Below are 56618 nucleotides of genomic sequence, written 5' to 3'. Positions count from 1 at the left end.
GGGGCGATCATGCCCGCGCGGGCGCCGGCCTCGATCGACATGTTGCAGATGGTCATCCGGGCCTCCATCGACAGCTTCTCGATGGCGGAGCCGCGGTACTCCAGGACATAGCCCTGGCCGCCGCCGGTGCCGATCTTGGCGATGATCGCCAGGATCAGGTCCTTGGCGGTCACGCCCTCGGGCAGTTCGCCGTTGACCGTGATGGCCATGGTCTTGGGGCGGACCAGGGGCAGCGTCTGGGTGGCCAGCACATGCTCGACCTGGGAGGTGCCGATGCCGAACGCCAGGCCGCCGAAGGCGCCGTGCGTGGAGGTGTGGGAGTCACCGCAGACGACGGTCATGCCGGGCTGGGTCAGACCCAGCTGCGGGCCGACGACATGCACGACGCCCTGTTCGACGTCGCCCAGCGGGTGCAGGCGCACCCCGAACTCGGCGGCGTTCTTGCGCAGCGTCTCCAGCTGGATCCGGGAGACCGGGTCGGCGATGGGCTTGTCGATGTCGAGGGTCGGGGTGTTGTGGTCCTCGGTGGCGATGGTCAGGTCGAGCCGGCGCACCTGGCGACCGCTCTTGCGGAGGCCGTCGAAGGCCTGCGGGCTGGTCACCTCGTGCAGCAGGTGCAGATCGATGAAGAGGAGGTCGGGCTCGCCCTCGGCGCGCCGGACGACGTGGTCGTCCCAGACCTTCTCCGCGAGTGTCCTACCCATCGCTTTCCCTCCGGCCGGCATACGGTCCGCCGGCCCAACTAGAGATCTTGAGAAGACGGCTGCTCGCGCCCCTGTTCCCGGGCGTCCGCCGCCGGGCCCGTTGGTCTGCGGGCCGCTGTGCCTTCGTGACATCCAGAGTGGCGTGTTCCACGGAAAATTGAACTTGCGTTTCACAGAGTGAGACGCGAGTATCGTTTCATGGACAACAGTAGCGGCGTCGGCGTCCTGGACAAGGCAGCCCTTGTCCTGAGCGCCCTGGAGTCCGGTCCGGCCACCCTCGCGGGTCTGGTGGCGGCGACCGGGTTGGCACGACCCACGGCCCATCGGCTGGCCGTGGCGCTGGAACACCACCGCATGGTGGCGCGCGACATGCAGGGCCGTTTCATTCTCGGCCCTCGCATGGCAGAACTGGCCGCGGCCGCGGGTGAGGACCGTCTCCTCGCCACCGCGGGCCCGGTGCTCACGCACCTCCGTGACGTCACGGGCGAGAGCGCGCAGCTCTACCGCCGCCAGGGCGACATGCGCATCTGCGTCGCCGCGGCGGAGCGCCTGTCCGGACTCCGGGACACGGTCCCGGTCGGCTCGACGCTCACGATGAAGGCGGGTTCCTCCGCCCAGATCCTCATGGCCTGGGAGGAGCCGGAGCGCCTGCACCGGGGCCTGCAGGGCGCCCGCTTCACGGCGACGGCCCTGTCGGGCGTACGGCGCCGGGGCTGGGCCCAGTCGATCGGCGAGCGCGAGCCGGGCGTCGCGTCCGTCTCCGCGCCCGTGCGCGGCCCCTCCAACCGTGTGGTGGCCGCCGTCTCGGTCTCCGGCCCCATCGAGCGCCTGACGCGCCACCCGGGCCGGATGCACGCCCAGGCGGTCATCGACGCCGCCGCGCGCCTCTCCGAGGCCCTGCGCCGCACGGGCTGACCTTCGGGCACGAGATCGGGGAGGACCTGCCTCAACGCCGCGGCAGGCCCTCCCCGTCCCCCGATCCCCCCGTCACCCGGCCTCTTCGGCCACCTTCGCCGTCGACCGGTGCGCGAACCGGTCCTTCGCGTAGCGGCCCCGCTTCTCCAGGGGCACCTGGCCGTGCGCGGCAGCGAGCCCGAAGGCCGGCATGTCGAAGTAGATCGACTCGTACGAGCCCTCCGGCACGATGTACGCCTCGTGCCACAGCCCCACGTGCTGCCGGACCTTCCCCGCCTTCTCCTTGCGGTTGAGAGTCGCCCACGCCCCGCGATGGAGCGCGTCCGAGGCGTGCGCGTAGGCGTACAGCTTCTCCTTGGACTCCCAGTACTGGACGACGTAGTACGTCCGCGGCGAGGCCGTCAGCAGGACATGGCCGAGCAGCCCCCGCTCGGGTGCCTTCCCCAGCTCACGCAGCATCCGCGGCATGGCCAGCGCCACCGGCAGCCAGTGATGCACCGCCCAGAAGCGGTTGATCCGCATGCCGATCAGCAGGACGACCACATCGCCCTCGGCGTTCGCGGTGGTGCGACCCGGTGTCGGCCTGGCGAACATGACGAGCCCCCGTCTGCCCTGTCGGATAGCGGCACTATCCTTCTGAGTGGTGCTTGGATAGTGGCACTCCCCAAGGAAGGGCGCAAGAGATGCGGCTGGCTGAACTGAGCGAGCGCAGCGGGGTGTCCACCGCGACGATCAAGTACTACCTGCGCGAAGGGCTGTTGGCGCCCGGCCGCCAGATCAACACGACCACGGCCGAGTACGACGAGGAGCATCTGCGCCGGCTGCGGCTGATCCGCGCGATGATCCAGGTCGGCCGGGTGCCGGTGGCCACGGTCAGGGAGGTACTGGAGCACGTCGACGACGACTCCCTGCCCCGCGCGATGCGCCTGGGCGCTGCCATCTGGGCCATGCCGCAGGTGCCCGAGCCGGAGGTGGACGACGAGTTCGTCCAGGGCGCGCGGGCCGCGATGGAGGGGCTGCTCGACACCCTGGGCTGGTCCAACGCCCGGGCCCTGACTGGCCTCTCCCCCGCCTTCCGCTCCCTCGTGGTGACGGCGGCCGCGCTGCGTCGCCTCGGCTACGACTGGGGTCCCGAACAGCTCCTGCCCTACGGCCGGTTGATGCAACAGGTGGCCGTGCTCGACCTGGATTTCATGGAGACGCACGAGTCGGAGGCCGAGAAGGCCGAGATCGCGGTCCTGGGTGCGGTCCTCGTCGAACCGATGCTGCGGGCGCTGCACCGGCTGGCGCAGGAGGAGGAGTCGACGCGGAGGTATGGCTACGAGTAGAACGCGAAAGGCCCTCCACCGAAGTGGAGGGCCTTTACTGTGCGTACCCCCGACCGGATTCGAACCGGCGCTACCGCCTTGAGAGGGCGGCGTGCTAGGCCGCTACACAACGGGGGCGTGGATCCTGCGTTTTCGCAGGTCCGAGCTGGCCTACCTGGACTCGAACCAAGAATGACGGTACCAGAAACCGTAGTGTTGCCAATTACACCATAGGCCAATATGGTTTAGACCATTTCGTACCCCCGACCGGATTCGAACCGGCGCTACCGCCTTGAGAGGGCGGCGTGCTAGGCCGCTACACAACGGGGGCCCTAGCGATCATCGCGATGGAGATCACCGTACCCCCGACCGGATTCGAACCGGCGCTACTGCCTTGAGAGGGCAGCGTGCTAGGCCGCTACACAACGGGGGCTTTGCAGATAAGCTCTGCGAGCTGGCCTACCTGGACTCGAACCAAGACTAACTGAACCAGAATCAGTCGTGCTGCCAATTACACCATAGGCCACTGGAACGCAAGCCCCGAGGGGATCTTGTTCTAGCTTGCGCCTCTGGTTCCCGGCCTTTCGGCCCGCTCTCCGGCGGCGCAGGAAGAACATTACCCGAAGGTGGACGGGGCTCCAAAACGGGTATCCGAGCCGAGCAGCGCGGGGAGTTCGGCGAGGGTGGCGATCCGGTGCGGACCTGCGGGTGCGTCGGCGCCGGTGGAAACGGTGCCGCGGTCGATCCACACCGACAGCAGAGCGGCGTCGGCGGCGCCCCGCCCGTCGATCTCCGGATGGTCCCCGACGTAGGCCACCTCGTGCGGGGGCAGGGCGAGAGCCTCGCAGGCAGCGAGGAAGGCCTCGGCCTCCGGCTTGGAGACGCCCGGCTCGGCGGCGCACAGGATGGCCTCGAAGCGGTCGTGCACGCCGAGGGCGCGGAGCTTGCGGTCCTGGAGGGTGAGGCTGGAGTTGGACAGCACGGCGTGCCGGTGGCCGGCGGCGAGGCGTCCAGGCCCCGGCAGCACGTCCGAGAAGAGGGCCGGGCAGCGGCACGGTGCGGCTGGCACACTGAGGCCGTGAGCGAGTACCGCGTCCAGTTCACCGTCGAGGCCCGTACGACGTATGACGCCCTGCCCGAGGAACGCCGAGCGGAGTTGGACAGGGCCGTGCGCGTACTGGCGCGTGACCCGTTCCGGAAGACTTCGACTGCACAGCTCGGCCCCGACGAGCATCTACGCAAGGCCTACGTTGCCCCCGGCGTGATGCTGGAGTACATGGTGGCCGGCACGATCATGGTCATCGTCGTACTGGAAATCTTCGACGAGAGCGCCTACTTGATCGACGAAGCCGACGCCCAGTAACCCATACCCCGAGGGGCGGCATCCGGAACTGCGGATGCCGCCCCTCGCATGTGCGTCGTGTCACACGGCGAGCCGCGCCAGCGCCGCGTCGATCCGCGTCAGCGTCTTCTCCTTGCCCAGGATCTCCAGGGACTCGAAGAGCGGCAGTCCGACCGTGCGGCCGGTGACGGCGACCCGGACCGGGGCCTGGGCCTTGCCGAGCTTGAGGCCGTGGGCCTCGCCGGCGGTCAGGACGGCCTCCTTCAGGGAATCCGGGGAGGTCCAGTCCGCCGACTCCAGCTTCTCGCGGGCCGTGCGCAGGAGGGCGTCGGAGCCCTCCTTCATCGCCTTGGTCCAGCTCTGCTCGTCGAACACCGGCTCCGGCAGGAACAGGAAGTCGACGTTGTCCGTGATCTCCGACAGAACCTTCAGGCGGGTCTGCGCGTGCGGGGCTACGGCCTGCCACTTGGCCTCGTCGAAGTCCTCCGGGGCCCAGGGGGCGAACGGGGCCTTCAGCCACGGGACGCAGCGCTCGGTGAAGTCCTTCACATCGAGCATGCGGATGTGGTCGCCGTTGATCGACTCGCACTTCTTCAGGTCGAAGCGGGCCGGGTTGGGGTTCACGTCCGCGATCTCGAAGGCCGCGACCATCTCGTCCATCGTGAAGATGTCCTGGTCCGCGCTGAGCGACCAGCCGAGCAGGGAGAGGTAGTTGAGCAGTCCCTCGGGGAGGAAGCCGCGCTCGCGGTAGAGGTTCAGCGACGACTGCGGGTCGCGCTTGGAGAGCTTCTTGTTGCCCTCGCCCATCACATACGGCAGGTGGCCGAAGGAGGGGATCTGCTTGGCGATGCCCAGCTCCATCAGCGCCTTGTACAGGGCGATCTGACGGGGCGTCGAGGAGAGCAGGTCCTCGCCGCGGAGGACGTGGGTGATCTCCATCAGGGCGTCGTCGACCGGGTTCACCAGGGTGTACAGCGGGGCGCCGTTGGCGCGGACGATGCCGTAGTCCGGGACGTTCTCCGGGGTGAAGGTCAGCTCGCCGCGGACCAGGTCGGTGAAGGTGATCGTCTCGTCCGGCATCCGGAAGCGGACGATCGGCTCGCGGGCCTGGGCCTGGTACTCGGCGACCTGCTGGGCGCTCAGCTCACGGCAGTGGCCGTCGTAGCCGGAGGGCTTGCCGGCCGCGCGGGCGGCGTCGCGACGGCTGTCCAGCTCCTCCTGGGAGCAGTAGCAGTGGTAGGCGTACCCGCCGTCCAGGAGCTTCTGCGCGACCTCCTTGTAGAGGTCCATGCGCTGCGACTGGCGGTACGGCGCGTGCGGGCCGCCGACTTCGGGGCCCTCGTCCCAGTCGAAGCCCAGCCAGCGCATCGAGTCCAGCAGCTGGTTGTACGACTCCTCCGAGTCGCGGGCCGCGTCGGTGTCCTCGATGCGGAAGACCAGAGTGCCGCCGTGGTGCTTGGCGAACGCCCAGTTGAACAGGGCGGTGCGGACCAGGCCCACATGGGGGTTGCCGGTCGGTGACGGGCAGAAACGGACACGGACTGCTGGGGCGGATGCGCTAGCCACGCTTGACAACCTTGTTGGTGAGAGTGCCGATGCCTTCGATGCTGACGGAGACCTCGTCGCCGACAGCCAGGGGGCCGACCCCCGCGGGGGTGCCCGTGAGGATCACGTCGCCGGGGAGCAGCGTCATGGCCTCGGTGATGTTGACGATCAGATCCTCGATGGGGTGGATCATCTCGCTGGTGCGGCCGAGCTGCCGCTGCTGTCCGTTGACCGTGAGCTGGACGGTCAGGTCGGAGGGGTCCAGGTCCGTCTCCACCCAGGGGCCCAGCGGGCAGGAGGTGTCGAAGCCCTTGGCCCGGGCCCACTGCTTCTCGCGCTTCTGGACGTCCCGGGCGGTGATGTCGTTGGCGCAGGTGTAGCCGAGGATCACGTCCTTGACGCGCTCGCGCGGGACCTCGCGGCACATGCGGCCGATGACCACGGCGAGCTCGGCCTCGTGGTGCAGGTCCTGGGAGAAGGGCGGGTACTGGATCTCGTCGCCGGGGCCGATCACCGAGGTGGAGGGCTTGAAGAAGGCGAACGGGGCGTCGGGCACGTCGTTGCCCAGTTCGCGGGCGTGCGCGGCGTAGTTGCGGCCGTAGGCCACGACCTTGTTGGGGAGCACCGGGGGCAGCAGCCGGACCTTGCTCAGTGGCACCTTGGTGCCGGAGCGCTCGAATTCCGCGAACGGGATGCCCTTGATGATGTCGAGGACGAGTTCCTCAGGCTTGTCGCCCTCGACCACGCCGAAGGCGACGTTCCCGTCGATGGAGAATCTGGCGATGCGCACGGGATGCTTGGCCCCTTGACTTAAGCGGCTGGAGTCTGACGCTCCAGGCTAACGCGGCCAGGGGCTCGCACCTCGCGGTATTACTCCGCGGCGGTGGCGGCGACCGGCATCTCGTCCAGGATCGTGCGGCGGGGGTTGGCCGTCTGGACCGGGAGGTCGACGGGGTGCTCCGGCTGCTCCGGGGTCTGCAGGTCGTCGGCGCCTTCCAGGTGGGCCAGCGTCGTGCGCCGCGGGTTGGCTATGGTGCGGAACATCGTGGTCGTCTTCACGGTTGTACGTAACCCTGTCGTGTGCGGTGGGCAGAGAGTTGGCAGATTGCGCCCTCTTGTAAAGCGCCAGGCTAAACATGCGATTCCCCGGGGAAGACGTGAAGACCGCATGATCTGCATGTGAGTTTGCTCACGACTTCGTTCTCAAACCGGTCAAATCAGACCCACAACCCACCGCAACGAAACGGACATTGGCCTACTGAAGCCACCATTCCGCTCCTGATCATGGCGACTAGGACACCCCCGACCCCTTGACGACTCGCTCTTGTAAGTCCGTTTTGGGGCGGATCACTTTCTACGCCTGGTGACTCGGCACTCACAAGGTGTCACCTAGGTCACGGCTCGGCCCACGGCCCTTGTTGGAGATCCTGCACTGTGCTGGAATTCCACGGACCGCCGCAGGATCGAGCCGGCGCGCAGGGGCGCAACGCAGCGCCGAGCGGCGGCGGAGGGGGGAGCCAGCGCCGGTCACTCACGACCATCAGGGGACGTAATTCAGGACGTCCCCTACGACGCCGACACCGTCCTTCCGTTCGCGCGGAGGGGCGCCTGGTCCAGAGGTTGCGACGCTAGTGCAGGGACGTTTCAAGAGGGATGGCAGTGCTTCGGCGGAGCCGGAGCTGCACGGCGGGACTGGCCCCAATGCCGGCAGTCCCTCGCCCCAGCACGCCCAGAACCCGGGCCCGTCCGGTGACGGCGCGGGTCGCCCCGGCGCGCCCGGCGGACCGGCTTCGTCGGGCCCCGCGGGCGCCACGACCCCGCCGGTCAAGCCGCCGAAGGGTCCCACCAACCCCGGCCCGCGAATAGCCCTGCGCAACTGGCGCATCTCCACGCGTCTGGTGTCGCTGCTCGCTCTCCCGGTCGTCGCGGCCACCTCGCTGGGCGCCCTGCGTATCAGCGACTCCATGGACGACATGCAGCAGCTCGACAACATGAAGCTGCTCACGGACATGACCAAGCAGGCCACCGAGCTGGCCGCCGCGCTCCAGGAGGAGCGCGACCAGTCCGCCGGTCCGCTGGCGCACGGTGAGAAGGCCACCGGCTACACGGTCAAGGGCTACACCGACAAGACCGACCGGCTGCGCCAGAACTTCATCGACTCCGCCGAGGAGGTCGACACCTCCGACGGCAACCTCCAGGGCGTCCACGACACCCTCGTCGGTGTCGTCCGGAACCTGCGCACCCTGAGCAGCATCCGCCGGGACGCGTACCAGGCGGACGACAACTCCACGCAGACGGTCGAGGCCTACCACCGGCTGATCGAGAACCTGCTGGGCCTCTCCCAGGACATGGCCGAGGCGACCAGCAACCCGGACATGATCCAGCGCACCCGCGCGCTCGCGGCCTTCTCCTCCGCCAAGGAGTACGCCTCGATCCAGCGCGCGGTGCTCGCCGCGGCCCTGCCGGAGAACACCAAGTCCGCCGGCAACCTCTCGGACAACGACCGGCTCTACGCCCAGTCGGCGCTGGCCAGCCAGACCTCCGAACTCGCCAGCTTCAAGGCCATCTACGGCGGTGAGGACGCCGCCGAGCTCCTCAAGCCGGTCGAAGAGGGCAACTCCACGATCCAGGCCACCGACACCTACGGCGACCGCGCCATCACCAGTGGTCTGGCCACGGTGGACCGGCGCTCGTACAAGGACTGGGTGGACGACAGCTCGATCAGGATCGAGCAGATGGGCAACATCGAGCGCACTCTGCTGGAGCAGATGGAGCAGAAGGCCCGCGAGCTGCGCAACGACTCGGAGCGCGACGCGATCATCTCCGGTGCGCTGATCCTGCTGGTGCTCGGTGTCTCGCTGGTCGGCGCCTTCGTGGTGGCCCGCTCCATGATCCGCTCGCTGCGCCGCCTGGAGGAGACGGCCACGCGGGTCGCCTCCGACCGTCTGCCCGAGCTGGTCAAGCAGCTCTCCGAGTCGGACCCGCAGGACGTCGACACCTCCGTGGAGTCGGTCGGTGTGCACTCCCGGGACGAGATCGGCAAGGTGGCCGCGGCCTTCGACGACGTGCACCGCGAGGCCGTCCGCCTCGCCGCCGAGCAGGCCCTGCTGCGGGGCAACGTCAACGCGATGTTCACCAACCTCTCGCGCCGCTCCCAGGGTCTTATCCAGCGTCAGCTCTCGCTCATCTCCGAACTGGAGTCCCGCGAGGCCGACCCGGACCAGCTGTCCTCGCTGTTCAAGCTCGACCACCTCGCGACCCGCATGCGCCGTAACGGTGAGAACCTCCTCGTTCTCGCCGGTGAAGAGCCCGGCCGCCGCTGGACCCGACCGGTCCCGCTGGTCGACGTGCTCCGCGCCGCCGCCTCCGAGGTGGAGCAGTACGAGCGCATCGAGCTGGCCTCCGTGCCGACCACCGAAGTGGCCGGCCGTGTGGTCAACGACCTCGTGCACCTGCTCGCCGAGCTGCTGGAGAACGCGACCTCGTTCTCCTCCCCGCAGACCAAGGTGAAGGTCACCGGTCACGCGCTGCCCGACGGCCGTGTGCTGATCGAGATCCACGACACCGGTATCGGCCTCTCCCCCGAGGACCTCGCGGCGATCAACGAGCGGCTCGCCTCGCCGCCCACCGTGGACGTCTCCGTCTCCCGCCGCATGGGCCTGTTCGTGGTCGGTCGGCTGTCGCAGCGGCACGGCATCCGCATCCAGCTGCGCCCGTCCGACTCCGGCGGTACGACCGCGCTGGTCATGCTCCCCGTCGATGTCGCCCAGGGCGGCAAGAAGCCCGCTCCGGGCAAGCCCGGCCAGGGCGGCCCCTCGTCCGGCGGTCCCGCCGCCGCGCAGGCCGCCGCCGGTGCGGCCGCCGCCCGTCGCTCGGCCGGTCAGGGCGGTGCCCTCGGCGCCGGTGCGCCCGGCGCGGGTGCCCTGGGTGCCGGTGCGCCCTCGGGTGGCCGGCTCGGTGCCGGTCAGGGACCGCGGGCCGCGCTGCCCGGCGCGGGCGGCCGTCCCGGTGCCCCGCGTGCACCGCAGGGCCAGGGCGGACCCCAGGCTCCGCCGTCCCCGGCCGGCTTCGGCCAGGCGCCGGGCGCCCCGCAGGGCCTGCAGGCCGCGGGCACCGGTGCGCAGCAGGCTCAGGACTCCTTCGGTGGCGGCCGTCCCGCCTCCGCCTCCCCGCAGCAGGCCCCGAACACGGGCGCCGAGAAGAGCGGTGGCGGCCGTCGTGGCCGTCGGCCGCAACTGCCCGGCGGCCGTGGTGGCCCGCGCGCCGAACTGCCGGGCGCCAGTGCCTCGCAGCCGCGCACCCCGAGCTGGAGCGACGAGAACGCCCAGCCGTCGGTGCCGCGCGCCTCGCTGGACACCCCGCGCGGGCATGACGAGCAGGACCCGGCACAGACCTCCCGGATGCCCCGGATCGACGACCGGCAGGGCCCGGGCGCGACCACCGAGATGCCGGCGGTCCCGCGCGGCGACGGCCGCCAGGCCCCGGCAGGACCTGCCGATTTCGGCTCCTACGACTTCCCGCAGAACACGGGCCAGTACCCGCGCCCGACCGTTCCGCAGGGCCAGAACACCGGCGAGTTCGTCCGCCCGGACGTCTACGGCTCGTCCGGCGGACAGCCCACGGGCCAGTACCCGGCCCCGCAGGGCTACGACAACGGCTCGACCGGACAGCACCCGATGCCCGGTCGGCAGAACCCGTCCGGCACGGGCCAGTTCGAGCGGCCCCAGCAGGGCGGCCCGGCCGACTTCGGCGCCCCGCGCCAGCCGGCCCCGCAGCGTCCGCAGCAGCGGCCGAACCGTCCCGAGCCCGAGGCGCTGCCGCCGGCAGCGGGTCCGGGTGACGGGCGTACGCCGCTGTACGACACGCTGGAGACCAACTGGTTCCACGGCCAGCAGGGACAGCAGGGCCAGGGCCAGCAGCCCAACGGCACCGCTGCCACGCCGGCTCAGGCACCACAGGCTCCGGCACCCCAGCGATCCGCCAACACCGGTTCCTGGCGCAGCTCGCCGAACGACGATCTCGTACGGCAGGCAGAGCGCGTCCGGCAGCCGGCCGCGGGCGGCGTCACCACCTCCGGCCTTCCGCGCCGGGTGCCCAGGGCGAACCTCGTCCCGGGCACGGCTCAGCAGCAACAGCACCAAACCGGTCCGCAGGTCTCGCGTGCGCCTGATGACGTGCGCGGGCGGCTGACCAATCTCCGTCGGGGCATCGCGCAGGGTCGACAGGCCGGTACCGGCCAGACCGGCAGCTTCCCGAGCCCCACTCACCAGCAGGAGCGTTAGTTGAGCCCGATGAGCCAGGCGGCACAGAACCTCAACTGGTTGATCACCAACTTCGTGGACAACACCCCTGGGGTGTCCCACACCGTCGTCGTGTCCGCCGACGGCCTCCTCCTGGCGATGTCGGAGGGATTCCCGCGTGACCGTGCCGACCAGCTCGCGGCCGTAGCGTCCGGACTCACCTCGCTGACGGCCGGCGCCTCCCGGATCTTCGAGGGCGGCACCGTGGCACAGACGGTTGTGGAGATGGAGAGAGGATTCCTCTTTCTGATGTCCGTCTCCGACGGCTCGTCGCTCGCCGTACTCGCGCACCCCGAGTGCGACATCGGCCTCGTCGGCTACGAGATGGCGCTACTGGTCGACCGCGCGGGTGCGGTGCTCACGCCCGACCTGCGTGCCGAGCTGCAAGGCAGTCTGCTCCACTGACCGACCTCGGATCCACCCGTCTCACCAAATCACCGTCAGGCCGCCACAGTCCCCCCACCGGCCCCGTCAGACGGCACGACTGACCAACTTGCTGTCCCGCCCGGAGGATTCATGACCCCGCCCAACGCCTCTCATGATCCGTACGCGGAGCCGTACGAGGATGAGGGCGACCAGCCGCTGGTACGTCCGTACGCGATGACCGGCGGCCGGACCCGGCCGCGCTACCAGCTGGCCATCGAGGCCCTGATCAGCACCACGGCCGACCCGGCAGCGCTCATGGGGCTGCTCCCGGAGCACCAGCGCATCTGCCATCTGTGCCGTGAGGTCAAGTCGGTCGCCGAGGTCTCGGCGCTGCTGGCGATGCCTCTCGGTGTGGCCCGGATCCTCGTCGCGGACCTCGCGGAGGCCGGGCTGGTCGCCATTCACCAGCCGGGTGGCGACGAGAACAACGGCGGTGCACCGGACGTGACACTGCTCGAAAGGGTGCTCAGTGGACTTCGCAAGCTCTGACGGAGGCCGGGCGACCACCTCCGCGAAGATCGTGGTGGCGGGTGGCTTCGGCGTCGGCAAGACGACGTTCGTCGGCGCCGTCTCCGAGATCAACCCGCTGCGCACGGAGGCCGTGATGACGTCCGCGAGCGCGGGCATCGACGACCTCACCCACACCGGAGGCAAGACGACCACCACGGTCGCCATGGACTTCGGCCGCATCACGCTCGACCAGGATCTGATCCTGTACCTCTTCGGTACGCCCGGTCAGGACCGCTTCTGGTTCATGTGGGACGACCTGGTGCGCGGCGCCATCGGCGCGATCGTCCTGGTGGACACCCGGCGCCTGGCCGACTGCTTCCCCGCGGTCGACTACTTCGAGAACAGCGGGCTGCCGTTCGTCGTGGCGCTCAACGGCTTCGAGGGGCACCAGCCGTACGCGCCCGAGGAGGTGCGCGAGGCCCTGCAGATCGGCCCCGACACCCCGATCATCACGACGGACGCCCGGCACCGCTCGGATGCGAAGAGTGCGCTGATCACGCTGGTCGAGCACGCGCTGATGGCACGCCTGAGGTAGCTGATCAAGTCGGTAGCCGCGTACGGCAGTTGTCGTAGATGTCCCGGAGCCGGCTGTGGCCTTTGACACGGTCGGCTTCGGTGTTCATAACGTTTCGGCAGAGGAATCGGGTGGTACCGCCACGCGTCGCGGTCAACCGGTCTCGCTGCGCGCACGAAGGCCCCGCCTTTTGGCGGGGCTCGCTCTTTATGACCGTTTTATCTGGGGCTTGCATCACGTGGAAACCGCACTTCCCACTGTTTGGAAGTGCGCTGGTCCACGTGCTGGAATGCCTGAACTGCCCATTAGTCAATGACGTACTCATCAGTCGATGGCGTACTGGGCTCTGAGACACTGCGGCACAACGTTGGTGCCGACCGCCGGAAGGTTGTTGGTCGAGTGAGGCGAAGCAAGAACGGTCCCGAGCCGTCGGCCCGGGGCAACTTCACCCCGCCGCCGCGCGGAGCGGCGCCCGCCCCTGTGCCCGGATCCGAACCAACGGCCGCGCCGGCTCCAGGCGGCGGCCGTATGTCTCCGCGCAACTGGCGGGTGCCGACCCGGCTGAACGCGATCCTGCTCATACCCGTGCTGGTCGGCCTGGTCATGGGCGGCTTCCAGGTGAAGAGCTCGATCGACACCTGGCAGGAGGCCGAGGACGCGGAGAACACCGCGCGTGTGGTGCGGGCCTCCCTCAATTACTCGGACGCGCTGTACAACGAGCGTGACATCTCTGCGGCGCCCCTCCTGCTGAACAAGGACAAGGACGTCGTCACCGCGGCCCGCAAGAAGACGGACGCCGCTGCCGACGCCTTCGACGAGGCGGCCCGGAGCATGCCGCAGAAGGCGGGCCTGGAGCGCCGCCTGTCGCTGTTCCGCAAGGGCGAGCCCAAGCTCGCGACGCTGCGTGAAGAGGCGTACACCACCAAGCGTTCCGGCGTGGAGACCCAAGAGGGCTACGTCGACATCGCGCACCCGCTGACCGAGTTCGCCAACGAGCTCGGCCTCGGCACCGGCAACATCACCAGCTACGGCCGTACGGTCTACGCCTTGGAGCTGACCAAGGCGGCCCTGTCGCTCCAGCGCTCCATCGGCATGCAGTTGCTGGTCGCGCCCGGCCCCGGCACCGGCAGCTTCGCCAGCCAGCGGGTCGCCCTCACCTCGTACGCCTACCTGGAGGGCATCGCCATCCAGGAGTACATCGGCGGTGGTACCGAGGCGGACGCGCAGAAGCTGAAGGACGCCGAGGCGGACATCAGGGCCAAGGGTGCGGCCATGGCCAAGGAGGCGGCCCAGAAGGCTGCCGCCGAGGGCAAGGAGTACGTCGCCCCGCCCGCCAAGACCACCACCATGGTGGGGCTCATCGCGGGTCTGAAGAGCACCGACCCCTCCGAGCGTCTGGCCCTCGCCCAGAAGGGCGTCACCGCCGAGAACTGGTGGGCGGTCAACACCCTCAAGTACGAGGCCTACCGGCAGATCGAGTCGGACATGGCCGACAAGGCGGTGAACGAGGCCGCGGCGATCGCCGACGACGCCAAGCGTGACACCTTCATCGTGGGTGCCGCCGTCGTGGTCGCCCTGCTCGCCGCGTTCATCCTGGCCGGCATGGTGGCCCGCCAGATGAGCCGCGCGATGCGCCAGCTGCGCAACGCCGCCTTCGGCATCGCCGAGCAGCGGCTGCCGATGCTGGTCGACCAGCTCTCGCGCACCGACCCCGGCCGCGTCGACACCCGGGTCGCACCGATCCCGATCACCACCACCGACGAGATCGGCGAAGTCGCCCGCGCCTTCGACCAGGTCCACCGCGAAGCCGTCCGGCTCGCCGCCGAGCAGGCCCTGCTGCGGGGCAACATCAACGCGATCTTCACCAACCTGTCGCGCCGCAACCAGTCGCTGATCGAGGGCCAGCTGACCCTGATCACCGACCTGGAGAACAACGAGGCCGACCCGGACCAGCTGGAGAACCTCTTCAAGCTGGACCACCTCGCGACCCGTATGCGCCGCAACGGCGAGAACCTCCTGGTCCTCGCCGGCGAGGAACCCGGCCGACGCTGGGACCAGCCGGTCCCGCTGGTCGACGTGCTGCGCGCCGCCTCCTCCGAGGTGGAGCAGTACGAGCGCATCGAGCTGTCCGGCGTCCCGGAGGCCGAGATCCACGGCCGCGCGGTCACCGACCTCGTGCACCTGCTCGCCGAGCTGCTGGAGAACGCCACCACGTTCTCCTCGCCGCAGACCAAGGTCCGCGTCACCGCGACCCGTCTTCCCGACGGCCGTGTGATGGTCGAGATCCACGACAAGGGCATCGGCCTGACAGCCGAGGACTTCGCGGACATCAACCACAAGCTGGCCAACCCGCCGACCGTGGACGTCGCGATCTCCCAGCGCATGGGCCTGTTCGTGGTCGGCCGGCTGTCCGACCGGCACGGCATCCGGGTCCAGCTGCGCCCCTCGGGCGAGCAGGCCGGTACGACCTCGCTGGTCATGCTGCCCGACGCGATCACCCACGGTGGTGGTGGCGAGGCGGCCCCGATGCAGGACGAGTTCACGGTCTCGCAGATCATCCCGGAGCAGAACTTCCAGGGTGAGGACTTCAACCGTCAGCCGATGCGCACGGCGGCCGAACTCGGCTTCGACGACAGCCGCTACACCGAGGTCCCGGACGACATCCGCGAACTGGACCCGGTCGGCCGCTCCCTGATGCGCGAGGAGCGCCGTGCGGCCCTGGAGGCCCAGGCGCACGACCCGGAGGGGCCCGGGAACACCGCGTACGACGAGTTCACCGGCCAGCAGGGCTACGACGGCACCGGCACCAACGGCCACGGCGGCTTCCCCGAGCAGCAGGGGGCGTACGACCCGCAGACGGCGTACGAGGAGCAGCAGCGGCCGTCGTACGAGGAGCAGTACTACGCGCCGAACGGTGGCCTGCCGCAGAACGACACCTTCTCGTCGAACGGCGGCTACCCCGAGCCCGGCTATGCGGAGCCCGCTCAGGAGGAGTCCGCGGCCGCGCACCAGTCCGCCCGGGAGTCCTTCCCGGCCTTCGAGGAGCGGCGCTACCAGGATGACTGGCCGCAGCAGAACGACTACCGCAACGGCTACCCGGACCAGTACGCTCCGGAACCGGAACCTGTGCAGGCCGCTGACACACATGAGCGCGACCGCGTAGGCTTCGACCGTCCGGGACCGGCCCCCTCCGCCGCCCACGAGCTGACCGACGCCGGGCTCCCCCGCCGCGGATCCACCCCGAGCGGCACGAACGGCGCGCGGCCCGTGAGCCAGGAGACGCCGGCCCCCGCGGAGACCCCCGCCAACGACGACTGGCGTTCGGCGAACGACGATCGCTGGCAGCAGGCGGCCCAGCTCCGCAAGCCCAAGGCGGGCGGAGTCACCTCCTCCGGTCTGCCGCGGCGGGTACCCAAGGCCAACCTGGTCGAGGGAGCCGCCGAGACCACCCCTCAGGGAGGTCCACAGATCTCCCGTGCTCCCGAGGACGTCCGGGGCAGGCTGAGCAACCTGCGCCGGGGAGTCCAGCGGGGTCGCAGTGCGGGAAGTGAAACGAACGGCCAGGGCTTCGGTCCTGACAGCACCTACAACCAGGAGCGTTAGTGTGAGCCCGATGAGCCAGGCGGCACAGAACCTGAACTGGTTGATCACCAACTTCGTGGACAACACCCCCGGGGTGTCGCACACGGTGGTGGTCTCCGCCGACGGACTCCTTCTGGCGATGTCCGAAGGCTTTCCGCGCGACCGCGCCGACCAGCTCGCGGCGGTCGCCTCCGGTCTGACCTCGCTGACCGCCGGTGCCTCGCGCATCTTCGAGGGCGGCAGCGTGAACCAGACGGTTGTGGAGATGGAGAGGGGATTCCTCTTCATCATGTCCATCTCCGACGGTTCGTCGCTCGCGGTTCTTGCCCACCCGGAGGCGGACATCGGCCTCATTGGGTACGAGATGGCCCTTCTGGTGGACCGTGCCGGTACGGTCCTGACGCCGGATCTGCGTGCGGAGCTCCAAGGGAGCCTTCTCAACTAACAGACAGACGGTGCGTTTTGGCGTCCCGGGGCCGTAAGGTTTCGGGACGCGGCTCCACATTGATGGGTGCCAGGCACAGTCGGAGGAGGAGAGAAAGTGGCAACACCCCCAGACGGTTCGTCATCGGGCAACTGGTCGTACGGCCCTGCCCAGGGCCAGAACGACGGTTCCCAGAACCGGTACAACTTCCCCTCCGCGCCGAGCCAGCGGCGGCAGCAGCCGTACGGACAGCCGCAGGGCCCCCAGGGCCCGGGGCAGTCGCCGTACGACCAGCCGCAGGCACCGCGCATCCAGCCTGTGCAGCCGCAGCGACGTGCCCCTGAGCCGGCGCCCGCCGGGGCGTCGAACAACCCCCTGGTGCGCCCGTACGCCATGACCGGCGGCCGGACGCGCCCGCGCTACCAGCTCGCCATCGAGGCACTGGTGCACACCACCGCGCAGCCGCACCAGATGCAGGGCCAGCTGCCCGAGCATCAGCGGATCTGCAACCTCTGCCGGGAGATCAAGTCGGTGGCCGAGGTCTCGGCCCTGCTCACGATCCCTCTCGGCGTGGCCAGGATCCTCGTCGCCGACTTGGCGGAGGCGGGCCTGGTCGCCATCCATCAGCCCGGCGGCGACGAGAACGCCGGCGGCCAGCCAGACGTGACACTGCTCGAAAGGGTGCTCAGTGGACTTCGCAAGCTCTAGCGGCGGTCCTTCCCGCTCCACCACCTCGGCGAAGATCGTGGTGGCGGGTGGCTTCGGCGTGGGCAAGACCACGTTCGTCGGGGCCGTTTCGGAGATCAACCCGCTGCGCACAGAGGCCGTCATGACGTCTGCTTCGGCAGGCATCGACGACCTCACCCACACCGGAGACAAGACGACCACGACGGTCGCCATGGACTTCGGCCGTATCACCCTGGACCAGGACCTGATCCTGTACCTCTTCGGTACGCCCGGCCAGGACCGCTTCTGGTTCATGTGGGACGACCTGGTACGCGGCGCGATCGGCGCGGTGGTTCTGGTGGACACCCGCCGTCTGGCCGACTGCTTCCCCGCGGTCGACTACTTCGAGAACAGCGGGCTTCCCTTCGTGATCGCCCTCAACGGCTTCGACGGCAACCAGCCGTACAACCCGGACGAGGTGCGCGAGGCCCTGCAGATCGGCCCCGACACCCCGATCATCACGACGGACGCCCGCCACCGCGCGGACGCCAAGTCGACGCTGATCACGCTGGTCGAGCACGCGCTGATGGCGCGCCTGCGCTAGTTCTCGCACCGCGGCACGATCCGCTTGCGGCCCTCGTTTCTCCTGTGGGAGAGATGGGGGCCGTTGCATTTTGGCGAGGGGGTGCTGCGATGAGCGCTCAGTTCGTGGCGGCGGACCTCTCCGGTACGAGGCGCTGCTCACGGCGGACGCCCGGCCCGCCGAGCTGATCCGAAGGATCACCCGGGCGGTACGGCCGCCAGTGGGCTTCGACGAGGCCGAAAGCAGCCTGTAGGAACGGCTGTTCACGGAGAGCGTGGAGTGCTACGGCGGATCGTGCGCAGTCCGCCGGTGCTCGAGGAGCGGGCGGCGACGGGCACGGCGTGGCGGCGTGCGGCGCGCACACTGCCCCGGCTGCGGGCCGATATGAGCGACTGGGAGGAAGTGGCCGGGGAGGGCTACGGGATGCGCGTGGAGGCGGCCCTGCGCGGTTCCTCGCGGGTGCTGCTGCGAGGCGAGGCGGGTCGGACCGAAGGTCAATCACGTCGGCCTGCGGCACATAAGGCCGGACACCGGCCTCACGGCCCTCGGCGACTGCTCCCATCTGGGGATCCCGGAGCTGGAGTTGCGTGAGCCGGGACTGCCTGATGCCGGACGACCCCGGCGCCCTGGACTTCCCAGGGACCGAGGTCGTCATCCGCTGAACTCGGGGCTCAGCGCCAGCTGTGCGGCGCCCGGAACCCAGGCTCGCGCTCCAGGCGGCGCCAGCCCGCCTTCGCTCGGCCTCGGCGGGCCGGAGGCGTCGGCCGGGCGGCCGCGCGGGCCATCAGGATCGCCGTGATGGCGGCGACTTCCTCGGGCTCGGCATGGCCCTTCTCGACGCGAATGTCAGGGAGGTTCATGGGTGTCAGTCTCCGTGAGAGAGGTTTCCGCAGCGGTACCGGCGGGTTACTGCGGGGGGTTGCCGTGCTTGCGGGACGGCAGGTCGGCGTGCTTCGACTGGAGCATCGCCAGCGAGCGGATCAGCACCTCGCGGGTCTCCGCCGGGTCGATCACGTCGTCCACCAGGCCGCGCTCGGCCGCGTAGTACGGGTGCATCAGCTCGGACTTGTACTCCTTGACCATGCGGGCCCGCATCGCCTCGGGGTCCTCGGCCTCCGCGATCTGACGCCGGAAGATGACGTTGGCGGCACCTTCGGCGCCCATCACGGCGATCTCGTTCGTCGGCCACGCGTACGTGAGGTCCGCACCGATGGACTGGCTGTCCATGACGATGTACGCACCTCCGTAGGCCTTGCGCAGGATCAGCGAGATCCGCGGCACGGTCGCGTTGCAGTAGGCGTACAGCAGCTTCGCGCCGTGGCGGATGATTCCACCGTGCTCCTGGTCTACACCAGGGAGGAAGCCAGGTACGTCCAAAAGGGTGAGAATCGGGATATTGAAGGCGTCGCACATCTGGACGAACCGAGCCGCCTTCTCCGAGGCCTCGATGTCCAGGACGCCCGCCAGGGACTGCGGCTGGTTGGCCACGATGCCGACGACCTGGCCGTCGAGCCGGGCCAGCGCGCAGATGATGTTCCGCGCCCAGCGCTCGTGGATCTCCAGGTACTCGCCGTCGTCGACGAGCTCCTCGATGACCTTGGCCATGTCGTACGGCCGGTTGCCGTCGGCCGGGACCAGGTCGAGCAGGACGTCGCTGCGGCGGTCCGCCTCGTCGGTGGACTCCACGCGCGGCGGGTTCTCGCGGTTGTTCTGCGGCAGCAGCGACAGGAGGTAGCGCACCTCGGCGATGCACGTCTCCTCGTCGTCGTACGCGAAGTGGCAGACGCCGGAGGTCTCGGCGTGCACGTCCGCGCCGCCGAGGCCGTTCTGGGTGATCTCCTCGCCCGTCACCGCCTTGACCACGTCGGGGCCGGTGATGAACATCTGGGAGGTCTCGCGGACCATGAAGACGAAGTCCGTCAGGGCGGGGCTGTAGGCCGCGCCGCCCGCGCACGGGCCGAGCATGACGCTGATCTGCGGGATGACGCCCGACGCCTTGGTGTTGCGCTGGAAGATGCCGCCGTAACCGGCGAGGGCCGAGACGCCCTCCTGGATGCGGGCGCCCGCGCCGTCGTTGAGGGAGACCAGCGGCGCGCCCGCCGCGATGGCCATGTCCATGATCTTGTGGATCTTGGTGGCGTGGGCCTCGCCCAGCGCGCCGCCGAAGATGCGGAAGTCATGGGCGTAGACGAAGACCGTGCGGCCCTCCACCGTGCCCCAGCCGGTGATGACACCGTCGGTGAACGGCTTCTTGGCCTCCAGGCCGAAGCCCTGGGCCCGGTGCCGGCGCAGCTGCTCGACCTCCTGGAAGGAGCCCGGGTCGAGCAGCAGCTCGATCCGCTCCCGGGCGGTCAGCTTGCCCTTGGCGTGCTGCGCCTCGGTCGCCTTCTCGCTGGGACCGGCCAGTGCCTGGGCACGGATCTCGTGCAGCTCGGCGACCCGGCCGCGCGCGTCCGTGGGCTCACCCGTCGTCTCTTCCAAAACGGTCATGTAGTGACCTTACGAAGCCCACCAAGGAAAGCGGGCCGTCGACTCCGTACAGTCTCCGGCCCGTTTTCCTGGTACCCCTGAACAGAACCACGACGGAATGCAGCCGTTCCGACTGCTCAGGGGGCTTTCGGCTTGTAGAGGTCACACAAAGTGGCCAGCTGAGAGCCACCTCACATTCATGGCTCGCACATGCCATCCCAGGAGTGACAAGGACGCGCAGTCGGCGGCCTGTGGAGATCACCTCGACGGTGTCGTCGGCCCGGATCACCGAGCGCACCGGACGGTCCCGGACGATCTCCAGGGGCGCGCCGGTGCGCGGTGGCTCGCTGACCGAGAGGGTAGCGGTCCGGCCGTGGCGGCGGACCAGGACGCTCGCCCCCGCGGATGCCCCGCAGGAGATCGGCGAGCAGGCTCGCGTCACCGGTCGGTCCGGTGCCCCTGCTGGAGGCAGGCCTGGGCCATCGTCCACAGCCGGCTGTAGCTCTGGGTGATGCCGGACGGGTGGGCCAGAGCGAGGTGGCGATGGGCGCCATGGTGGTGTGGAAGCCGCGGGCGAGCGTCCAGGTCTCGGCCGGGCGGGAGGCGTACGGCTCGGCCGTGGGGTCGTAGCCGCTCCCGGGGGTGAGGTCGAGCCAGCGGCGCCGCAGGACGTCGTAGGGACCGGGGGTGCCCGCGCTCGCCGCGGTGAGCAGAAGGGGCCGGCACTCCGGGTCCGCGGGGGTGGCGTCGGTGATGTCGGCGAAGACGTCGGCCGTGCGCGTGGAGTCGTTGTCGAGGCGGGTGAAGGCCGTCGACTCCCCGGGGCCCGCGGAGATCAGGTCGTGGCCGGGGATGTCGAGGCGGGTGAAGGCCGTCGACTCCCCGGGGCCCGCGGAGATCAGGTCGCGGCCGGGGATGTCGAGGGTGCCGAGCCGGAAGGCGGGCGGGTCCCGGACGGCGGTGATCCGGAAGGCGGTGGCGCGGCCGGCGACGGTCAGGGTGGCGTCCAGTTCCACGCCGTCGAGGTCCGGGAGGACGAGGGTGTACGCGGCCGAGGTGCCGGTGACAGTCGGGGCACCCTTGACCTGAACGTCGTAGGACGTGCCGTTGAGGGTGATCCGGGTGACCGGGCGGGTGCTGCCGGTCAGGCGGGCTCCGGTGGCGCGGTCGGCGCAGGAGAGCACGCGCGGAAGTCGTCGGCGACGGTGACGGCGAGTTGCGGGGAGGCGATGACCGAGGACGCCTCGGCGGCGGGGGGGTGCCGGTGGCCCGAAGAGAAGGCCAACGGCCAGCAGGGCTACGGCGGTTGAGGCGAGCGTGGTGCGCGTTCTTCGCGTCATGGGGTCTGGCTATCGGCGGCGCCCGAGGCCGGTCAACGAAGTCGGGGGCCCGGGTCACGGCAGCTCAAGACCGCCGTACGGAAGCCCAAGCGAGGAACATGCAAAGTGACCCGGTAAACACTCTGGGAATGTTGTTGAAATCCGAACGGAATGGGTCTACCGTCGTCGGTGTTGGTTAGTTCAATGTTCAACATCATCTCCCAAGGAGAACGCCATGAGCATCCTCGGCCGCAAGAACACCGTCGAGACCCCCGCCGCCGTCAACCCCGAGCTCGCCGCCCTGACCGGCGACTACACCATCGACGCGGCCCACACCACGCTCGGCTTCGTCGCCCGGCACGCCATGGTCACCAACGTCAAGGGCAAGTTCCTGGACTTCAGCGGCTCGCTGCACCTGGACGGCTCCGACCCCTCACTGTCCACCGCGTCCCTGGACGTGAAGATGGACAGCATCGACACCGGTTCCGCGGACCGTGACGGGCACCTGAAGAGCTCGGACTTCTTCAAGACGGACGAGTTCCCGACCATGACCTTCCGCTCCACCAAGGCGGAGGCCCTGGGGGGCGACGACTACCGCATCACCGGTGACCTGGAGATCCTCGGCACCACCAAGCCGATCACCATCGACCTGGAGTTCAACGGTGCCGCGAAGGACCCGTTCGGCAACGAGCGCGTCGGCTTCGAGGGCAAGGCCGAGATCCTGCGCTCCGAGTGGGGCCTGACCTGGAACGCGGCCCTGGAGACGGGTGGCGTCCTGGTCTCCGACAAGATCAAGCTGAACTTCGACATCTCGGCGATCCGCAACGCGTGACGCCACCGCGTCGGCTCCCCCGCCGCTCCCCCGCCGCATCCCCTGAGCGCGCCCGCCCTCCCGAGAGGGCGGGCGCTCGGCGTTGGCGCCCGGCATCCGGCGCGACGGCTTCACGCGGCGCCGGTGAAGTCCACGTCGGCCGCCGGCAGGACGCGGATGCCGCGCCCGTTCTGCCGCACCGCGACGGGCCCGGCATCATGCCGGGCCCGTCGTGCCGCTCAGAATCCTCCGCCGAAGTCCCCGCCCCCGCCGAAGTCGCCGCCGCCGAAGCCGCCGGTGAAGTCGTCCGAGGCGAAGTCGGCGCCGGAGACATCGCCGCCCTCGTATCCGCCGCCGAAGTCGCCGTAACCGGCGCCGTAGTCGGCGGCGTAGGCAGGGCTGGCCATCATGCTGCCGAGCATGGTGCCGATGAGCAGGCCGGGAAGGATGCCGCCGCCGAAGTAGCCGCCGGCCCAGGGGCCGTAGGCCGGACCGGCCTCCCAGTACGGGCGGCGGGCGCCGGTGTCGGTGGTGACCTCGCGGATCACCGGGTCCTGGCCGTCGGCGAGACGGGCCCGGTCGGCCGCGCAGACCGGGACCTCGCGGGTGGGACCACCGGTCGGCGTCCAGGTCACGTCAGCGACCGACGGGCCGTGCCGGGGGTCGAAGAAGCACGGCGGCCGGCGTTCGGGCAGCGGGCGGCCCTCGCGGCGGGCGGCGAGTACGGCCAGCGAGTGGCGGCCGTCCTCCAGGGCCTGGGTGACGGCCTTGACGTCCTCCGGTTTGGTCGCCGCCTCCATCAGCCGCTTGGCCTGTTCATAGGAGTCCAGGGCGTGTTCGTAGTCGGTGCGCATCGCGTCGTCGGCGCCGGGTTCGCCGGGGTGGAAGTCCAGGCGCTCCAGCTCCTCACCGAAGGCCGTGATGTCCTCGTCGACCACCACGCGCAGCTTCTCCAGCGCGGCCCGCTGTTCCTGTTCGTGCATCAGGCGCCGGCGCCGCACCAGGGCGTAGGCGCCCGCGCCGCCCGCCGCCAGCACCACACCGGTGGTGACCAGACCGGCGACCGGTACGCCGTCGTCCGTCGTCGTGGAGCCCCAGGACGACGGGGCCGAGCCGCCCACGTTCTGCAGCGCCGCGTCGACGAAGTCGTTCAGCTGGGCCTTGACGTCGTCGGTGCCCTCCACGGCGGTGACCAGGTTGTCCACCGCCTGGTTGCTCAGCACGGAGGAGTCGGCCTGGGCACCGAAGCGGTCACCGCTGCGCACCGCGTACAGACCGGTGATCCCGGTCTCGGTACGGAGGTTCAGGAAGAGGTCCTGTTCGGGCTGGTCCGCGGGGAGCACCGCCACGAAGACGGGCTTGTCGGCGTCCCTGATCTTGTCGGCGAGCGCCTCGGCGTCCGACGACGACAGTTGGTCGGAGGCGGCGGGCGCGACGTACACGGGATCCTCGCGCAGCGCTTCGGCGACCGTCGACAGATCCGCGGCCGCGGACGCGCCGGGCACACCGGCGGTCAGCGCCGCCAGCGTGGCGGCGACCGGGACGAGGGCCCAGCGCATAAGGCCCCGGAGCAACGGAGTCCTCATACCTCGACGCTACCTGACGAAACGGGCAAACGTACCGGGCCCGGCGGGGGCAATCCCACCGGACCCGGTACCCGGAGCGGCTATGCGGCCCGGTAGGCAGCCGTCAGCTTCTCCACCGCCGCCCCGTACCGCCCCCGGGTCAGCAGCCGGTCCGCCTCGGCGAAGGGCTTGGCGGACGCCGGCGTGACCGCCTTCTGCTGGACGATCAGCCTCGCCTTGGTGACCAGCATCCGGCCCGTCTCGTCGGCACCCGCCCGCTCGGCCGCCGCGGCCGCGATGCCGAGCACCCTGAGGGTCGTGGCGCCGCCCTCCGGCACCTTGGTCAGGGTGGTCAGACCCCAGCCGTAGGGGAACTGCGGATCGTACGAAGGGTCACCGACGTTGATCGGGAGCTGCGCCTCGGACTTCGGCCAGGTGACGGGGAGCTGCCCGGTGAAGGGCCGCTTTCCGTACAGCACATCGGCCACGCCGTCGCCCTCGGTGCCCGGCAGCCAGGAGGCGACCAGGGCGTCGATGTCACCGAGCCGGTCGCCGAGGAGCTGCGGCCGCCCGGAGACGATCAGCACCGCACACTTCATCGCGGCGCACACCTTGTCGACGGCCGCCCGGTCCGCGGCCGACAGCTCCAGGTCATGGCCGTTGCCGACGTCACCGGCGCCCTCGGCGTACGGGGTCTCGCCGACGACGACCACACCGACGTCGTGACCGTCCGTCGGGGCGGAGGCGTCCTTGGAGTACGTCAGCTCGGCAGAGTTCTTCCGCATCGCCTCCAGGACCGTCGTGCCGGGGGTGATGTCGCCGGAGGAGCCCTGCCAGGTGATGGTCCAGCCGCCGGTCTGGTTGCCCATGTCATCGGCGTTGGACCCGGCGACGTACACCTTCTGCGACTTCTTCAGCGGCAGCAGGTTCCGGGAGTTCTTCAGCAGTACCTGCGACTCGGCCGCCGCCTGGCGCGCCACGGCCCGGTGCTCGGCGGAACCGATCTGCGAGGCACCGCTGGTGTCGGCGTACGGCTGCTCGAAGAGCCCCAGCTTGAACTTCTGGGTCAGGATCCGCGACACCGCGTCGTCGACGCGCCGCTCGCTGATGCGCCCGGCCTGCGTCTCCGCCACGAGGGCGGAGTGGAAGTCCTTGTAGGAGTACGGCGCCATGACCATGTCGACCCCGGCGTTGACCGACGTACGGACGTCGCTCGCGTAGTCGCCCGGGATCTGGTCGATACCGTTCCAGTCACTGATCACGAAGCCGTCGAAGTCCATCCGGCCCTTGAGGACACCGTTGATCATGTCGCCGCGGGCGTGCATCTTCACCGGGCCCTGTCCGTCGCCGATCAGGTCGAGGGAGGAGTACGACGGCATGACGGCGCCGACGCCCCGGTCCACGGCCTCCTTGTACGGCGCCAGGTGCACGGCCTCCAGCTGTTGCCGGGTGACCTTGGTGACGCCCTGGTCGATGGTGTACGTGCCGGTGGTGGAGGAGCCGTACTCGGTGCCGCCGTCGCCCACGAAGTGCTTGGCGGTGGCGAGGACCTTGTCGTTCTCGTCCAGGTCCCGTCCGTCCGCGGGGCCCTGGAGGCCCTGGATCACCGTCTCCATGGACTCGACCAGAGCCGGGTCCTCACCGAAGGCCTCGTAGGAGCGGCCCCAGCGCTCGTCGCGGGTGACGCAGAGGCAGGGCGCGAAGTCCCAGGGGACGCCGGTGGCCCGGACCTCGGCGGCGGTCACCTTGCCCGCCTGGTAGGCGAGTTGGGGATCGCGGGTCGCGCCGATGCCGATGTTGTGCGGCATGATCGTGGCGCCGACCAGGTTGTTGTGGCCGTGCACCGCGTCGACGCCGTAGATCAGGGGGATCTGGAAGCGGGTCGCCTGCGCCCTGAGCTGGAAGGAGTCGATCATCTTCGCCCAGGCCTCGGCGGTGTTGGGCGTCGGCGTCGAACCGCCGCCGGAGAGCAGCGAGCCGAGATCGTAGGCGGCGATGTCACCGGGTGCGCTCATCGCACCGCGCTCGGCCTGGGTCATCTGGCCGGCCTTCTCCGCCAGGGACATCCGTCCGACGAGATCGGCGACGCGCTTCTTCACCGGCAGCTTGCTGTCGAGATACGGCAGTCCGTGCGCGTCCACGACGACCTGCGGGGTCTCGGTGGGCGGCTTGGCGCCGGTGACCGCCAGCTTCAGCGGGACCGTCTCGGCGGACTCGGCGGAGCGGTCCTTCAGGGTCGGGACCCGGACGGTGCGGGTGGTGCCGGAGGCGGTGCCCGCGGGGAACGTGACGGCGCCGGTGACCGGGGTGTAGTCCTTGCCGGACTCGGCGGTGCCGCCGCTGGTCTCGTAGGTGACCGTCACGGGTTCGTCGAGGGGCGCGGAGCCGGTCGTGACGACGTTGATCTTCACGGCTGCCGTGTCGCCCTCCTTGACCGGGTACACGGCGGCGTCGGTGGTGACGGACGCGCGCAGCGACTGGTCCGCCTTGCCGTACAACTCGACGCCGTCCATGGCGAATTCGCCCGGCGTGCCGACCGGGAGGGTGACGGCGTAGCCCCACATCTCGGTGAGGCCGAGGACCTGGTCGATGCCGCCGACGGGCTGGTAGTCGGTGCGGTAGACGAAGTCGGTGAAGGGGATCTCGATCTGCTTCCAGCCGCTGAAGTCGTCGGTGAAGGACGTCGTCCACAGCTCGGAGGCCTCGCCGTTGGCGCCGCCGTCCTTCAGCTCGAAGGCGATCTTCTTGCCGTTGTTCCGGCCGTCCCACCAGAAGCGGATGCCTTTGCTCGCCGACCAGTTGTGGGCGGGCTTGTCGAAGGCGAAGTCATGGGTGAAGCCGCCGTAGCCGCTGATGTCGTAGGTGCCGGTGAGGACCTTCTCGCCCTCGGGGGCGTCTTCCCGGGCGCTGAGCTGGAGAGTGGGCGGATCGTCGTTGTCGCTGCCCCAGGTGAAGATGCCCTCGGCGGGCGGGCCGGCGAAGGGGACTTCGCCCTCGAAGCGGTCGACGGGGACGGGTGCGGGTTCCTCCGCCGCGCGGGCCGAGGACAGCGGCACCAGTGCGGCGAGCAGAGCGGTGGAGACGAGCAGGGCGGTTCTTGGCATAGACCTTCCCTCGACTCTCATGTTTCACTCAGGACTTAGATCACGCCGTGAGTTAACTAACGGCCCGCGCACCCGTCAAGACGTCACGTCAGACATTTCGGGAAGGTGAGGCACGATGAGGAGACCCCCCACGTACTCCGGCTGCTCCTGGCCGGGTTGCTCTCCACGGCCGGCTTGACGGCGGCCACCACCCTCGCGCGGGCGGCCGGTGAGCAGGTCACCGCATATCTGACCACGACCGACGACTCCGGCGGACGCCATGTCGTGCGCGGGCTCCAGGCCCAGGCGTCGTTCACCTTCCAGGCCGGCAGCGGTGGTTCGGGCGAGAACATCACCGTCGACGAGAACACCCGGACCAGACCTTCACCGGCGGCGGCGCGTCCTTCACCGGCACCGCGGCCTGGCTGATGGACGGCCCCGGGTGCAGCCCTCGGAACTGCCCCTCGCCGCCGCCTGGCTCGGCGCGGACGGGGAGCCCGTGGCCGCCCTGCGCCGCTGCGGGGACGACCGCGTCGGGCCGCTGAGCCTGCGCGACCTGTCCGGCACCGCAGGCTGGAGGACATCCGAGGACCACGAGAGCGGCAGTACGACGTTCCCCCTGCCCTCGCCTCCGCGCGCCTGGCGGGCGGGGACGAGGGGCCCGCAGTGCTTCCGCCCCGACCGCTCCTACCTGCTCAAGGCCTACGGCGGCCAGGACGGGCTCTCCTCGTACACCATCGTCCTCACCCTCACCTCCGCGGACCTGACCGCCCTGCGGCCCGGTCAGGTCTGGGCCGGCGGACGGGCCATGAGCCTCGGCGAGTTCGAGGAGCTCGCCGAGGACTCGTGCTGAGCGGCCTACGCGGCCGGGGTGACTCCGGCCCGCAGCAACCCGTATGTGTACGCGTCCTCCAGTGCCTGCCAGGACGCCGCGATGACGTTCTCCGCCACGCCCACCGTCGACCACTCGCCCGCGCCGTCGGAGGTCGAGATCAGGACGCGGGTGGTGGACTGGGTGCCGTGGACGCCCTCCAGGATGCGGACCTTGTAGTCGACCAGGTCCAGCTTGGCGAGTTGCGGGTAGATCTTCTCCAGCGCGACGCGGAGGGCGCGGTCCAGGGCGTTGACCGGGCCGTTGCCCTCCGCCGTCGCGACGATGCGCTCGCCCTTGGCGAAGAGCTTCACCGTGGCCTCGTTGGCGTGGCTGCCGTCCGGGCGGTCCTCGACGATCGCTCGCCAGGACTCGACGTCGAAGTACTTCAGGGGCTTGCCCTCGACCTCGGCGCGGAGGAGGAGCTCGAAGGACGCGTCCGCCGCCTCGTAGGTGTAGCCCTTGAGCTCGCGCTCCTTCACCCGCTCGACCACCCGGCCGACCAGCGCACGGTCGCCGCCCAGGTCGATGCCGAGCTCCTTGCCCTTGAGCTCGACCGAGGCGCGGCCCGCCATGTCGGAGACCAGCATCCGCATGGTGTTGCCGACCTGCTCGGGGTCGATGTGCTGGTACAGATCCGGGTCGACCTTGATCGCGGAGGCGTGCAGGCCCGCCTTGTGGGCGAAGGCCGAGACGCCGACGTAGGGCTGGTGCGTGGAGGGGGTGAGGTTCACGACCTCGGCGATGGCGTGGGAGATACGGGTCATCTCCCGCAGGTGCCCCTCCGGCAGGACCTGCTTGCCGTACTTCAGCTCCAGCGCGGCCACCACAGGGAACAGGTTGGCGTTGCCCACCCGCTCGCCGTACCCGTTCGCCGTGCACTGCACGTGCGTGGCGCCCGCGTCCACCGCCGCGAGGGTGTTGGCGACCGCGCACCCCGTGTCGTCCTGGGCGTGGATGCCGAGCCGGGCGCCCGTGTCGGCGAGCACCGTCGAGACGACCGCCTGGACCTGCGCCGGGAGCATGCCGCCGTTGGTGTCACAGAGGATCACCACATCGGCGCCCGCCTCCGAGGCCGTACGGACGACGGACTTCGCGTACTCGGGGTTCGCGCGGTAGCCGTCGAAGAAGTGCTCGCAGTCGACGAAGACCCGGCGGCCCTGCTCCGTCAGGAACGACACCGTGTCGCGGACCATCTCCAGGTTCTCGTCCAGGGTGGTGCGCAGCGCGAGTTCCACATGCCGGTCGTGGGACTTGGCGACCAGCGTGATCACCGGGGCGCCCGAGTCCAGGAGCGCCCTCACCTGCGGGTCGTCCGCCGCCTTGGCGCCCGCCCGGCGGGTGGCGCCGAAAGCGACGAGCTGGGCGTGCCTGAAGTCGATCTCCTGCCGGGCGCGGGCGAAGAACTCGGTGTCCCGCGGGTTGGCGCCGGGCCAGCCGCCCTCGATGAAGCCCACGCCGAAGTCGTCCAGGTGCCGTGCGATGGCCAGCTTGTCCGCGACGGTGAGGTTGATGCCCTCACGCTGGGCGCCGTCGCGCAGGGTGGTGTCGAAGACGTGGAACGAGTCGTCGAGCTCGCTGGTTTCCGTCATGGTCTGAAGGCTCCTGATGAAATGGATCTCGGTCTGTACCGGAATGACCGGCTCCACCATCCCCCAATGATCCCTCGCGCTGCGCCTCCGGCTGAAGGTGGGCCAGAAATGCGAAAAACCCCTCGCGGGTGCGAGAGGTCTGCGCGCGGGTCGAGGACGACGGTGTCCGCCCGCACCTGGTCGTACGTGGCGGTCACTGCGGACCGGCGCGCCTGCTGCCCATAATCATGGCGAACGAGAGCACGGGGGCAGTCTGGCACACGTCACCCCCGTACTCACCGTCCGTCTCAGGATGCGAACACTGCGCTGATCACCGCAGGCGGTGCAGGAACCCGTCGCCCGTGCCGTTGGTGTCGCCGGGGACGAGTTCGGACGACGTCGAGTACAAGGAGAGAAGGCGGCCGTTGCGGTTGAAGTCGATCGGCGCCGCATAGCCCGTGGCCAGCGGTTCGCCCGCCTGCGTGCGGCTGACGAGTTCGGTCCGGCCGGTCCTCAGGTCCCGGACATGGACGTTCTCCGCGACGACGTCATCGCCCGACTTGGTCTCGGTCATGAAGGCCAGCAGGCGACCGTCGGGGCTGAGGAGGCCGCCACCGAGCCCGCCCTGGCCCTCGTGAGTGATCCACCGGGTCTTCCCGGTGCGCATGTCCTTGAGATAGAGCTCCCACGTGTACGCCGGAGCGTCGGGGACCACACCGTCGTCGAAGGACGAGAACGCGACGAGAGAGCCGTCCTCGGAGAGCCTCGCGCCCGCCGGTGACCCGTTGGTGGGTCCGCCCCCGGAGGTGGCGTTCACCAGTTCCTGTTCACCGGTGCGCAGGTCGGCGAGCCACAGCTCGCCCCGCCCGCCGCGCGGGTGCCGCTGCACATAGGCCAGGCGGCTGCCGTCGCCGCTCAGGGTGAGGGACGAGACGTACCACTCCGGCGGGAGGCGGTCGCTGATCCGCTTGGCCTTGCCGGTGCGGCGGTCGACGACGTACGCGTGGGTCCGGCCGACGGCGTCGCCTTCCATCCGCTGCGACGAGGCGGTGAACGTGATGTACCGGCCGTCGCGGGACATGTCGAAGCTGTCGTACGCCGAGCCGGACCCGCCGTCGGCGGCGACGCTGATCCGTTCCGTGCGGCCGGTGCGACGGTCGTGCACATAGACGTCGTACGAGTAGGGGCTGGGCGGGGAGGGCCAGTCGACGAGGTTCTTCGCCGTGGAGACGAAGGCGACGTACCGGCCGTCGCCGCTGATCTCCGCCCGGTGGGTGCCATAGGCCCCGCCTTCCGCCTGCGTCCCGTCCGAGGCCACATTGACCCGCTCGACGGTCCCCCGGCGCAGATCCCGGACGAACACATCGGTGACGCCGTTGGTGTCGCCCGGCACCACTTCGGAGTCGTCGGAGACGAACGCGAGATAACGTCCGTCGGAGCTGAGCGAGTTGCCGCTCGCCCCCTTCTGCAGTTGCTCCCCGGTCGACGACAGCGTCACCCGCTCGGTCCGCGGTTCCGGCGCCGGCGCCGCGGACGTGGCCGACAGCGCGACCATCGCTCCCGCGAGCACAGCGACGGACACCCCACGCATGGTTCTGAGCACGTTTCCCCCGTGATGCTTCTCCCCCGGCCCTTCGCCGAGGGCTTCCATCGAGGCAAACGCACCACGCGGCACGGCGTCAATCCCCCGAATTGAGTACAACCCGGGCGCAGTCTCAGGCGTCCGCGAGCAGGGTCTCCCGGAGGAACTCCGCTACATGGCCGAGAACTTGCGCCCGGTCCGTGCCCCGCAGTCCGATCGCCACATGGATGGAGAAGCCGTCGAGGAGCGCCCTGAGACGGGCCGCGAAACGGTCCGGGTCCACCGGCCGGAACTCCCCGCGCGACACCCCCTCCGCGAGCAGGGCGACCAGGTCGCGGTGCCAGGCGCCCTCGATCGCGGCCTGCCGGTCGCGGGCGGTGTCGTCGGCGTTCTGCGAGCGGTTCCAGACCTCAAGCCAGAGCGTCCAGTGCGGGTCGCGATGGCCGTCGGGGACGTACAGGTCGACGTAGGCATCGAGCCGTTCGCGGGCCGGGGCGGTCCGGGTCAGCAGCCGGCCGCGCTCGGTGCCGAGCCGGCCCTCGCTCCACTCCAGGGTCTGCAGCAGCAGTTCGTCCTTGGAGCCGAAGTAGTAGAGCAGATGCCCACTGCTCATCCCGACCGCACGGCCGAGCGCCGCCATGGTGAGCTTCTCCAGACCGCGCTCGGCGATCATCTCCATGGCGGCGACGAGAACGTCCTCCCGCGGCGGCGCGTGTTTGCGCGCACCGGCCATCCGGCGGCTCCTAGATCTTCGGCTGCTGTTGGGTGATGCAGTGGATGCCTCCACCGCCCGCGAAGATGGTACGGGCGTCCACCAGCGTCACCGTCCGCTCGGGGAACAGCCGGCGGAAGATGCCCGCCGCGATCTCGTCGCGCGGGTCGTCGAAGGCGCACAGGACGACTCCGCCGTTGCAGAGGTAGTGGTTGATGTAGGAGTAGTCGACCCAGTCGCCGTCCTCGTCCCGCAGCACGGTGGGCGCGGGGACCTCGACGACCTCCAGGCGGCGGCCCCTCGCGTCGGTCTGGCCGCGCAGGAGGTCGAGGTACAGCTGTGAGCGGGCGTGGTCCGGGTGGGCGGGGTCGCGCTGGCTGTGCACCAGCACGGTTCCGGGCTTCGCGAAGGCCGCGACGATGTCGACATGGCCCTGGGTGCCGTACCTGCCGTAGTCGCCGGCCAGGCCGTGCGGGAGCCAGATCGCCTTGGTGGTGCCGAGCTTGGCGTGGATCTCCGCCTCGACCTGCTCGCGGGTCCAGCCGGGGTTGCGCCCGGAGCCGAGCTGGACGGTGTCGGTCAGCAGGACCGTGCCCTCACCGTCGACGTGGATCGCGCCGCCCTCGTTGACGAGCGGCGAGGGCAGCACCGGCACCCCCGCCAGGTCCGCGACATGGCGGGCGATCTTGGAGTCGTGCTCCCAGCGGGCCCACTCCTGGCCGCCCCAGCCGTTGAACACCCAGTCCACGGCGGCCAGTTCACGGCCGTCGGTGACAAACGTGGGACCGATGTCGCGCATCCACGCGTCGTCGAGTTCGCGCTCCACCAACTCGACGTCCGGGCCGAGCAGTTCACGCGCCACCTCGCCCTGCCCCGGCCCGTGCACCACCGTCACCGGCTCGAAGCGGCGCACCGCGCGGGCCACGGCGGCCCAGGCGGCGCGGGCCTCGGCCAGCTCCTCGGTGTTGGTGAAGGTGGGGTTGGGGCCGGGCCAGGCCATCCAGGTGCGCTCGTGCGGGGCCCACTCCGGGGGCATACGGAAGGTCATCAAAGGTCCTAGAGGAAGTAGAGGCGGTTCAGCGCGACCGAGTCGGCCGGTTCCGAGCGCAGCGGCTCTCCGTCCAGCGTCACCAGGCCCGTACGCTGGTCGACATCGACGGCTCCGGTACGGGAGTTCAGGCGCAGGTCGGCCGGTCCGATGCCGCGGGTGCCGCGCACGGCGACACGGCGGCGCCGGGTCGGCATGGTGTCGCCGCCCTGGTCGAGGGCGGCCCGGGCGACGAAGGCCACGGAGATGTCGGCGGGGGTGGCGCCGTACGCGCCGAACTGCGGGCCCAGGACGAGCGGTTCGCAGGTGTCGGTGGCGGCGTTGGGGTCGCCGACCACTCCGTAGGCCGGGAAGCCCGCCTTGAGCACCAGCTGCGGTTTGGCGCCGAAGTACTCCGGGCTCCACAGCACGATGTCGGCGAGCTTGCCGACCTCGATCGACCCGACCTCGTGCGAAAGCCCGTGAGCGATGGCCGGGTTGATGGTCAGCTTGGCCATGTAGCGCAGGACGCGCTCGTTGTCGTGGCCGTCGTCCGGGGCGCCGAACTCGGCCTTCATCTTTCCGGCCATGGCGAAGGTACGGCGGACGGTCTCGCCGGCGCGTCCCATGCCCTGCGCGTCGGAGGAGGTGATGCCGATCGCGCCCAGGTCGTGCAGCACGTCCTCGGCGCCCATGGTCCCGGCGCGGATGCGGTCCCGGGCCATGGCGGCGTCGCCGGGCAGGTCCGTCTTCAGATCGTGAACGGAGACGATCATGCCGTAGTGCTCGGCGACCGCGTCCCGTCCGAAGGGCAGCGTGGGGTTGGTCGAGGAGCCGATGACGTTGGGAACTCCCGCCATCTTCAGCACATTCGGCACGTGTCCACCGCCGCAGCCCTCGATGTGGAAGGCGTGAATGGTTCGGCCCTCCAGCACCCGGAGGGTGTCCTCGACCGACAGGCACTCGTTCAACCCGTCGCTGTGCAGGGCGACTTGGACATCATGCTCCTCGGCGACACGCAACGCGGTGTCCAGCGCCCGGGTGTGGGCGCCCATGTCCTCGTGCACCTTGAAGCCGGAGGCGCCGCCCTCGGCGAGGGCCTCCACCAAAGGCGCGTCGTGCGAGGACGAACCCCGCCCCAGGAACCCGATGTTGACCGGCCAGGCGTCGAAGGCGTTGAAGGCGTGCTTCAGCGCCCACGGCGAGTTCACGCCCACGCCCCACACCGGCCCGAACTCCTGCCCGATGATCGTGGTCACACCGGAGGCCAGCGAGGCCTCCATGACGCGCGGCGACAGCAGATGGACATGCGTGTCGACGGCACCCGCGGTGGCGATCAGCCCCTCGCCGGACACGATGGACGTGCCGGTGCCGACCACGACGTCGACCCCGTCGAGCGTGTCCGGGTTCCCGGCCCGCCCGATCGAGCAGATCCGCCCCTCACGGATGCCGATGGAGACCTTCCGGATCCCCAGGACGGCGTCGATCACCACGACATTGCTGATGACGACGTCACAGGTCTCCCGGACGGCGGCGGCCTTGAGGTGCAGGCCGTCGCGGGCGGTCTTGCCGAACCCGGCGAGGAACTCGTCGCCGTACCGCTGGGAGTCGGACTCGACACGGATCGTCAGCCCGGAGTCGCCGAGCCGGATCCGGTCGCCGGCCCGGGGGCCGTGGGTGGACGCGTACTCGTGGGGGGTGAGGCGGCGGGCCTCGGCGGGGTGGCCTCCGGGGCGGCTCATCGCATGACCTCCTGTGTCTCCGATATGCCGAGATAGCCGCAGGCGGCGGCGCGGCGCAGCGCCTCCTCGCGGGCGCCGGGCGCGTCCAGCGGTCCGTCGACGAGCCCGGCGAAGCCGATGGCGACCCGGGCGCCGCCGATCGGCAGGAGCCCGACCTCCAGCGACTCCCCGGGCCCGAACCGGACCGAGGAACCGGCGGGCACGGCCAGCCGCATGCCGTAGGCGCGCTCACGGTCGAAGTCGAGGCGCGGGTTGGCCTCGAAGAAGTGGAAGTGGGAGGTGACGGAGACGGGCACGGTGGCGGTGTTGGTCACCGTCAGCCGTAGAGCCGCTTCCGGCTCGGCGTGCTCGGGACCGGGCAGCAGCGCACCCGGAGCCGCGTCGCCGAGCCCGCCCCCGATGGGATCGCTGACCACCGCGAGCCGGGAGCCGTCGTCGAAGACCGCCTCGACATGCACCTCGGTGACGACGTCAGCGACGCCGGGCAGCACATCATCCGGGCCGAGCACCGAGCGGGCGGCCTCGATGGCCTCCGCCAGACGCCTGCCGTCCCGGGCGGCCTCGCACACGGTGTCCGCGATCAGCGCGGTGGCCTCCGGCACGTTCAGCCGGAGCCCTCGGGCTCGCCGCGCCCGGGCCAGTTCGGCAGCCCCGAAGAGCAGCAGCCGGTCGCGTTCGGTGGGCGTGAGCCGCATATCGTTCCCTCCTTTTAGAGCGACACTCTAAACCAGGGTTTCCATGAAAGAAAGCCTTGACGTCCGCTACCGAGTGACAGACATTGAGTGACGTTCTAAGTGCCGGGCGAGGTGAAGGAGACCAGGTATGCGGATGGAACAGCGGGGAGTGGACACCATCCCCGACGAGGAACGCACCAGCGGACCGCGTGACCTCGTCTCGATCCTGCTGGGGTCGAACCTCTGCCTGGGCGTGATCGTCTTCGGATGGCTGCCGCCGTCCTTCGGCCTCGACTGGTGGGCGTCGGTCAGCTCGATCCTGGTCGGCACCGCGGTCGGCACGGCCCTGACCGCCCCGCTCGCCCTGATCTCGCTGCGCACGGCGACGAACCTCTCCACGTCCTCCGGCGCCCAGTTCGGCGTCCGCGGCCGACTGGTCGGCTCGGTGGTCGGCCTCCTGCTGGCCCTCGGCTACACCGCGCTGACCGTGTGGATCGGCGGCGACGTGATGCTCGGCGTCCTGACCCGCCTGTTCGGCATCCCCGCGAGCGACCTCTCCTACGGCCTCGTCTACGGCCTGCTCGCCGCGGCGATGGTCGCGGGCGCGGTCTACGGCTACCGCGTGCTGCTCGCGATGTCCCGCGTCCTCGCGGTCGGTATGACGGCCCTGCTGCTGCTCGGTGTCTTCGCCTACGCCCCGGACTTCACCACGGCCGCGCTCCCCGAGGCCGGCGGCTATCTGCTGGGCGGGTTCTGGCCGACGTGGCTGCTCGCGACGGTGGCCGCGGGCCTGTCGGGCCCGATCGCCTTCATCACGCTGCTCGGCGACTACACCCGCTACATCTCCCCGGCCCGCCACTCCTCCCGCAAGGTGCTGCACGCGACCTGGCTCGGCCTCGCCCTCGGCCTGCTGATCCCCCAGCTCTTCGGCACCTTCACGGCGTACGCGGCCCGCGCGGCCCTCGACTACGCCGGTCCCCTGGTGGACGCGGCGCCCACCTGGTACCTGGTCCCGCTGCTCCTCGCCGCCTCCGCGGGATCGGTCGGCAACGCGGGTCTGATGCTCTACTCCATGGGCCTCGACCTGGACGCCATCCTGCCGCGCGCCTCCCGGGCCACGGCCACCTACACGGTCGCGGTCGTCGCCACGGTCTGTGTCTTCGTCGGCCACTACGCCTCGACGGCCCAGGACGCGATGACGTCCTTCGTCCTTCTGCTCACGGCGATCGGCACGCCCTGGGCGGTGATCACACTGATCGGCTTCGCCCGCTGTCGCGGACAGTACGACGCACAGGCCCTCCAGGTCTTCAACCGCCGCTCGCGGGGCGGGATCTACTGGTACCGCGGCGGCTGGAACATCCCGGCGACGGTGTCGTGGGCGCTGGGGGCGACGGTCGGGGTGCTCGCGGTGGCGCTGCCGTCGTACGAGGGGCCGTTGGTGGCGATGACGGGCGGGGTGGACTGCAGCTTCCTGCTGTCGGGGCTAGTGGCGGGCGTGGCGTACGTGCTGCTGACGCCGGGCACGGAGGCGGCGAGGGTCGCCCTTCCAGCCCGTCCGGCGCTTGAGGACGAGGCCGTTCAGGCCGAAGCGGGGGTCTGGGGGCGCCAGCCCCCAGACCCGGGTGTGTCCTAGCCCAGCCGGTGCATCCAGCCGTGCTTGTCCTCGGCCGTACCCCGCTGGATGTCGAGAAGAGCCTGGCGAAGTCGCAGCGTGACCTCGCCGGGCTCACCACCGCTCTGCTGCCACTCGGCACCGGTCCGCTTCACCGTGCCGACCGGCGTGATGACCGCCGCCGTACCGCAGGCGAACACCTCGGTCAGCGTGCCGTTCTCGGAGTCCCGCTGCCACTGGCCGACGGAGATCCGGCCCTCCTCGGCCTCGTACCCGAGGTCACGGGCGACGGCGAGCAGGGAGTCGCGCGTGACGCCCTCCAGGATGGACCCGGTGAGGGCCGGGGTGATGATCTTGTTGCCGTACACGAAGTACAGGTTCATCCCGCCGAGTTCCTCGACCCACTTGCGCTCGACCGCGTCGAGGTAGCAGACCTGGGCGCAGCCCTTCGCGGCGGCCTCCGCCTGCGCGAGCAGGGACGCGGCGTAGTTGCCGCCGGTCTTCGCGTCGCCCATGCCGCCGGGCACCGCGCGGACGTGGTCCTCGGAGACCCAGATGGAGACGGGCTGCACCCCGCCCGGGAAGTAGGCGCCGGCCGGGGAGGCGATGACGAGGAACAGGTAGTCGTTGGCCGGCTTCACGCCGAGCCCGACCTCGGTCGCGATCATGAACGGGCGCAGGTACAGGGACTCCTCGCCGCCGTGCGCCGGGACCCAGGCCTCGTCCTGCCTGACCAGCGCGTCGCAGGCCTCGATGAAGGTCTCGACGGGAAGCTCGGGCATGCCGAGGCGGCGGGCGGAGGCCTGGAAGCGCTTGGCGTTCTTGTCCGGGCGGAAGGTGGCGACGGAGCCGTCGGGCTGGCGGTAGGCCTTGAGGCCCTCGAAGATCTCCTGCGCGTAGTGCAGGACCATGCTGGCCGGGTCGAGGGAGATCGCCTGGTACGGGACGAGCTGGCCGTCGTGCCAGCCGCGGCCTTCGGTCCACTTGATGGTCACCATGTGGTCGGTGAAGTGGCGGCCGAACCCGGGGTTGGCCAGGATCGCGGCGCGCTCGGCGTCGGCGAGCGGGCTGGCGGAGGGCTTGAGCTCGATCGTGGGCGTCGTCATGAGTAGATGTCCTTCACCGGTTGTAGTGACGGGCCGCGCTCACGCCCGTACTGCCAGTGGCCAGTGCTAGGACGTCCGAGCATTCCCTCATTCCGCGGCTCCGCGTTCGATTATCGCGCGCGGTGTACCGAGGAAGAAAACGGCGTGAATGCGGCCCAGGGATTGATGGTCGCACCCGGCGGCGGACATGGGGAAGCCGCCGGGCACTCGATGACCCGGCGGCTTGGAGCGCGGCAGGGTCAGCCGGCTACTCGTACGGCGAGCGCGTCGCCGATCTCCGTGGTGGAGCGGGCGGGCTTGCCGGTGCGCTCGGCGAGGTCGACGGAGACGGCCTCGTCGATGCGGGCGGCCTCGGCGTCGTAGCCGAGGTGGCGCAGGAGCAGGGCGACGGACAGCACCGTGGCGGTGGGGTCGGCCTTGCCCTGGCCTGCGATGTCGGGCGCGGAACCGTGGACCGGCTCGAACATCGAGGGGAACTCGCCGCTCGGGTTGATGTTCCCGGAGGCGGCGACGCCGATGCCGCCGGAGACGGCCGCGGCGAGGTCGGTGATGATGTCGCCGAAGAGGTTGTCGGTGACGATGACGTCGAACCGCTCGGGCTGGGTGACCAGGTAGATGGTCGCCGCGTCGACGTGCATGTACTCGGTGGTGACCTCGGGGAACTCCTCGGCCACCTTGTTGAAGATGTTGGTCCACAGGTGACCGGCGAAGGTCAGCACGTTGTTCTTGTGGATCAGCGCGAGCTTCTTGCGCGGCCGGGCCTGGGCGCGGGCGAAGGCGTCCCGGACGACCCGCTCGACGCCGAAGGCCGTGTTCACGGAGACCTCGGTGGCGACCTCGTGCGGGGTGCCCTTGCGGATGGTGCCGCCGTTGCCGGTGTACGGGCCCTCGGTGCCCTCGCGGACGACGACGAAGTCGATGGACGGCTCACCCGCGAGCGGCGTTGCGACACCCGGAAGGAGCTTCGACGGACGCAGGTTGACGTGGTGGTCGAAGGCGAAGCGCAGCTTGAGCAGGAAGCCCCGCTCCAGCACGCCGGACGGGACCGAGGGGTCGCCGATGGCGCCGAGCAGGATGGCGTCGTGCTTCTTCAGCGCGTCGAGGTCGTCGTCGGTGAGGGTCTCACCGGTGGCGTGGTAGCGCTGGGCGCCGAAGTCGTACTCCTTGGTCTCCAGCTTCACATCCTGCGGAAGGACGGCGGAGAGGACCTTCAGGCCTTCGGCCACGACCTCCTGGCCGATGCCGTCACCGGGGATCACTGCGAGATTGAGGCTGCGAGACATGTCGGCACCCTACTCCGCGTCCCATGGGATGACATGCCGTGTCCGCGATACGGACAGGCGACCAGCGGCAACTCCATTGTGTCGGCTTCCGTTCACCCGTACGTATGGGGGGTGTTGGGCCGCGCTGGGAAGTTCAGGGCCATGGACCTCCCCGACATCGGTATTCCGCCGCAGCTCGCGCGCCGGATGAGCATGGCCGAGCAGTACGAGTACGCGCGCACGAAGCTGACCCGGCGCCGCGCGCTGGTGACGGCGGGCGCGGTGGCGGGCGGCCTGCTGACCGGATGCTCCGGTTCGGACACAGCCACGCCGAAGCCCTCGGCCACCACCAAGGTGCCCGGCTCGGCGGTCACGCCCTTCGGCCGTCATCTCGCCTTCGGCGCCGATCCGCGCACCCAGATGCGGATCTCCTGGCAGGTCCCGGCCGCGGTGAAGAAGCCGTACATACGCATCGGTTCCCGCCCGGACGAGCTGGGCCGCAAGGTGGAGGCCGAGATCCGCGAGCTGCACACGCCCGGTGTGGAGGGGGTGCGGCTCGCGTTGGAGCAGCACTACGTCCACGCCGCCCTGGACGGCCTGCTGCCCGGCACGACGTACTACTACGGCGTGGGCCACGACGGCTTCGACCCGGCCTCCGCCCCGCACCGCTCGACCGTCTCCTCCTTCCGTACGGCGCCGGCGACCCCGGGGTCCTTCGTGTTCACGGCCTTCGGCGACCAGGGCGTCAGCGACGCGGCCGAGGCCGGCGACCAGCTGTTGCTGCGTCAGGACCCGGCCTTCCATCTGCACGCCGGGGACATCTGCTACGCGAACGTCAAGGGCCGGGGCGAGACGTCCGACGGCTACGACCCCGGGTTCTGGGATCTGTTCATGAAGCAGAACGAGCCGGTCGCGAAGACGGTGCCGTGGATGGTGACGACCGGCAACCACGACATGGAGGCCTGGTACTCACCGGACGGCTACGGCGGCCAGTTGGCCCGCTTCTCCCTCCCGGAGAGCGGCTTCGACCCGCGTACGGCGCCCGGGGTGTACTCCTTCGTCTACGGCAACGTCGGCTTCGTGGCGCTGGACGCGAACGACGTGTCGTACGAGATCCCGGCGAATCTCGGTCACACCGAGGGCAGGCAGACGAAGTGGCTGGACGGGCGGCTGCGTGAGCTGCGGGCAGCGGCGGGGGTGGACTTCGTCGTCGTCTTCTTCCACCACTGCACGTACTCGACGTCCAGTCACGCCTCGGACGGCGGGGTGCGCGCCGAGTGGCTGCCGCTGTTCGCCGAGCACCAGGTGGATCTGGTGATCAACGGCCACAACCATGTCTACGAGCGGACGGACGCCATCAAGAACGGCGAGGTGGGCCGCCCGGTGCCGATCGGCGCGTCCACGGACCCGTCGCGGGACGGCATCGTGTACGTCACGGCAGGCGGGGGCGGCAAGGATCTGTACGGCTTCCCGGCGGGCGTGGAGGAGAGCTACGAGGGCCGGGTCAAGGACCGCGAGTCGGTCGACACCTTCCAGTGGACGAAGTCACGGTCGGTGAAGCAGGAGACCGTCGAGTGGTCCCGCGTGCGCTACCGGGGCTTCTCGGTCCTCAAGGTGGAGGCGGAGAGCGGCGCCCGGCCACGGCTGAAGGTGTCGGCGCTGGCCCATGACGGCAAGCGCGTCGACCATTTCGAGGTGCGGCGCGGCGCGTGAGTCCGCGCCGCACCTCGCGCGGGTGCGGCTCCCGGCGTCCGGGTCCGGCTCAGTGGCCGGTGGCGCCGCCGTTGTCACGGCGGTCGAGGGCGCGCTGCAAGGCAGCGGCGGCGTTCTTGCGGTCGGACTCGCTCGAACGGGAGAGATGACGGACTCGGCGGGCGGTCGTCTCGGCCATGGGAAATCGACTCCTTCAACAATCCGGGAGTGCGGAAGAGGGGTTACGAGACGCCGGGTGGGGCGGGGAGCGGTGCCACAGGGGTTGCCTGCACGGGGCCCGGCTCACGACCGCCATTCGCTTGGTCGAGCGAGACGTTCGGCTCCTACAAAGTTAAGGGAGGGTGACGCTTCTGTCTCCACAATTACTCGGACTTCCTACTATCTGAGACGGTGCGGCCCGCGGCACGGGTCTACCGTGGTGATGAGGGGACGGTGAGATCATGAACGACGCGGCGAAAGTGTTTCTCGAAGGCGGTCCCGACGACCTGCCCGAACGGATCGTGCCCACCCCGGCCCCCGGGCCGGATGTGAAGATCAAACTCCGTGGCGGATACGAACACTTCCGCCCTACCTCGCGGACCGGGGAGACACCGGACGGCCGGCTGCCGGTGTACGAGTGGTGGGAGCGGACCGAGATCGCGGAGTAGCTCAGCGCAGCGCCCCCGCCACCGCCTTCCGGAAGCCCTCCGGATCCTCCACCCACGGCAGGTGCCCGGCCTGCGGCAGGATCACCCGGCGCACCCGCGGCAGGGCCCGCTCCAGGGAGTCCACCGACGTACGCGGCCGGAGGTCCCGGGCGCCGTCGACGATCAGCACCGGCAGGTCCAGGGCGCGGCACGCCTGATACAGCTCCGGCGTGCCCCACGACCGCTCCGTCCCGGCGTTCAGGGCCCTGTTGCACGCGAAGTTGATCTCGAACCACGGATCCGCCATCCGCCCGGCCTGCTCCAGCGCCCGTTCCCGGTCCTCGAACTCGGCCGACCACCGCAGCACCGCCTGTTCCCGGTCCCCGTCCTTCAGATCCCGCCAGCGGGCGAGCCGTTCGGGCACCTCGGCGAGCCGGGCGAGGAAGTTCTCCTCGAAGCGGCCGTGCCAGTCGGACACGGGATCGATGCCCGTGCCGCTCACATACACCAGCCCCGTCACCCGCTCCGGATGCGCCAGCGCGTAGCTCAACGCCAGCTGCGCGCCCCAGGAATGGCCGAGCAGCGCCGTCCGCTCCAGGCCGAAGTGGCGTCGTACGGCGTCCAGATCGGCCACGAAGCGGTCGGTCGTCCACGGCCCGGCACACCGCTCGGACCGGCCGCAGCCCCGCTGGTCCCAACGCACCACCGTGGCCCGGTCGTCGAGCAGTCCGGCCACGTCCTCGAACATGTCCCACAGCCCGGGCCCGCCGTGGCACAGCACCAGGGGTGCGCCGCGGCCCGACGCGCTCGCCCACAGTCGTACCCCGTCATCGGTCGTCACGGTCATGACCGCATTCTGCACACGCGAACGGGCCGGGTCCCCTCAGGACCCGGCCCGTTCACGTCAGTTGGGGATCAGCTGGGATCAGCCCATGTGCGGGTAGGTGTAGTCGGTCGGCGGGACCAGCGTCTCCTTGATGGCGCGGGTCAGCGTCCAGCGCATCAGGTTCTGCGGGGCGCCGGCCTTGTCGTTGGTGCCGGAGGCACGGCCGCCGCCGAAGGGCTGCTGGCCGACGACGGCGCCGGTCGACTTGTCGTTGATGTAGAAGTTGCCGGCCGCGTAGCGCAGCTTGTCCATCGTGTAGGCCGCGGCGGCGCGGTCGCCCGAGATGACCGAGCCGGTCAGGGCGTAGTCGGAGACCGACTCCATCTGGGTCAGCATCTCCTCGTACCTGTCGTCCTCGTAGACGTGCACGGCGAGGATCGGGCCGAAGTACTCGGTGGTGAACACCTCGTTCTCCGGGTCGTCGCACTCGATGACGGTCGGACGGACGAAGTAGCCGACCGAGTCGTCGTAGGAGCCGCCCGCGACGATCGTGCAGGCCGGGTCCGACTTGGCGCGGTCGATGGCGGCCTTGCTCTTGGCGAAGGCACGCTCGTCGATCACGGCGCCGATGAAGTTCGACAGGTCGGTGACATCACCCATGGTGAGGTAGTCGACCTCGGCCGCGACCTCCTCCTTGAAGCCGGAGTTCCAGATCGACGCCGGGATGTACGCCCGGGAGGTCGCCGAGCACTTCTGGCCCTGGAACTCGAAGGCGCCGCGGGTCAGGGCGGTCTTCAGGATCGCGGGGTCGGCGCTCGGGTGGGCGACCACGAAGTCCTTGCCGCCGGTCTCGCCGACCAGACGCGGGTAGGAGCGGTACTTCTCGATGTTGGCGCCGACCGTCTTCCACAGGTACTGGAAGGTCTTGGTCGAGCCGGTGAAGTGGATGCCCGCGAGGTCCCGGTGCTCCAGGGCGACCTTGGAGACCTCGATGCCGTCACCGGTGACGAGGTTGATGACGCCCTTGGGGAGCCCCGCCTCCTCCAGCAGCTCCATCAGCAGCACGGCGGCGTGGGTCTGCGTCGGGGACGGCTTCCACACGACGACGTTGCCCATCAGGGCCGGGGCGGTGGGGAGGTTGCCCGCGATGGCCGTGAAGTTGAACGGCGTGATCGCGTAGACGAAGCCCTCCAGCGGGCGGTGGTCCAGACGGTTCCACACACCCGGGGAGTTCGCCGGGGGCTGCTCGGCGAGCAGGTCACGGGCGTACTTGACGTTGAAGCGCCAGAAGTCGACCAGCTCGCAGGGGGTGTCGATCTCGGCCTGCTGGGCGGTCTTGGACTGGCCGAGCATGGTGGAGGCGGCCAGCGTCTCGCGCCAGGGGCCGGCCAGCAGTTCGGCGGCGCGCAGGATGATCGCGGCGCGGTCGTCGAAGGACATCGCTCGCCAGGCCGGGGCGGCGGCGAGGGCGGCGTCGATGGCGTCCTGGGCGTCCTGCTGGGTGGCGGTGCCGTAGGTGCCGAGGCGGGCCTTGTGGTTGTGCGGCTGCACGACGTCGACACGCTCGCCGCCGCCCATCCGCTTCTCGCCGCCGATGGTCATCGGCAGGTCGATCGGGTTGTCGGCCAGCTCCTTGAGCCTGGCCTCAAGCCGGGCACGCTCGGGCGAGCCGGGGGCATAGCCGTGCACCGGCTCGTTGACGGGGGTGGGGACCTGGGTCACAGCGTCCATGGGGGTGTACCTCTTCCGAGTGATTCCCGGGCTTCAGTCGGGGGGAGCTGAAGCGGTTGCGTATGGTGAGCGATGGTCAGGGCTTGACCGTCACGGGCTCGCTGCGGCGAGTTCGTGAGAAGCCTCTTCGGGGGCGGGGTCACGGGATCCGTAACTCCTTTCCACGGATCTGGGTCCGGCTCAGCCGGCCGCGGGGCGGCTGCCGTCACCCTCCGAGCACTCGCCGGAGGCCAACGGCAGCCGCTCACCACGTGCATCAGCCCTTGGTGACCATCGAGCGGACGAAGAAGCGCAGGTTCGCCGGCTTCTCCGCGAGGCGCCGCATGAAGTAGCCGTACCAGTCGGTGCCGTACGCGGTGTAGACGCGCATGCGGTGGCCCTCGGCGGCCAGGCGCAGGTGCTCGTCGCTGCGGATGCCGTACAGCATCTGGAACTCGTACTCGTCCAGCTTGCGCCCGGCGCGGTGGGCCAGCTCCTGGGCGATGGAGATCAGACGCGGGTCGTGGGACCCGATCATCGGGTACCCGGAGCCCTCCATCAGGATGCGCATGATCCTGACGTACGCCTTGTCGATCTCGGCCTTGTCCTGGTAGGCGACCTCGGCGGGCTCCTTGTAGGCGCCCTTGACGATCCGGACCCGGCTGCCGTTCGCGGCGAGGCGGCGGGCGTCGGCCTCGGTGCGGAACAGGTAGGCCTGGATCACGCAGCCGGTCTGAGGGAAGTCCCCGCGCAGTTCCTCGTGGATGGCGAACATCGAGTCGAGGGTGGTGTGGTCCTCCGCGTCGAGGGTGACCGTGGTGCCGATGGCGGCGGCTGCCTCGACGACCGGGCGGACGTTCGCGAGCGCCAGCTCGTGGCCGCCGGGCAGGGCCTGGCCGAACATCGAGAGCTTCACGGACATCTCGGCCCGCGTGCCGAGGTCCAGGCCCTTGAGCCGGTCGACCAGCTCCAGATAGGCGTCGCGGGCGGCCTCGGCCTGCTCGGGGGTGGTGATGTCCTCGCCGACCACGTCCATGGTCAGCTCCAGGCCCCTGGCCGTGAGGTCCTCGATGATCGGGACGATCTCGTCCACGGTCTCGCCGGGGATGAAGCGGTCGACGACCTGCTTGGTGACCGGGGCCGCCGAGACCAGACGTCGCATCCGGTCGCTGCGCGACGCGGCGAGAATCACGGGACCCAGCACGGGGCACCTCCACAAACCATCAGAAACAGGCCGTAACCCAACGCTTGGGGTACAGCACGGAGAACCACCGTGAAACCTAAGGATCCCTCCGATCGTCGGCCATCGACAGCTGTCACGCATCCGTGCCGCAGATCTCATACAGATGTATGAGGGCCCCCGGGAAATGCGGGAGAATGCCCGAGTGACGTCGGAATTCAAGGGTGACTACCAGGAGCTGGTCGACGAGATCTCGGCACTGCTGGGCGCCCCCGCGACCCTGGAGAACCGCGACTTCGAGCTGATCGCGTTCGGCGCGTACGACAGCGAGGGCGAGCTGGACGCCTCCGCGCTGGACCCCGTGCGCACCCGGTCGATCCTGACCCGCCGCTCCACGGCCGCCGTCCGGGCCTGGTTCGAGGGCTTCGGCATCACCCGCGCGAGCGCTCCCGTCCGGATCCCGCCCACGCCGGAGGCCGGCGTCTACCGCGGCCGGATCTGTCTGCCGGTACGCCATCGGGGCGTCGTCCTCGGTTACGTCTGGCTCCTGGACGACGACCCGGGCCCCACCGACCGCCAACTGGCCGCCGCGATGGACGTCACCGTCCGCATCGGCAACCTGCTCGCCGACGAGGCCCAGCACGGCGCCGACCTCACCCGGGAGCTGCGGGCCGTCCTCACCGCCGAGCGCGGCTGGCAGCGGGACATGGCCGTCGCCGAACTCCGCACCGCCCTCGGCGCCCGCGCCGACTCCCTTCATACGGTCGTCTGCGTCGCCCCCTGGCCCTCGGCCGATCCGGACGACGCCCCGTCGGTGCGTACGGTGCCGGGCGCGACGGCCCTGTGCACGGTGCCGTGGGGGACGACGGCCCACTCGCTGGCTCTGCTGATCCGGCTGCGGTCCCCGCAGGTGCTGACCCCGGCGACATCGGCGGCCGGGCGGCTGCTGGAGCGGGCGGGCGGACAGGGGGGCGCGGGTATCGCGGCCGCGCGGGCCGGGCTCGTGGAGCTGGGGGCGGCCTGGCGGGAGGCGTCGGCCGCGGCGCGCGCGGTGCTGGCCGAGCCGCGGCTCGGGCCCGTCGCCCAGTGGGCCCGCATCGGCCCGTACCGCCTGCTGACCGCACTGCCCCCGGAGACGGCGCACGACCCGGCGGTGACCCCGCTCCTCTCCCCCGCCCACCGTGAACTCGCCCGCACCGCCGAGGTCTACCTCGACTGCGCCGGACAGGCGGCGCGGACGGCCGCCGAGCTCGGCATCCACCGGCAGACCCTCTACTACCGCCTGTCCCGCGTCGAGCAGTTGACGGGCCTCGACCTGGACGACGGCGAGGACCGGCTGCTGCTGCACATGGCGTTGAAGGGGGCGCGGCTGTAGCGGTCTCTAGGATCCGCAACTCCGTTAGCAATGAAGGCGGTCCTTTAGCAGTGGATTAGCAAATCCGCGATCCGGTTGACAGCGACTACGGTCAGTGGCGATCTCCTCCGGGGCGTCTTCGGTCTTCTCCGTCCGTGGGCTGTCTGTGCTTCGTACCGTCTCCCGCATGGCAGTACGGAGCTCGGGCGGCGCCCGTGGTACGCGCAAGGTTCCTACGGCGTCGATCCGGTACGAGGACGCGTCGGTACGTAAAGTCCCGGTACAGCACTTGCGGTTGGCCGACTTCGCGGAGTCGAGGCCGTGGCGTGATGTCCGGTCGGTGCACGGGATGGCCCACTACTCGGGCAAGTACGCGTCCGCGACGACGGGCGGGCATGTGGTCTATGAGAGTCGCCTGGAGCTAGCCCGGCTGTTGCTGGCGGACTTTGATCCGGCAGTGCAGGGGATCTTCGCCCAGCCGTGCCGCTTGGCAGCTCGGATCGGCGACCGCGTGCGACACCACGTCCCGGACTTTTTGCTGGTCATGCGCTCGGCGACGGTGCGGGTGGTCAACGTCAAACCGGCGGACCGGCTGCGGGACCCGAAGATCGTGGAAGCCCTGGCCTGGCCGGGTGAGCTGATTCGGCGGCACGGCTGGGAGTACGAGATCTGGTCCGGGGCGGATCGGGCGCTCCTGGAGAACGTGCGGTTCCTGGCTGCCTACCGGCGGCCCGGTGTGGTGCCGGAGGCCGAGGTGGAGCAGGCGTGGGAGCAGGTGGAAGACGGTGAGGAGCTGGCTCTGGCCGAGCGCCGGCTGGCAGGTGATCGGCCGCCCGAGGAGGCGAGGCCGGCGCTGATGGCCTTGTTGTGGTCCGGGCGGCTGACGACGGATCTGACACGTCCGTTGTCGGGTGAGTCAGTAGTGCGGAGGTGCGTATGAGCGCCTGGACGACGCCTCTGCGGCCGGGGCTTCCGCTCAGTTTCGACGGAGAGCAGTTCACTGTCGCGGAGATCGAGGGCCGCCGGATTCTTCTCGAGCCGGCGACAGCGGTGTTCGGTACGCCGAAGTGGCGGCAGGTCGACATCTCCGTGCTGCTGGCCCATCCCAGCACCGAGATCCTGGTCCCGGTGCCGCAGGACGAGCCGTCGGCAGCGGCGGTTCTGGGCAGTCTCGACGACGACGGCGATGACGCCCTGACGCGGAGGTTCCGGCATGTTCAGGAGGTCATGACCGGATACCAGCTCGGCGACGAGGTACTGGCTCTGCCGGGGGAGCCCCGGCCGGACTACGCGCCTACAACCCCGCTGATGCATCGGTATGCGGCCAAGGCGGTGGAGCTCGGGGTCGCCGAGAGCACGATCCGGAACTGGGTACGGCAGGTGAAGTGCTCGGGCCCGGCCGGGCTGGTGCACGAGCGTCCGAAGGCGAGTGTGCTGGACCGGGCCGACTCGCGGTGGCTGGATATGGCCCAAGCGGTGCTGAAGGGTCATGAGAAGAGATCGCGGCCGGTGCGGAATCTGGTCCTCATGGAGGTCGAGGAGCGTCTGCGGAAGGAGTACGGGAAGGGAACGGTCCCCATTCCGGCACGCACGACGGGCTACGAGCTGCTGCGGGCGCTGTCCAAGGGCACGAACGCCTTCGAGGGCAGCACGAAGGGCAAGCGGTCTATCGCCAACGCCCCTACGGGGACCTATGGCCGGCTGCGGGCAACGCGGCCGGGCGAGTACGTGGTTCTGGACACGAACTGCCTGGACGTTTTCGCGATGGAGCCGGTGACCTGCCGGTGGGTGCAGTGCGAACTCACGGTCGCGATGGATCTCTACAGCCGGTGCATCACCGGGCTGCGGCTGACTCCGGTGTCAACGAAGTCGACGGACGTGGCCGGGGTGCTGTTCGAGACGGTAAGGCCGCGAGAAGTTCCGGACGACGGGGGTGAGCCGCTGCCGTATTGCGGGGTGCCGTCCACCGTGGTGGTCGACGCGGACAAGCTGGTCGACCGGGACGGACAGCCGCTGCTGCCGACGGTCGCGGCTGAGACGATCATCTACGACCACGGCAAGGTCTACCTCTCGAACCACATCCAGAGTGTCTGCGCGAAGCTGGACATCTCGCTGCAGCCGGCCCGGCCGAAGACGCCGACCGACAAGCCGATCGAGCGCTGGTTCCTCACCCTCAACCAGGGAGTGCTGGCCGCGCTGCCCGGCTACAAGGGCTCGGACGTGCACAGCCGCGGCGAGAAGGTCGAGAATGAGGCGTTCTTCTTCATCGACGAACTCGAAGCGATCATCCGCGAGTGGATCACTCTGATCTTTACCGACCGTGATTTGTGCTGTTCGTGATGTCCGTTCGAGCCTGTGGCGTGGACGTCATGGGTTCGTTTACCGACCGGGTTCAGGACGTTCGTCATGTTCTGGAGTCGGTACGGAGGACGAGTGGTACGGCACCTTGTGGTCGGGGACTTGAGGGTCCAGCGGATCGAGCGAAAGGGCGGATGGAGGTCGTGGACCATCGTCTGCCCGGAGGGCACCCTCCACGCTGAGGCGGACCGGTTCCTGCGCGGCCATGACGGCTCGGGCACACAGAAGACATACGCGTACTACCTGGTGGATCACCTGCGGTGGCTGGAGCGCGAGTGTTTGGCCTTCGACACGGTCCAACTGCGCGATCTGGAACGGTACATGGGCATCGTCGGCGCCGAGGTCCACATGCCGCTCGGGGAGCCGTGGCGGGTAGGCAAGCGCCCTTACGGCCGGTCCGCGCTGTCGATCGCGGCGTCCTGCCTGAAGGGCTTCTACCTGCACCAGGCGTCCCTCGGCGTCAACGTGGACCTCGGTGAGAAGCTCGATGGCACGCGACTGCCGTCACGGGTGGACCGTCGCCGCTCGCTGCTCGGGCACGTGAAATCCGTGATGCCGGCGAACCCGCTCTCGCCGAAAGGGCCGCACCGGCGGCACCCGAAGATGCTGCCCGACGGGGCGAGGGAGAAGCTGCTGGAGACGGTGAACTCGGCCCGGGACCGACTGGTGGTGACCTGGCTCGCCGACGGCGGGCTTCGGATCGGCGAACTCTGCGGGCTGCACCTGGTCGACCTGCACCTGCGGGAGAACGCGGCCTGCAACGAGTGCCGCAGCCCTCACCTGCATGTCTGCCACCGGCCGGAGAACCCCAACCGGGCCGAGGCCAAGACCAAGCACTCCTGGCAGGTCGAACACGGCACGGTCACCGGCGGGCTGATCAAGCGGGTCAGCCCGGAGATGGTGCACACCTACTTCGAGTACCTCACCAGCGAGTACCCGCGCGGCGCGGGACACGGCATGCTCCTGGTCCAGCTGCACGGCGCCCGCATCGGGCAGCCATGGGCGCCGGTCGGGGCCCGGCGGATGCTCGGCCGGGCCGGGAAACGCGCCGGGCTCGGGCTGGTGAAACCCCATGCCTTCCGGCACACGTTCACCTCCGCTGTCCTCGACGCCGCCGACGGCAACCTGCTGATAGCCCGGGACGCCGGCGGCTGGGCCTCGGCCGCTACGGTCGACGAGGTCTACGGCCACGTCGACCTTCAGGACCCCACGTTCGACGCCGCCCTGCGCACGGTCTGGGGTGAGCCGAAGTGACCGTGACAACCCTGCTGCCGCAGCCGGACCCCCGCGTCGGCCGGGACCGGCTGGAGATCCTCACCGCGCTGATCAGCGTCCCGTCGTTCGACCCGCTGTTCCGCCCGGACATCATCAAGGTCCCACCGAACCATCCTGTCTACCGGTGGAATTGCCTCTGCGCTGACTGCGAGCGGTCCACGATGGGCCACGGCGATCTGTGCTCATCCCACGAGATGCTCTGGCGCGACCACCGCGCCCGGGAAGGAACGCGAGCAGAGTTCCTCCGCACCGCGCCGTCCGTCGGCCTTGGGGATGGCGTGGAGCAACGGACCTGCGGGATCTGCCCCGAACGCCCCGCCCGACACCTCACGCTGGAGCTCTGCCATTATCACGAGTTCCGTTGGTACAACCATCGCGGCCGCCGGGACGGCGATGCCGACTTCGACGCCTGGCTCCTCGACCAGCACTCCCTCCCGGGCTTCGGCAGTTGCCGGGTCCAGGTCTGCCCCGAACTGGCGGACTCCCCGCTCGGTCTGTGCTTCCGGCACGAACGCCGCTACCGCAGGCATGGCAGGCCGGGAGGAGCGGCCCTGCCGTCGCAGTGGGGCACCCGCTATGGACGCCGCGGGCTGGTCGCGCCGGTCAGCTATGAGGACGAGCACGCCTTCGAGCGCTGGTGCGCGAGTGCCGTGGCGGTGCTCCGGCCCGCGCAGGTCAACCTTCGGGGGCTGCATCCGCTGCTGCGGGCCGAGATCAAGTGGGGCATGTTCGCCTACACCCAGAAGGCGCACGGCCGTTGGGAACTGGTGACCTGGCAGGGCTTGGCGAACTTCGCCCGCGAGCACGGTCTCCGGTCGCTGACGGACGCGGGCCCCGAGGAGGAACGGCTTCTGCAGAAGGCGGTCAGCCGCGAGGCGGTCCACATCGTGCGGGCCGTTACCGGCTGGCTGCAGCCTCTCTACGTGACGCCGGCCGAGACGCGCGAGCTCGGATACATCCTCACCGAGCACTTCGGGCGGAAGCTCACCGGCCGCTCGGTCCGCATGGACCTCACCGGCGTCTCCCAGCAATGGTTGCGCGACCTGATCTGGGACCACTTGGTCGCGATCCTGCGCTCTCCCAGCTGTCCGCGCAGCGGAGGAACTTTCGACGACATGCGCCGGGCCGGTCTGGAACTGAGTACCTTCCTGGAACTCCACGCTCCCGCCGGCGGCCACGACCCGCGGGTGCTGACGGCCGAGCACATGCACCAGTTCGTCGCCGACCAGCGGCAACGCGAGCGGGACGGCCTCGTCTCGTTGGCGGCCAGAGGCGTCCACGGCAAGCCGTCGATCGTGACCGCCAACACCCGACAGCGTGTTTTCCACCGCACCCGGCGGCTCCTGAGAGGGGCCCTGGAGTCAGGCGATGCCGAACGTCTCGGCCTGGACCGGGCCTTCATCGCCGCCATGCCCGCCCCAGGACGGACGGTCAGCCGCTCTCGGCAGCCGTTCGCCGACGGTGTCGCCCGCGCGCTCGCCGACGAGACCAACCTGCTCAGGCTCGCGGAGACCTACGACCCGTTCGACCGCGGCCTGCGGGACGCCTGGGAGACGATCATCGTCACGGGCCGCCGCTGCGGTGAGATCCTCCAGCTCCGCCTGGAGTGCCTCGGCCGCTACGGCGGACTCCCGATGCTCTGGCACGACCAGACCAAGGTCGGCAACTACGACCAGGCCCTGCGGATCCCCGAGCGGGTCCACCAACTTCTGGAAGCACGCCAGCGCAAGACCCTGATCCTGTTCGAGGCCCGGAACAACCGGCCGCCCACCGCCGAGGAACGCACCAGGATGGCGCTGTTCCCCACGAACATCCGTAACCGCGACGGACGTCGGCCGCTGTCCTACAAGTGGTTCCACAAGGGCTTCAAGCTCTGGATCGACGAGCTCGACATCGGCCGCTGGGTCCCCCACCAGGCCCGGCATTCGCTGGCGACCAGCCTGCTACGGGCCGGGGCGACCCTGACCCACGTCCGCCGATACCTCGGCCACGTCTCCGAGCGGATGGCCGAGCACTACGTCCACCTGACCCAGTCCGACCTCGAAGACGTCCTCCAACACGTCTGGGTCGCCGGTCCGGGGACCGCCAGCCCGGGCGAAATCCTCACCGAGGCGGCCACCCCGCTCACCCGCGAACAGGCTCAGGCCCTCGCCATCGATCTGTCCCGCCGCAGCACCCCCGCCGAGGGCGGATTCTGCACCTTCCAGCCGGTCGTCGACGGCGGCGCCTGCCCCTGGAACCTCGACTGCCACAACTGCGACAAGTTCGTCCTGTCCGGCGCCGACCTCCTCTACTGGCGGCGCAAGCGCGAGCAGTGGCGGCTGCTCGCAGAAGGCGCCCCCGACGACGCCACCGCCGACTACCTCCACCGCTACTTCGAGCCGACCGCCCGTGCCATCGACGGCCTGGAGAAGGCCCTGGCCGGCCTCGGCCTCCTCGACGACGCCCTCGCCCTGGACCTGCGCAAACCCCAGGACTACTTCCACCGCGTCTGGTCCACCGTCTTCCGCGCCGCCGACCTCGCCGACGCGGGCACGGAGCAGGAGAGCGAGTACAGCGATACGTGCACAGCCGAGGACACCGACCCCGAACAGGACGTCGCATGAACGCCGTTCCCGAACCCCGCACTGCCGCGGCCCTGGCAGCTCGCCGCGGCAAGACCGACACGGCCCTCCTGCGGGTCCGCGAGTCCATCGCCCGGCTCCAACGGGAGAAGGCCCAGGTCAGCGTCGCTGCTGTCGCCCGGCGGGCGAACGTCTCGCGCACCTTCCTCTATGCCAACCCCGAGGCCCGGGCCGCCGTCGCCACTGCGATAGCCGAGGCAGGTGATCGCCGGACTCGGATCCTCGTCGAACAGGACAACGAGCGCGAGGCAACCTGGCGCGAGCGCGCGTTGAACGCCGAGGAAGCGCTCAAGGCCGCCCAGACCGAGATCCTTACCCAGCGCACCCGCATCGGTGAACTTCTCGGCCAGATAAGGGACTTGCAAGCCGAGTGGACCGAAGAGGCCATCCAGCGGATCACCACCGAGAACACCACCCTCAAACATAGGGTCCGCCAGCTGACCGCCGACAACCGCACCCTCGACGAGCGGCTCAAAGCCGCCCGATCCAACCTCCGCTTCCAGGACCGGCGCGTCGCCGACCTCGAAGCCCGCCTCACCGGGACGGAACCACCGGCCTGATCGCATCCCGCTGATATCTCAGGGCCCGTCCACCGCCCCGGTGGACGGGCCCATCCCGTGATCCCGCTGGGCAGGCCGAACGAGCCACCGCCAGCTGAGGGGGCGGCGGCTCGTTCATGCGGTCATTCCAGTCACGGAAACGCGCCTCACGCCCCGGCGACTCCGTCGATGCGCTCTCGGATCAGATCGGCATGGCCATTGTGACGTGCATACTCCTCGATCATGTGGACCATGATCCAGCGCAGCGACACACCGTGATCGCCTACATGGCCAGCTTCCTGTTCGGACAAGCGACCGGAGTCGTCCAGTGATGCGGCGGCGATGAGCTCACGGCCGCGAGCGACTTCCGTTTGCCAGACAGCCGTCGCCTCGTCGAGCCCACGGTCCGGATGAAGAGCAAAGCCATCAGTATTGCTCTCCCCGAAGACCGGGGGCACGTCCTGGCCCGTGAACACGCGCTGGAACCAGTTGCGTTCCACTTCAGCCATGTGCTGGACGAGACCCAGCAGCGTCATCGACGACGGCGCCACCGAGGCCAGTCGTAATTGATCATCTTTGAGGCCCGAGCACTTGACGGTGAGAGTCGCACGGTGAAAGTCAAGCCATGCTTCCAGCATGGCGCGCTCATCAGCATGCGCGGGAGGAATCGGCCGTCCATCCGGTGTCGTAGTCATGACCGCACTCTGGCAGCAGCGGCCATGACCTACGACCGCCTTCGCTGGCGACGAACACGCGTGATCGACGCCTCCCGAGGCAAGTCAGAACATCAAGACTCACAGCGACAGCCCCATCCCATCGTCACGAACATGTAGTCTATGAATCGCCGCAGTTCAGAGCCGGTGCACGAGCTCCTGCGGTCGGTAAAGCTGTCTATCACCGGCGGCCCCACCGTGGTCTGTCCGTGCCGGAGGTGCCGGGGCTGAAGCTGAGCCCGCTGGACATGTTCGAGCACGGTGTCACCCGGGCGGGCCCGCTGCGGATCCCGGCCCGCCCGAACCTGGCCCTGGAGTTCCTGGAGGAGGAACGCGTCCCGATCCACCACTACGGGGTCGAGATCGAGGGGCTGCGCTACAACGGGGACGCGCTGAACGACTACCGCAACCAGCCCAGTCCTTATCGCGGGGTGGATGCGGGCAAATGGCCGATCGCCGTGGACCGCGGCGATATGCGGAAGGTGTACTTCCAGGATCCCAAGCTGCGACAGTGGCATGCGCTCGCCTGGGAACATGCAGCCCTGCTGGACGGCCCCTTCAGCAGGGAGGCGCTGGTCTACGCCCGCCGTCTCGCCAAGAAGACCCACCGTTTCCCGGACACCAAACGGGCACTGATCGAACTCCTCGAGCGGTGGGGTGCCGGGTTGGCTGAGGACCGCACCGAGCGGCGGATGGCAGTGCGGCTGTCCCAGGAACGGCTGCGGCTGGTGGGCGAGACGAATGAACTGCAGGACGCGAAGGCCGAAGTCGCCGCCCTGCCGTCGGTCCGGCGCTTCGCCGACCTCAGCTCGACGGAGTCCGGCCCAGAAGAAGAAGCCGACGGGCCTGGCCTGCATGTCGTCGGATCCCAGGCCGATGACCTGGGCGGGGACGACGACGAGGATGAGGAGTGCGACGCTTCCTTCCCGGGCGACGACAGCGCCGCCCTCGACGAGGACGACTACTACGCCGACGTCTGGACCAGCCGTTGAGTACGGCGGACGGCATCGAGCCGTTCGAGGGCGACGACCGCCAGTACACCCCCACCCGGCTTACGGGCTGGCTGCAGGAGGTCAACGGCCCAGACCGCATCCAGCCTCCGCAGCTCACCCGGGCCCAGCTCGCCGACCTCTCGCCACGGAATCTGCTGGTGCACAACGACAACCGGGACGTCTGGCACGCCAACATCGGCCCGATCGATACGCCCCAACTCCTTGCTCTGCACGACGCCCTGGCCGAGATCGTCGAGTCGAACCGGCACGACGGGGACAAAACGAAGCCTGCGGCCCTGGTGGATGCCTATCCCGGGCTCGGCAAGAGCACAGCGGTGCGGGACTACGGCCGCAAGCTGTTCCGCAAGCAAGTTGCCCTGCGCGGAGAGACGACGCCGAGCGGAGACCGCCGCGTCCCAGTCATCTACATCGCGTTGAGCGGGAACACACAGATCCGCGGGCTGAACGCGGCGATCTGCCGCTTCTACGGCCTGCCCACCTCCGGGAACGCCGACACCCTGGCCGAGCGGGCCGTGGATGCCGTGTTGTCCATGAAGACGGCCGCGATCATCATCGACGACATCCATTTCCTCGCCGGGGCGAACTCCAACTCGGTCCGCATGGCGAACCAATTGAAGTACTTGGCGAACGTCTTCCCCGTCACCCTGATCTACGTCGGAGTCGGCGTCCAACAGCGTGGTGTCCTGCGTGAGGGCTTCTCCGACAGACAGACCGAGCTCGCCCAGTTCGGTCGCCGCACCACCCCTTTGACGCTGCCGCCGTTCCAGATCGAGGACGACGAAGGCCGCCAGCACTGGCAGACCCTGCTCAAGACGATCGAACAGAAACTCGTCCTGGCGGAGAAGTACCCCGGAATGCTCGCCAGGGACCTGTCCGACTACCTCTTCGCACGCTCCACCGGACACTTCGCCTCCCTCATGGCGCTGATCAACCGCGGCTGCCTGCGCGCGATTCGCTCCGGTCATGAGCGTCTCGACAAGGACTTGATGGACCTGGTCAAGAACGACGCCGCCGCTGAAGCGGCCCGCAAGGAACTCGAAGCCGAGATCGCGGCCGGCCTGCTGACCAGCCGACCGACGTCGTCTCCACAACGTCGAAGGAAGTCGGCGTGACTGTTTGGACCGATGACCGCATCCCCATCGCGCTGGCACCTCTTCCGGGCGAGGCCCTGGAAAGCTGGATCGGCGCCTACGCGCGCCGACTGCGCGTCACCAACAGCGTCTTCCTCGAAGCCGTCGGGCTGCCCGGCGCCCGCACGTCACACCTCGCGCTCCGGCTCACCTCTGACGAAACGACCGCCTTGGAGCGGGCCACCGGCGTCAAACGGCAGGCACTCACCAGCATGACGCTCGAGCCCTACGATGGGCTGGCAGTGGCGATCCTGCCCGACCGGCGCAAGCTGTCCAGACCACCAGCCTGGAGGTTCAGCGGAAGCCGAGCCCGCTACTGCCCTGGGTGCCTGG

The 56618-nt window shown here is 69.7% G+C and carries 47 protein-coding genes, 5 tRNA genes and 4 pseudogenes (2 of these 56 cut by a window edge); 26 read left to right on the top strand and 30 right to left on the bottom strand.

Annotation, left to right across the window (positions count from 1 at the left end; all coding sequences use genetic code 11):
• A protein-coding gene (gene leuC, locus RMT89_RS16145) for a 3-isopropylmalate dehydratase large subunit (protein ID WP_315884448.1) crosses the window boundary here: on the bottom strand, positions 1-704 show its beginning. It extends 727 nt beyond the left edge of the window; 704 of the gene's 1431 nt are visible here — the first part of the coding sequence; the start codon lies at positions 702-704; its stop codon lies off the left edge, out of view.
• Between the two features lie 198 nt (positions 705-902).
• Here leuC and ndgR point away from each other — a divergent pair, with 198 nt between their 5' ends.
• Complete coding sequence (gene ndgR / locus RMT89_RS16140; protein ID WP_250074667.1) at positions 903-1619, top strand: IclR family transcriptional regulator NdgR; 717 nt, start codon at positions 903-905, stop codon at positions 1617-1619.
• A gap of 72 nt (positions 1620-1691) precedes the next feature.
• Here the strand turns inward: ndgR and RMT89_RS16135 are convergent, their stop codons facing one another.
• Positions 1692-2213 (bottom strand): DUF4188 domain-containing protein, encoded by a 522-nt coding sequence (locus RMT89_RS16135; RefSeq protein WP_315884447.1) that lies wholly within the window; start codon positions 2211-2213, stop codon positions 1692-1694.
• Between the two features lie 89 nt (positions 2214-2302).
• On the opposite strand from RMT89_RS16135, the gene RMT89_RS16130 reads away from it, so the two are divergent.
• Entirely contained in the window at positions 2303-2947 is a 645-nt protein-coding gene (locus RMT89_RS16130; protein ID WP_315884446.1) for a MerR family transcriptional regulator, read from the top strand.
• 44 nt (positions 2948-2991) lie between these two features.
• On the opposite strand, the gene RMT89_RS16125 is transcribed toward RMT89_RS16130, so the two are convergent.
• From RMT89_RS16125 to RMT89_RS16100, 6 genes and pseudogenes are all read right to left on the bottom strand, one after another.
• Positions 2992-3064, bottom strand: a tRNA-Glu gene (locus RMT89_RS16125).
• 28 nt (positions 3065-3092) lie between these two features.
• Positions 3093-3164 (bottom strand) — tRNA-Gln (locus RMT89_RS16120).
• Positions 3165-3184: 20 nt separating this feature from the next.
• Positions 3185-3257, bottom strand: a tRNA-Glu gene (locus RMT89_RS16115).
• Between the two features lie 29 nt (positions 3258-3286).
• Positions 3287-3359, bottom strand: a tRNA-Glu gene (locus RMT89_RS16110).
• A gap of 21 nt (positions 3360-3380) precedes the next feature.
• A tRNA-Gln gene (locus RMT89_RS16105) sits at positions 3381-3452 on the bottom strand.
• A gap of 90 nt (positions 3453-3542) precedes the next feature.
• Positions 3543-3968 (bottom strand): annotated as a pseudogene (locus RMT89_RS16100) (HAD family hydrolase); the annotation flags it as partial.
• A 36-nt stretch (positions 3969-4004) separates the two neighbouring features.
• Between RMT89_RS16100 and RMT89_RS16095 the strand changes: the two are divergent.
• The gene (locus tag RMT89_RS16095; protein WP_315884445.1) at positions 4005-4289 is read left to right on the top strand and encodes a hypothetical protein; all 285 of its coding nucleotides are present in this window, start codon (positions 4005-4007) and stop codon (positions 4287-4289) included.
• Positions 4290-4349: 60 nt separating this feature from the next.
• Here the strand turns inward: RMT89_RS16095 and gltX are convergent, their stop codons facing one another.
• The 3 genes from gltX to RMT89_RS16080 form a co-directional block, all read right to left on the bottom strand.
• Positions 4350-5834, bottom strand: coding sequence for a glutamate--tRNA ligase (gene gltX / locus RMT89_RS16090; protein ID WP_315884444.1), 1485 nt, complete (start codon positions 5832-5834; stop codon positions 4350-4352).
• Positions 5827-6603, bottom strand: a complete 777-nt coding sequence (locus RMT89_RS16085; protein WP_315884443.1) for a fumarylacetoacetate hydrolase family protein — start codon at positions 6601-6603, stop codon at positions 5827-5829. Before RMT89_RS16085 ends, gltX begins: the two co-directional genes overlap by 8 nt.
• 80 nt (positions 6604-6683) lie before the next feature.
• On the bottom strand, positions 6684-6872 hold the full coding sequence (locus RMT89_RS16080) for a hypothetical protein (protein WP_315884442.1): 189 nt from the start codon (positions 6870-6872) through the stop codon (positions 6684-6686).
• Positions 6873-7444: 572 nt separating this feature from the next.
• On the opposite strand from RMT89_RS16080, the gene RMT89_RS16075 reads away from it, so the two are divergent.
• The 8 genes from RMT89_RS16075 to RMT89_RS16040 all read left to right on the top strand — a co-directional run bounded on the left by RMT89_RS16075 (position 7445) and on the right by RMT89_RS16040 (position 17839).
• Complete coding sequence (locus RMT89_RS16075) at positions 7445-11095, top strand: nitrate- and nitrite sensing domain-containing protein (protein WP_315884441.1); 3651 nt, start codon at positions 7445-7447, stop codon at positions 11093-11095.
• A 9-nt stretch (positions 11096-11104) separates the two neighbouring features.
• On the top strand, positions 11105-11518 hold the full coding sequence (locus RMT89_RS16070; RefSeq protein ID WP_023546525.1) for a roadblock/LC7 domain-containing protein: 414 nt from the start codon (positions 11105-11107) through the stop codon (positions 11516-11518).
• 111 nt (positions 11519-11629) lie between these two features.
• Positions 11630-12028 (top strand): DUF742 domain-containing protein, encoded by a 399-nt coding sequence (locus RMT89_RS16065; RefSeq protein ID WP_285513623.1) that lies wholly within the window; start codon positions 11630-11632, stop codon positions 12026-12028.
• A complete protein-coding gene (locus RMT89_RS16060) occupies positions 12009-12584 on the top strand; it encodes an ATP/GTP-binding protein (protein WP_046258886.1) in 576 nt (191 codons plus the stop codon). Before RMT89_RS16065 ends, RMT89_RS16060 begins: the two co-directional genes overlap by 20 nt.
• Before the next feature lie 378 nt (positions 12585-12962).
• Entirely contained in the window at positions 12963-16166 is a 3204-nt protein-coding gene (locus RMT89_RS16055; RefSeq protein WP_315884440.1) for a nitrate- and nitrite sensing domain-containing protein, read from the top strand.
• A 10-nt stretch (positions 16167-16176) separates the two neighbouring features.
• Positions 16177-16590 (top strand): roadblock/LC7 domain-containing protein, encoded by a 414-nt coding sequence (locus RMT89_RS16050; RefSeq protein ID WP_004983065.1) that lies wholly within the window; start codon positions 16177-16179, stop codon positions 16588-16590.
• A 96-nt stretch (positions 16591-16686) separates the two neighbouring features.
• On the top strand, positions 16687-17277 hold the full coding sequence (locus tag RMT89_RS16045; RefSeq protein WP_315884439.1) for a DUF742 domain-containing protein: 591 nt from the start codon (positions 16687-16689) through the stop codon (positions 17275-17277).
• Positions 17258-17839 carry an ATP/GTP-binding protein gene (locus RMT89_RS16040; RefSeq protein ID WP_031224757.1) on the top strand — a complete coding sequence of 194 codons (582 nt, stop codon included), beginning with the start codon at positions 17258-17260 and terminating at the stop codon, positions 17837-17839. Before RMT89_RS16045 ends, RMT89_RS16040 begins: the two co-directional genes overlap by 20 nt.
• A gap of 650 nt (positions 17840-18489) precedes the next feature.
• On the opposite strand, the gene RMT89_RS16035 is transcribed toward RMT89_RS16040, so the two are convergent.
• The 4 genes and pseudogenes from RMT89_RS16035 to RMT89_RS45950 form a co-directional block, all read right to left on the bottom strand.
• Positions 18490-18678 (bottom strand): acyl-CoA carboxylase subunit epsilon, encoded by a 189-nt coding sequence (locus RMT89_RS16035; RefSeq protein WP_315884438.1) that lies wholly within the window; start codon positions 18676-18678, stop codon positions 18490-18492.
• Positions 18679-18724: 46 nt separating this feature from the next.
• Positions 18725-20308, bottom strand: coding sequence for an acyl-CoA carboxylase subunit beta (locus RMT89_RS16030; RefSeq protein ID WP_315884437.1), 1584 nt, complete (start codon positions 20306-20308; stop codon positions 18725-18727).
• 157 nt (positions 20309-20465) lie between these two features.
• Positions 20466-20693 (bottom strand): annotated as a pseudogene (locus RMT89_RS16025) (hypothetical protein); the annotation flags it as partial.
• Between the two features lie 544 nt (positions 20694-21237).
• Positions 21238-21627, bottom strand: a pseudogene (locus RMT89_RS45950) (hypothetical protein); the annotation flags it as partial.
• A gap of 214 nt (positions 21628-21841) precedes the next feature.
• On the opposite strand from RMT89_RS45950, the gene RMT89_RS16015 reads away from it, so the two are divergent.
• On the top strand, positions 21842-22438 hold the full coding sequence (locus RMT89_RS16015; RefSeq protein ID WP_315884436.1) for a YceI family protein: 597 nt from the start codon (positions 21842-21844) through the stop codon (positions 22436-22438).
• A gap of 218 nt (positions 22439-22656) precedes the next feature.
• Here the strand turns inward: RMT89_RS16015 and RMT89_RS16010 are convergent, their stop codons facing one another.
• Positions 22657-24003 (bottom strand): hypothetical protein, encoded by a 1347-nt coding sequence (locus tag RMT89_RS16010; RefSeq protein ID WP_315884435.1) that lies wholly within the window; start codon positions 24001-24003, stop codon positions 22657-22659.
• 80 nt (positions 24004-24083) lie between these two features.
• A complete protein-coding gene (locus tag RMT89_RS16005) occupies positions 24084-27086 on the bottom strand; it encodes a carbohydrate binding domain-containing protein (RefSeq protein ID WP_315884434.1) in 3003 nt (1000 codons plus the stop codon).
• Positions 27087-27191: 105 nt separating this feature from the next.
• On the opposite strand from RMT89_RS16005, the pseudogene RMT89_RS16000 reads away from it, so the two are divergent.
• Both RMT89_RS16000 and RMT89_RS15995 read left to right on the top strand, forming a co-directional pair.
• A pseudogene (locus tag RMT89_RS16000) lies at positions 27192-27508 on the top strand (glucosylceramidase); the annotation flags it as partial.
• The gene (locus RMT89_RS15995; protein WP_315884433.1) at positions 27508-27918 is read left to right on the top strand and encodes a hypothetical protein; all 411 of its coding nucleotides are present in this window, start codon (positions 27508-27510) and stop codon (positions 27916-27918) included. The pseudogene RMT89_RS16000 and the gene RMT89_RS15995, both read left to right, overlap by 1 nt.
• 5 nt (positions 27919-27923) lie before the next feature.
• Here RMT89_RS15995 and cimA read toward each other — a convergent pair whose 3' ends face one another.
• The 6 genes from cimA to ureA all read right to left on the bottom strand — a co-directional run bounded on the left by cimA (position 27924) and on the right by ureA (position 35265).
• On the bottom strand, positions 27924-29528 hold the full coding sequence (gene cimA / locus RMT89_RS15990; protein WP_315884432.1) for a citramalate synthase: 1605 nt from the start codon (positions 29526-29528) through the stop codon (positions 27924-27926).
• A gap of 310 nt (positions 29529-29838) precedes the next feature.
• Positions 29839-31089: a hypothetical protein gene (locus RMT89_RS15985; RefSeq protein WP_315884431.1), complete on the bottom strand. Its 1251-nt coding sequence runs from the start codon at positions 31087-31089 to the stop codon at positions 29839-29841.
• Between the two features lie 133 nt (positions 31090-31222).
• Positions 31223-31822, bottom strand: a complete 600-nt coding sequence (locus RMT89_RS15980) for a TetR/AcrR family transcriptional regulator (protein WP_315884430.1) — start codon at positions 31820-31822, stop codon at positions 31223-31225.
• 10 nt (positions 31823-31832) lie between these two features.
• Entirely contained in the window at positions 31833-32849 is a 1017-nt protein-coding gene (locus RMT89_RS15975) for an agmatine deiminase family protein (protein WP_315884429.1), read from the bottom strand.
• Positions 32850-32857: 8 nt separating this feature from the next.
• Positions 32858-34570, bottom strand: a complete 1713-nt coding sequence (locus RMT89_RS15970) for an urease subunit alpha (RefSeq protein ID WP_315884428.1) — start codon at positions 34568-34570, stop codon at positions 32858-32860.
• Positions 34567-35265 carry an urease subunit gamma gene (gene ureA, locus RMT89_RS15965; protein WP_315884427.1) on the bottom strand — a complete coding sequence of 233 codons (699 nt, stop codon included), beginning with the start codon at positions 35263-35265 and terminating at the stop codon, positions 34567-34569. Before ureA ends, RMT89_RS15970 begins: the two co-directional genes overlap by 4 nt.
• 127 nt (positions 35266-35392) lie before the next feature.
• Between ureA and RMT89_RS15960 the strand changes: the two genes are divergently transcribed.
• Positions 35393-36877, top strand: a complete 1485-nt coding sequence (locus tag RMT89_RS15960; protein WP_315884426.1) for a cytosine permease — start codon at positions 35393-35395, stop codon at positions 36875-36877.
• Here RMT89_RS15960 and RMT89_RS15955 read toward each other — a convergent pair.
• Complete coding sequence (locus RMT89_RS15955) at positions 36874-37962, bottom strand: branched-chain amino acid aminotransferase (protein WP_315884425.1); 1089 nt, start codon at positions 37960-37962, stop codon at positions 36874-36876. The genes RMT89_RS15960 and RMT89_RS15955 overlap by 4 nt on opposite strands.
• Before the next feature lie 239 nt (positions 37963-38201).
• Positions 38202-39245, bottom strand: a complete 1044-nt coding sequence (locus tag RMT89_RS15950; protein WP_315884424.1) for a 3-isopropylmalate dehydrogenase — start codon at positions 39243-39245, stop codon at positions 38202-38204.
• A 141-nt stretch (positions 39246-39386) separates the two neighbouring features.
• On the opposite strand from RMT89_RS15950, the gene RMT89_RS15945 reads away from it, so the two are divergent.
• Entirely contained in the window at positions 39387-40937 is a 1551-nt protein-coding gene (locus RMT89_RS15945) for a metallophosphoesterase family protein (protein WP_315884423.1), read from the top strand.
• A gap of 49 nt (positions 40938-40986) precedes the next feature.
• Here RMT89_RS15945 and RMT89_RS15940 read toward each other — a convergent pair whose 3' ends face one another.
• Positions 40987-41115 (bottom strand): hypothetical protein, encoded by a 129-nt coding sequence (locus RMT89_RS15940; protein ID WP_260859743.1) that lies wholly within the window; start codon positions 41113-41115, stop codon positions 40987-40989.
• A 262-nt stretch (positions 41116-41377) separates the two neighbouring features.
• Between RMT89_RS15940 and RMT89_RS15935 the strand changes: the two genes are divergently transcribed.
• Complete coding sequence (locus tag RMT89_RS15935; protein ID WP_315884422.1) at positions 41378-41584, top strand: DUF5988 family protein; 207 nt, start codon at positions 41378-41380, stop codon at positions 41582-41584.
• A 1-nt stretch (position 41585) separates the two neighbouring features.
• Here the strand turns inward: RMT89_RS15935 and RMT89_RS15930 are convergent, their stop codons facing one another.
• The 3 genes from RMT89_RS15930 to RMT89_RS15920 all read right to left on the bottom strand — a co-directional run bounded on the left by RMT89_RS15930 (position 41586) and on the right by RMT89_RS15920 (position 45303).
• A complete protein-coding gene (locus RMT89_RS15930) occupies positions 41586-42410 on the bottom strand; it encodes an alpha/beta hydrolase (RefSeq protein ID WP_315884421.1) in 825 nt (274 codons plus the stop codon).
• Positions 42411-42488: 78 nt separating this feature from the next.
• Positions 42489-44120, bottom strand: a complete 1632-nt coding sequence (gene pruA / locus RMT89_RS15925) for an L-glutamate gamma-semialdehyde dehydrogenase (RefSeq protein WP_315884420.1) — start codon at positions 44118-44120, stop codon at positions 42489-42491.
• 256 nt (positions 44121-44376) lie between these two features.
• Positions 44377-45303, bottom strand: a complete 927-nt coding sequence (locus tag RMT89_RS15920; RefSeq protein ID WP_315884419.1) for a proline dehydrogenase family protein — start codon at positions 45301-45303, stop codon at positions 44377-44379.
• A 163-nt stretch (positions 45304-45466) separates the two neighbouring features.
• On the opposite strand from RMT89_RS15920, the gene RMT89_RS15915 reads away from it, so the two are divergent.
• From RMT89_RS15915 to RMT89_RS15890, 6 genes are all read left to right on the top strand, one after another.
• Positions 45467-46654 carry a helix-turn-helix domain-containing protein gene (locus tag RMT89_RS15915; protein ID WP_315884418.1) on the top strand — a complete coding sequence of 396 codons (1188 nt, stop codon included), beginning with the start codon at positions 45467-45469 and terminating at the stop codon, positions 46652-46654.
• A 166-nt stretch (positions 46655-46820) separates the two neighbouring features.
• Entirely contained in the window at positions 46821-47573 is a 753-nt protein-coding gene (locus RMT89_RS15910) for a TnsA-like heteromeric transposase endonuclease subunit (protein ID WP_315884417.1), read from the top strand.
• On the top strand, positions 47570-48973 hold the full coding sequence (locus tag RMT89_RS15905) for a hypothetical protein (protein WP_315884416.1): 1404 nt from the start codon (positions 47570-47572) through the stop codon (positions 48971-48973). Before RMT89_RS15910 ends, RMT89_RS15905 begins: the two co-directional genes overlap by 4 nt.
• 93 nt (positions 48974-49066) lie before the next feature.
• Positions 49067-50245 (top strand): tyrosine-type recombinase/integrase, encoded by a 1179-nt coding sequence (locus tag RMT89_RS15900; protein WP_315884415.1) that lies wholly within the window; start codon positions 49067-49069, stop codon positions 50243-50245.
• Positions 50242-52872 carry a site-specific integrase gene (locus RMT89_RS15895; RefSeq protein WP_315884414.1) on the top strand — a complete coding sequence of 877 codons (2631 nt, stop codon included), beginning with the start codon at positions 50242-50244 and terminating at the stop codon, positions 52870-52872. Before RMT89_RS15900 ends, RMT89_RS15895 begins: the two co-directional genes overlap by 4 nt.
• A complete protein-coding gene (locus tag RMT89_RS15890) occupies positions 52869-53450 on the top strand; it encodes a DUF6262 family protein (protein ID WP_315884413.1) in 582 nt (193 codons plus the stop codon). The genes RMT89_RS15895 and RMT89_RS15890 overlap by 4 nt, the downstream gene beginning before the upstream one ends.
• A gap of 146 nt (positions 53451-53596) precedes the next feature.
• Here the strand turns inward: RMT89_RS15890 and RMT89_RS15885 are convergent, their stop codons facing one another.
• Positions 53597-54124 carry a DinB family protein gene (locus RMT89_RS15885; protein WP_315884412.1) on the bottom strand — a complete coding sequence of 176 codons (528 nt, stop codon included), beginning with the start codon at positions 54122-54124 and terminating at the stop codon, positions 53597-53599.
• 227 nt (positions 54125-54351) lie between these two features.
• Here RMT89_RS15885 and RMT89_RS15880 point away from each other — a divergent pair, with 227 nt between their 5' ends.
• The 3 genes in view from RMT89_RS15880 to RMT89_RS15870 are tightly spaced (each overlapping or abutting the next) and all read left to right on the top strand, a layout consistent with a single transcriptional unit that may run on beyond the window.
• Positions 54352-55134, top strand: coding sequence for a hypothetical protein (locus tag RMT89_RS15880; RefSeq protein ID WP_315884411.1), 783 nt, complete (start codon positions 54352-54354; stop codon positions 55132-55134).
• A complete protein-coding gene (locus RMT89_RS15875) occupies positions 55131-56267 on the top strand; it encodes an AAA family ATPase (protein ID WP_315884410.1) in 1137 nt (378 codons plus the stop codon). Before RMT89_RS15880 ends, RMT89_RS15875 begins: the two co-directional genes overlap by 4 nt.
• Positions 56264-56618: the beginning of a TniQ family protein gene (locus RMT89_RS15870; RefSeq protein WP_315884409.1), read on the top strand. Its footprint extends 2246 nt past the window's final position; only the first 355 of its 2601 coding nucleotides appear in the window; the start codon lies at positions 56264-56266; the stop codon falls past the right edge of the window. The genes RMT89_RS15875 and RMT89_RS15870 overlap by 4 nt, the downstream gene beginning before the upstream one ends.

The organism is Streptomyces sp. P17 (assembly GCF_032436805.1).
GTDB lineage: Bacteria > Actinomycetota > Actinomycetes > Streptomycetales > Streptomycetaceae > Streptomyces.
The sequence above is the reverse complement of the archived record's forward strand: the minus strand, read 5'-3'. Positions and strand labels throughout refer to the sequence as shown.

Excerpts from the sequence above, each read along its gene's own strand:
- ndgR (WP_250074667.1), top strand. The coding sequence starts at position 903 with ATGGACAACAGTAGCGGCGTCGGCGTCCTGGACAAGGCAGCCCTTGTC.
- RMT89_RS15910 (WP_315884417.1), top strand. The coding sequence starts at position 46,821 with ATGGCAGTACGGAGCTCGGGCGGCGCCCGTGGTACGCGCAAGGTTCCT.
- RMT89_RS15890 (WP_315884413.1), top strand. The coding sequence starts at position 52,869 with ATGAACGCCGTTCCCGAACCCCGCACTGCCGCGGCCCTGGCAGCTCGC.
- cimA (WP_315884432.1), bottom strand. The coding sequence starts at position 29,528 with ATGACGGAAACCAGCGAGCTCGACGACTCGTTCCACGTCTTCGACACC.
- RMT89_RS15935 (WP_315884422.1), top strand. The coding sequence starts at position 41,378 with ATGAACGACGCGGCGAAAGTGTTTCTCGAAGGCGGTCCCGACGACCTG.
- RMT89_RS16135 (WP_315884447.1), bottom strand. The coding sequence starts at position 2,213 with ATGTTCGCCAGGCCGACACCGGGTCGCACCACCGCGAACGCCGAGGGC.
- RMT89_RS16030 (WP_315884437.1), bottom strand. The coding sequence starts at position 20,308 with ATGACCGTTTTGGAAGAGACGACGGGTGAGCCCACGGACGCGCGCGGC.
- RMT89_RS15885 (WP_315884412.1), bottom strand. The coding sequence starts at position 54,124 with ATGACTACGACACCGGATGGACGGCCGATTCCTCCCGCGCATGCTGAT.
- RMT89_RS15970 (WP_315884428.1), bottom strand. The coding sequence starts at position 34,570 with ATGAGCCGCCCCGGAGGCCACCCCGCCGAGGCCCGCCGCCTCACCCCC.
- RMT89_RS15905 (WP_315884416.1), top strand. The coding sequence starts at position 47,570 with ATGAGCGCCTGGACGACGCCTCTGCGGCCGGGGCTTCCGCTCAGTTTC.
- RMT89_RS16130 (WP_315884446.1), top strand. The coding sequence starts at position 2,303 with ATGCGGCTGGCTGAACTGAGCGAGCGCAGCGGGGTGTCCACCGCGACG.
- RMT89_RS15945 (WP_315884423.1), top strand. The coding sequence starts at position 39,387 with ATGGACCTCCCCGACATCGGTATTCCGCCGCAGCTCGCGCGCCGGATG.
- RMT89_RS16050 (WP_004983065.1), top strand. The coding sequence starts at position 16,177 with ATGAGCCAGGCGGCACAGAACCTGAACTGGTTGATCACCAACTTCGTG.
- RMT89_RS16065 (WP_285513623.1), top strand. The coding sequence starts at position 11,630 with ATGACCCCGCCCAACGCCTCTCATGATCCGTACGCGGAGCCGTACGAG.
- RMT89_RS15940 (WP_260859743.1), bottom strand. The coding sequence starts at position 41,115 with ATGGCCGAGACGACCGCCCGCCGAGTCCGTCATCTCTCCCGTTCGAGC.
- RMT89_RS16005 (WP_315884434.1), bottom strand. The coding sequence starts at position 27,086 with ATGCCAAGAACCGCCCTGCTCGTCTCCACCGCTCTGCTCGCCGCACTG.
- RMT89_RS15950 (WP_315884424.1), bottom strand. The coding sequence starts at position 39,245 with ATGTCTCGCAGCCTCAATCTCGCAGTGATCCCCGGTGACGGCATCGGC.
- RMT89_RS15980 (WP_315884430.1), bottom strand. The coding sequence starts at position 31,822 with ATGGCCGGTGCGCGCAAACACGCGCCGCCGCGGGAGGACGTTCTCGTC.
- RMT89_RS15960 (WP_315884426.1), top strand. The coding sequence starts at position 35,393 with ATGCGGATGGAACAGCGGGGAGTGGACACCATCCCCGACGAGGAACGC.
- pruA (WP_315884420.1), bottom strand. The coding sequence starts at position 44,120 with ATGGACGCTGTGACCCAGGTCCCCACCCCCGTCAACGAGCCGGTGCAC.
- RMT89_RS15915 (WP_315884418.1), top strand. The coding sequence starts at position 45,467 with ATGCGGGAGAATGCCCGAGTGACGTCGGAATTCAAGGGTGACTACCAG.
- RMT89_RS16070 (WP_023546525.1), top strand. The coding sequence starts at position 11,105 with ATGAGCCAGGCGGCACAGAACCTCAACTGGTTGATCACCAACTTCGTG.
- RMT89_RS15975 (WP_315884429.1), bottom strand. The coding sequence starts at position 32,849 with ATGACCTTCCGTATGCCCCCGGAGTGGGCCCCGCACGAGCGCACCTGG.
- RMT89_RS15955 (WP_315884425.1), bottom strand. The coding sequence starts at position 37,962 with ATGACGACGCCCACGATCGAGCTCAAGCCCTCCGCCAGCCCGCTCGCC.
- RMT89_RS16010 (WP_315884435.1), bottom strand. The coding sequence starts at position 24,003 with ATGAGGACTCCGTTGCTCCGGGGCCTTATGCGCTGGGCCCTCGTCCCG.
- RMT89_RS16035 (WP_315884438.1), bottom strand. The coding sequence starts at position 18,678 with ATGAACCTCCCTGACATTCGCGTCGAGAAGGGCCATGCCGAGCCCGAG.
- ureA (WP_315884427.1), bottom strand. The coding sequence starts at position 35,265 with ATGCGGCTCACGCCCACCGAACGCGACCGGCTGCTGCTCTTCGGGGCT.
- RMT89_RS15930 (WP_315884421.1), bottom strand. The coding sequence starts at position 42,410 with ATGACCGTGACGACCGATGACGGGGTACGACTGTGGGCGAGCGCGTCG.
- RMT89_RS16015 (WP_315884436.1), top strand. The coding sequence starts at position 21,842 with ATGAGCATCCTCGGCCGCAAGAACACCGTCGAGACCCCCGCCGCCGTC.